The sequence below is a fragment of the Geofilum rubicundum JCM 15548 genome, from assembly GCF_000974365.1.
Classification (GTDB): domain Bacteria; phylum Bacteroidota; class Bacteroidia; order Bacteroidales; family Marinilabiliaceae; genus Geofilum; species Geofilum rubicundum.
Map to the genome: position 1 here is coordinate 115,343 of NZ_BAZW01000005.1, position 57,671 is coordinate 173,013.

At 42.2% G+C, this 57,671-nt stretch carries 44 protein-coding genes and 1 tRNA gene (2 of these 45 running past the window's edge); 16 read left to right on the forward strand and 29 right to left on the reverse strand.

The window, feature by feature from the left end; genetic code table 11:
* Positions 1 to 2,084, reverse strand: partial view of a two-component regulator propeller domain-containing protein gene (locus JCM15548_RS04330; RefSeq protein ID WP_062122624.1) — the 5' portion only. It extends 1,975 nt beyond the left edge of the window; only the first 2,084 of its 4,059 coding nucleotides appear in the window; it begins with the start codon at positions 2,082 to 2,084; its stop codon lies beyond the left edge, outside the window.
* Between the two features lie 169 nt (positions 2,085 to 2,253).
* Between JCM15548_RS04330 and JCM15548_RS04335 the strand changes: the two genes are divergently transcribed.
* From JCM15548_RS04335 to JCM15548_RS04345, 3 genes are read left to right on the forward strand one after another with little or no spacing between them, the layout of a single operon-like run.
* Positions 2,254 to 2,565 (forward strand): LytTR family DNA-binding domain-containing protein, encoded by a 312-nt coding sequence (locus JCM15548_RS04335; protein WP_157482405.1) that lies wholly within the window; start codon positions 2,254 to 2,256, stop codon positions 2,563 to 2,565.
* Positions 2,566 to 2,584: 19 nt separating this feature from the next.
* Positions 2,585 to 3,994, forward strand: coding sequence for a hypothetical protein (locus JCM15548_RS04340; RefSeq protein ID WP_157482407.1), 1,410 nt, complete (start codon positions 2,585 to 2,587; stop codon positions 3,992 to 3,994).
* A complete protein-coding gene (locus JCM15548_RS04345; protein WP_062122631.1) occupies positions 3,976 to 6,141 on the forward strand; it encodes an MBG domain-containing protein in 2,166 nt (721 codons plus the stop codon). Before JCM15548_RS04340 ends, JCM15548_RS04345 begins: the two co-directional genes overlap by 19 nt.
* A 228-nt stretch (positions 6,142 to 6,369) precedes the next feature.
* Here the strand turns inward: JCM15548_RS04345 and JCM15548_RS04350 are convergent, their stop codons facing one another.
* Positions 6,370 to 7,350, reverse strand: a complete 981-nt coding sequence (locus JCM15548_RS04350; RefSeq protein WP_227625462.1) for a substrate-binding domain-containing protein — start codon at positions 7,348 to 7,350, stop codon at positions 6,370 to 6,372.
* Positions 7,351 to 7,634: 284 nt separating this feature from the next.
* Here JCM15548_RS04350 and JCM15548_RS04355 point away from each other — a divergent pair, with 284 nt between their 5' ends.
* From JCM15548_RS04355 to JCM15548_RS04390, 8 genes are all read left to right on the forward strand, one after another.
* Positions 7,635 to 9,416 carry a methyl-accepting chemotaxis protein gene (locus tag JCM15548_RS04355; protein ID WP_062122635.1) on the forward strand — a complete coding sequence of 594 codons (1,782 nt, stop codon included), beginning with the start codon at positions 7,635 to 7,637 and terminating at the stop codon, positions 9,414 to 9,416.
* Positions 9,417 to 9,536: 120 nt separating this feature from the next.
* Positions 9,537 to 10,319, forward strand: coding sequence for a DeoR/GlpR family DNA-binding transcription regulator (locus tag JCM15548_RS04360; RefSeq protein WP_062122637.1), 783 nt, complete (start codon positions 9,537 to 9,539; stop codon positions 10,317 to 10,319).
* A gap of 20 nt (positions 10,320 to 10,339) precedes the next feature.
* Positions 10,340 to 11,059: a class I SAM-dependent methyltransferase gene (locus tag JCM15548_RS04365; RefSeq protein WP_062122639.1), complete on the forward strand. Its 720-nt coding sequence runs from the start codon at positions 10,340 to 10,342 to the stop codon at positions 11,057 to 11,059.
* A 360-nt stretch (positions 11,060 to 11,419) separates the two neighbouring features.
* Positions 11,420 to 11,935, forward strand: coding sequence for a hypothetical protein (locus JCM15548_RS04370; RefSeq protein ID WP_157482409.1), 516 nt, complete (start codon positions 11,420 to 11,422; stop codon positions 11,933 to 11,935).
* Positions 11,936 to 11,952: 17 nt separating this feature from the next.
* Complete coding sequence (locus JCM15548_RS04375; protein ID WP_062122643.1) at positions 11,953 to 14,490, forward strand: Ig-like domain-containing domain; 2,538 nt, start codon at positions 11,953 to 11,955, stop codon at positions 14,488 to 14,490.
* Positions 14,491 to 14,528: 38 nt separating this feature from the next.
* Entirely contained in the window at positions 14,529 to 14,717 is a 189-nt protein-coding gene (locus JCM15548_RS04380) for a hypothetical protein (RefSeq protein ID WP_062122645.1), read from the forward strand.
* Between the two features lie 519 nt (positions 14,718 to 15,236).
* The gene (locus tag JCM15548_RS04385) at positions 15,237 to 17,066 is read left to right on the forward strand and encodes a hypothetical protein (RefSeq protein WP_062122647.1); all 1,830 of its coding nucleotides are present in this window, start codon (positions 15,237 to 15,239) and stop codon (positions 17,064 to 17,066) included.
* Positions 17,063 to 18,211, forward strand: coding sequence for a T9SS type A sorting domain-containing protein (locus tag JCM15548_RS04390; RefSeq protein WP_062122649.1), 1,149 nt, complete (start codon positions 17,063 to 17,065; stop codon positions 18,209 to 18,211). Before JCM15548_RS04385 ends, JCM15548_RS04390 begins: the two co-directional genes overlap by 4 nt.
* A 182-nt stretch (positions 18,212 to 18,393) precedes the next feature.
* On the opposite strand, the gene lepB (JCM15548_RS04395) is transcribed toward JCM15548_RS04390, so the two are convergent.
* From lepB (JCM15548_RS04395) to thrS, 8 genes are all read right to left on the reverse strand, one after another.
* Entirely contained in the window at positions 18,394 to 19,398 is a 1,005-nt protein-coding gene (gene lepB / locus JCM15548_RS04395) for a signal peptidase I (protein ID WP_062122651.1), read from the reverse strand.
* Between the two features lie 69 nt (positions 19,399 to 19,467).
* Positions 19,468 to 19,953 (reverse strand): signal peptidase I, encoded by a 486-nt coding sequence (gene lepB, locus JCM15548_RS23015; protein ID WP_227625463.1) that lies wholly within the window; start codon positions 19,951 to 19,953, stop codon positions 19,468 to 19,470.
* A gap of 5 nt (positions 19,954 to 19,958) precedes the next feature.
* Positions 19,959 to 20,906, reverse strand: a complete 948-nt coding sequence (locus JCM15548_RS04400) for a S26 family signal peptidase (protein WP_227625464.1) — start codon at positions 20,904 to 20,906, stop codon at positions 19,959 to 19,961.
* An 11-nt stretch (positions 20,907 to 20,917) separates the two neighbouring features.
* Positions 20,918 to 21,631 (reverse strand): 4-hydroxy-tetrahydrodipicolinate reductase, encoded by a 714-nt coding sequence (gene dapB, locus JCM15548_RS04405; protein ID WP_062122653.1) that lies wholly within the window; start codon positions 21,629 to 21,631, stop codon positions 20,918 to 20,920.
* Between the two features lie 194 nt (positions 21,632 to 21,825).
* A complete protein-coding gene (gene rplT / locus JCM15548_RS04410) occupies positions 21,826 to 22,176 on the reverse strand; it encodes a 50S ribosomal protein L20 (RefSeq protein ID WP_062122655.1) in 351 nt (116 codons plus the stop codon).
* Between the two features lie 102 nt (positions 22,177 to 22,278).
* Complete coding sequence (gene rpmI / locus JCM15548_RS04415) at positions 22,279 to 22,476, reverse strand: 50S ribosomal protein L35 (RefSeq protein ID WP_062122657.1); 198 nt, start codon at positions 22,474 to 22,476, stop codon at positions 22,279 to 22,281.
* Between the two features lie 31 nt (positions 22,477 to 22,507).
* Entirely contained in the window at positions 22,508 to 23,062 is a 555-nt protein-coding gene (gene infC, locus JCM15548_RS04420; protein WP_262486886.1) for a translation initiation factor IF-3, read from the reverse strand.
* A gap of 160 nt (positions 23,063 to 23,222) precedes the next feature.
* Positions 23,223 to 25,166, reverse strand: coding sequence for a threonine--tRNA ligase (gene thrS, locus JCM15548_RS04425; RefSeq protein ID WP_062122661.1), 1,944 nt, complete (start codon positions 25,164 to 25,166; stop codon positions 23,223 to 23,225).
* A 351-nt stretch (positions 25,167 to 25,517) separates the two neighbouring features.
* On the opposite strand from thrS, the gene JCM15548_RS04430 reads away from it, so the two are divergent.
* Positions 25,518 to 27,707 carry a S9 family peptidase gene (locus JCM15548_RS04430; protein ID WP_062122663.1) on the forward strand — a complete coding sequence of 730 codons (2,190 nt, stop codon included), beginning with the start codon at positions 25,518 to 25,520 and terminating at the stop codon, positions 27,705 to 27,707.
* A 117-nt stretch (positions 27,708 to 27,824) separates the two neighbouring features.
* Positions 27,825 to 27,911 (forward strand) — tRNA-Leu (locus JCM15548_RS04435).
* Positions 27,912 to 28,340: 429 nt separating this feature from the next.
* On the opposite strand, the gene brxL is transcribed toward JCM15548_RS04435, so the two are convergent.
* The 10 genes from brxL to JCM15548_RS04485 form a co-directional block, all read right to left on the reverse strand.
* Positions 28,341 to 30,380, reverse strand: coding sequence for a BREX system Lon protease-like protein BrxL (gene brxL / locus JCM15548_RS04440; RefSeq protein ID WP_062122665.1), 2,040 nt, complete (start codon positions 30,378 to 30,380; stop codon positions 28,341 to 28,343).
* Positions 30,381 to 30,382: 2 nt separating this feature from the next.
* Entirely contained in the window at positions 30,383 to 32,941 is a 2,559-nt protein-coding gene (gene pglZ, locus JCM15548_RS04445; RefSeq protein ID WP_062122667.1) for a BREX-1 system phosphatase PglZ type A, read from the reverse strand.
* 134 nt (positions 32,942 to 33,075) lie between these two features.
* On the reverse strand, positions 33,076 to 34,527 hold the full coding sequence (locus JCM15548_RS04450) for an ATP-binding protein (RefSeq protein ID WP_062122669.1): 1,452 nt from the start codon (positions 34,525 to 34,527) through the stop codon (positions 33,076 to 33,078).
* A 64-nt stretch (positions 34,528 to 34,591) separates the two neighbouring features.
* The gene (gene pglX / locus JCM15548_RS04455; protein ID WP_062122671.1) at positions 34,592 to 38,377 is read right to left on the reverse strand and encodes a BREX-1 system adenine-specific DNA-methyltransferase PglX; all 3,786 of its coding nucleotides are present in this window, start codon (positions 38,375 to 38,377) and stop codon (positions 34,592 to 34,594) included.
* 1 nt (position 38,378) lies between these two features.
* Positions 38,379 to 39,962 carry a hypothetical protein gene (locus tag JCM15548_RS04460; protein WP_162198171.1) on the reverse strand — a complete coding sequence of 528 codons (1,584 nt, stop codon included), beginning with the start codon at positions 39,960 to 39,962 and terminating at the stop codon, positions 38,379 to 38,381.
* A 113-nt stretch (positions 39,963 to 40,075) separates the two neighbouring features.
* Complete coding sequence (locus JCM15548_RS04465) at positions 40,076 to 40,903, reverse strand: hypothetical protein (RefSeq protein WP_062122675.1); 828 nt, start codon at positions 40,901 to 40,903, stop codon at positions 40,076 to 40,078.
* Entirely contained in the window at positions 40,900 to 41,889 is a 990-nt protein-coding gene (locus JCM15548_RS04470; protein ID WP_062122677.1) for a P-loop NTPase fold protein, read from the reverse strand. Before JCM15548_RS04470 ends, JCM15548_RS04465 begins: the two co-directional genes overlap by 4 nt.
* Positions 41,890 to 41,910: 21 nt before the next feature.
* Positions 41,911 to 42,492, reverse strand: coding sequence for a BREX protein BrxB domain-containing protein (locus JCM15548_RS04475; protein WP_162198172.1), 582 nt, complete (start codon positions 42,490 to 42,492; stop codon positions 41,911 to 41,913).
* A 26-nt stretch (positions 42,493 to 42,518) separates the two neighbouring features.
* Positions 42,519 to 43,142 carry a BrxA family protein gene (locus tag JCM15548_RS04480; RefSeq protein ID WP_062122681.1) on the reverse strand — a complete coding sequence of 208 codons (624 nt, stop codon included), beginning with the start codon at positions 43,140 to 43,142 and terminating at the stop codon, positions 42,519 to 42,521.
* An 87-nt stretch (positions 43,143 to 43,229) separates the two neighbouring features.
* Positions 43,230 to 43,436, reverse strand: a complete 207-nt coding sequence (locus JCM15548_RS04485) for a helix-turn-helix domain-containing protein (protein WP_062122683.1) — start codon at positions 43,434 to 43,436, stop codon at positions 43,230 to 43,232.
* Between the two features lie 726 nt (positions 43,437 to 44,162).
* Between JCM15548_RS04485 and JCM15548_RS04495 the strand changes: the two genes are divergently transcribed.
* Positions 44,163 to 45,500: a DUF481 domain-containing protein gene (locus JCM15548_RS04495; RefSeq protein ID WP_157482411.1), complete on the forward strand. Its 1,338-nt coding sequence runs from the start codon at positions 44,163 to 44,165 to the stop codon at positions 45,498 to 45,500.
* Positions 45,501 to 45,507: 7 nt separating this feature from the next.
* Here the strand turns inward: JCM15548_RS04495 and JCM15548_RS04500 are convergent, their stop codons facing one another.
* The 5 genes from JCM15548_RS04500 to JCM15548_RS04520 all read right to left on the reverse strand — a co-directional run bounded on the left by JCM15548_RS04500 (position 45,508) and on the right by JCM15548_RS04520 (position 50,359).
* Entirely contained in the window at positions 45,508 to 47,874 is a 2,367-nt protein-coding gene (locus JCM15548_RS04500) for a TonB-dependent receptor (protein WP_162198173.1), read from the reverse strand.
* Between the two features lie 121 nt (positions 47,875 to 47,995).
* Complete coding sequence (locus tag JCM15548_RS04505; RefSeq protein ID WP_062122692.1) at positions 47,996 to 48,550, reverse strand: FecR family protein; 555 nt, start codon at positions 48,548 to 48,550, stop codon at positions 47,996 to 47,998.
* The gene (locus JCM15548_RS04510) at positions 48,507 to 48,827 is read right to left on the reverse strand and encodes a FecR family protein (protein ID WP_157482416.1); all 321 of its coding nucleotides are present in this window, start codon (positions 48,825 to 48,827) and stop codon (positions 48,507 to 48,509) included. The genes JCM15548_RS04505 and JCM15548_RS04510 overlap by 44 nt, the downstream gene beginning before the upstream one ends.
* Positions 48,828 to 48,908: 81 nt before the next feature.
* The gene (locus JCM15548_RS04515) at positions 48,909 to 49,397 is read right to left on the reverse strand and encodes a sigma-70 family RNA polymerase sigma factor (protein ID WP_062122696.1); all 489 of its coding nucleotides are present in this window, start codon (positions 49,395 to 49,397) and stop codon (positions 48,909 to 48,911) included.
* Between the two features lie 41 nt (positions 49,398 to 49,438).
* Positions 49,439 to 50,359, reverse strand: a complete 921-nt coding sequence (locus JCM15548_RS04520; RefSeq protein WP_062122698.1) for a hypothetical protein — start codon at positions 50,357 to 50,359, stop codon at positions 49,439 to 49,441.
* Positions 50,360 to 50,636: 277 nt separating this feature from the next.
* Here JCM15548_RS04520 and JCM15548_RS04525 point away from each other — a divergent pair, with 277 nt between their 5' ends.
* Positions 50,637 to 53,207: a TlpA family protein disulfide reductase gene (locus tag JCM15548_RS04525; protein ID WP_062122700.1), complete on the forward strand. Its 2,571-nt coding sequence runs from the start codon at positions 50,637 to 50,639 to the stop codon at positions 53,205 to 53,207.
* A gap of 243 nt (positions 53,208 to 53,450) precedes the next feature.
* On the forward strand, positions 53,451 to 54,416 hold the full coding sequence (locus JCM15548_RS04530) for a LamG-like jellyroll fold domain-containing protein (RefSeq protein ID WP_083984968.1): 966 nt from the start codon (positions 53,451 to 53,453) through the stop codon (positions 54,414 to 54,416).
* Positions 54,417 to 54,517: 101 nt separating this feature from the next.
* Here the strand turns inward: JCM15548_RS04530 and JCM15548_RS04535 are convergent, their stop codons facing one another.
* The 4 genes from JCM15548_RS04535 to JCM15548_RS04550 all read right to left on the reverse strand — a co-directional run.
* A complete protein-coding gene (locus JCM15548_RS04535; RefSeq protein WP_062122704.1) occupies positions 54,518 to 55,759 on the reverse strand; it encodes a BACON domain-containing protein in 1,242 nt (413 codons plus the stop codon).
* Positions 55,759 to 57,039 carry a glycosyl hydrolase 115 family protein gene (locus JCM15548_RS04540; protein ID WP_062122706.1) on the reverse strand — a complete coding sequence of 427 codons (1,281 nt, stop codon included), beginning with the start codon at positions 57,037 to 57,039 and terminating at the stop codon, positions 55,759 to 55,761. The genes JCM15548_RS04535 and JCM15548_RS04540 overlap by 1 nt, the downstream gene beginning before the upstream one ends.
* Before the next feature lie 2 nt (positions 57,040 to 57,041).
* Positions 57,042 to 57,431, reverse strand: a complete 390-nt coding sequence (locus JCM15548_RS04545; protein WP_062122708.1) for a hypothetical protein — start codon at positions 57,429 to 57,431, stop codon at positions 57,042 to 57,044.
* A gap of 174 nt (positions 57,432 to 57,605) precedes the next feature.
* A protein-coding gene (locus tag JCM15548_RS04550; protein WP_062122709.1) for a FeoB-associated Cys-rich membrane protein crosses the window boundary here: on the reverse strand, positions 57,606 to 57,671 show its 3' portion. It continues 132 nt past the right edge of the window; 66 of the gene's 198 nt are visible here — the last part of the coding sequence; its start codon lies off the right edge, out of view — the gene reads right to left on this strand; it ends in the stop codon at positions 57,606 to 57,608.

The window sequence follows — 57,671 nt, forward strand, 5'->3', positions numbered from 1 at the left end:
CCGGGAAGCCTAAAGTACCGGGGGGCAGACTCAAATTCATGCTTGATCAGGTTGTAATAGAAGATGGCTTTGTTGGTTAGAATCTGAAGGGTGTTGTCCGATAAGGCCAGATCCTTGATGGATTGATTGAAAAGTGGTGTGGCCGGGTTGTTTGCCGAAAGGAAGGGCAGAATGCGCTGATTTTTCAGGTCCACCTGGAAAATTTGGTCAGCGTTGACCGCATAAAACAGATCATCGTTCTCTCCGGCAATGATTTTCGCCTGCTTTTCCAAGGTCGCATCAGGGCTCCAGGGAAGCTGTTTGAGGGCTTGGTTGTGGTCTTTTTGGGTCGTGTACAGCACACCCTGATCGGTCAGAAAGGCCACGCGTTCCGGGTTCGAAACAGCCACATCAAAGATGCTGTTTATTAAAGGATAAGTTCCTTCATAAGTGTTTTCACCTTTTGGGTAGGGGTTGACCAGGTAATAGTGAAGACCGGGAATGTAATGCGCATAGGTTTCCGTTTGGGTATTGAAACGATAGATCTGATTTCGGTTGGTTGCCAACCATAAAAAGTCCTCCTGAAAAACCATGTGTTCTATGGTTTGATTATAGGGGGCACTATTAGGCGTCAGATTGGGCGGTAAAATTTTTTTTGTATCGGGCGCATAACGCACCAGACCTGTATAGCCCCATACGCCCAGCCAAAAACGGCCCCTGCTGTCATGTAGAAAATCATTGTACCAATCGCTGTGCGTATTGTAGGGATTGATGCGGTGCTTTTCTATTTGATGGGTTGACGGATCAATACGGTTGAATCCGTTGCCCTGCCAATGACCAATCCACAATTGACCATCTCTGTCGTGGTAGAGGCATTTGACGCGGTCAGAAAGGAGCTTACGGCCCTCCGGGCCTTCGGTATTATAGACTTCCATGACTTTCCTCCAGGGGTACCAGCGGTTTAGACCGCCTCCAAAAGTACCCATCCATATGGAACTGTCCTTTTCTTCGGCCAGACTAGTGACATGGCTGTGAGAAAGACTGTTGGCGATTCCCGGAAGGTGTCGCAAATGATAGGGCGTGTTGTTTTCGGGACTGAGGATGGAAAGGCCATGGTCTGTGGCTATCCATAAATTGCCGTCTTTGTCCTCCATTATCTGGTTAACCTGGTCATCAGCCAGGGAAAACGGGTCGGAGACATGGTTGCGAAACAAGGTGAACTCATTCTTTTCTGGGGAAAATCGCACCAGACCATAGCCGGTTCCCAGCCATATCCTTCCCTGTTTATCCTCTAACAGACTAAAAGTAGAAGTGGCATATTTTTTAGTGAGGATGTTCGTTCTTTGGTCCAGTTGGTAAAAGCCGTTGATCGAACCCAGCCAGCTGCGGCCCTTTGAATCGGTCAGAAAGGAAGAGACATCCGGTTGACGGATCGACCGATCATGGGTGGTCATGACGACCTCCTCAAGCTGCCTGGCTCCCTGCTTTAACCGGAATAAACCGGTTATTCTACCGCCCACCCAAACATCGCCCTTCGGATCGGTATACAGACAATGGTAGCTGTAATAAGGCTGTTCCGGTGGTTTATGGTAATAATTATCGGTTTTGCCTGATGGCAGGTGATGTACATTCAGCATGCCGTTGACGGTTTCAGCATACAAGGTATCGGTCCCCTTTATAGCTATTTTCCGAATAACCGGCTGACTGATGGGGGTGGCACCTGATACTCCTACAGGAATGAAGGTTTCATTGGCTTTGTTGAGTTTTACGATGCCATTATGGGTGGCGATGTAAAGTTGATTGTTGGCATCGATGGCCAGAGAGGTGACATAGTTATGGGGCAACGACAGTGGGTGATCGGGTTGGTGGCGGTAGGTGAGGGTGGTGATGCCGTCATAGCGGCAGAGGCCGTTCTCTGTGGCAATCCACACAAATCCCAGTGTGTCCTGTACCATATCCAGAATGCGGTTAGACGGCAAGCCTTCCTCCATGCCCATGTTTCGGAAACGGGTAAAATGCTCCTGGTTTCTGGTTTGGGCGCTAGCCTCCCAAACAGATGCCAAAAGTACTATTAGCAATAGGTAATGATAGATAATGAGCCGCATGTAGATCTTTTACGCTGTAAAAATAATATTGTTTCCGGCAAATACTCACGAATTTCTGACGAATAATAAATGGCCCCCGGCAGATATTCATTCCTTCTTTTTTTTTCAAAAACAATGGGCTCCTTTGCTTAGAGGTATTCAATTCCGTGTTTATACAAATGCTTTAGTTATGCCTGAAACAAATAAGATAAAAACAGACATCGTTCGTGTTGAAATGGTCTCAGACACGACACTGGTGTACATGAGCGATGGTGGCGTTATGCCTGCCGTTAATACCATTGATGATTTGGAAGAAGAATTTGGGAAGGAGTTATTTATCCGCATCCACCCCTGTCACCTCATTAACCGCAAATATCTGAAGTCGATCGACCCAACAAAAAACCTGCAGGCTACCCTCACCTCCGGAGAAACGCTGCCGGCCGATCAGCGATTGGTGGAAAAGCCACGTTGGTGGACAAAATGGAAACGCATCATTCAATAAACCTAAATACTTAATGATTATGAAACGAATTTTACTTGCTTTTGTGTGGATCTTGATCAGCTTGCCCATGTTGGCCCAGCTGAAATCAGTGCCTTTGGTACCGGAAAGTTTTGCGCGTGTGTACAGCGGCCCGGTTGTAACCAATGCAAACGGCTTGCGGATGAATACCGTAGGGCGTAGGAATGGAAACACCTTGCTGCTGAAAGATGGCTTTAATGTGGTTGGTCAAGATGTTTACATAAAATGGTTTCTTAAAAGCAACAGTTACATCCGTGGCTCTTTTAGTTTATTGCCGATAACTGCTCAGCCTTCAACCTTTAATTCCGGTCAGTTGGATGCTTATCCCAAAAATGAATGGCTGTATACCCGGATTGTGGTGAATGCTGATTATTCTTTTGCTTTTGTGACTGCCCGTAACAATTACGACAATCAGGGCGGCTCACCTGTCGATGGTACGACCGTGTCGGGAACGGTACCCGAGGAGAGCCGACACGCGCTGACCAACAGCAGTCTCAAAATCGACATTGCCGATACCTATGATACCGGTGCTTACATGGATATTGCTGAGCTGCTCATTCCGGAGGATACTGAGTGGCAATACCGGGAGGCAGATATTTGGGATTTTGAAGTAGGTATTCCTGCACCTATTTCCTTCACAGGTACGGGTACTTGTCAGATAACTTCCACAGATGTGTTTGGCGGATCCGGGGCCCTTGAAGTAGTGGCCAATGATGGCGATGTTATGCAATTTGACATTCCGGCAGAGGTGGATTTCATGACTTTCAGGGTTAAAATTAGCCATGGTACAACCAAAATGGCGCAGCTGAAGCTGGATGGCATTTTTCAGAACTATTTGAGCATATATACTAATGGGTCAACGTCCTACGCTGAGGAGTGGTGTGAAGTGGCCCTGCCCATTTCCGGAGATGGCACTCCCACGCAATTTTCGTTGGAATTTGCGCTTGGGCATACAAGCCAGCTGGTGTTGATGGACGATGTTCGGTTTTACAGTAAGGATATTCCAAAATCTCAATTGAACCTGGATAATGGCGATATTCAGGAGAAGAGCCCTGTCGGCACCCATGTGGGTGATTTTTTCGGTACGGAATCAGAAGGACGGGACCTGAGTATTTTGACACATGGATTAGAGTCCCCAGACAAAGACTTTTTCACCATGGATGGGTCCGCCTTGAAAACCGCCGAGGTTCTTAACTCAGATGAGCACAACAATTTTAGTCTGGATGTGGTTGCAGAAGTGTCCGGCGTACTTCCTTTGTTGTATCATTCATTCGATATTAATGTTTTACCTGAGTTTGCAGGAGGGGATGGTTCATCCCTTTCTCCCTATCAAATTGCGAATCCACGTCACCTTAATAATGTGCGCAATTATCTGGCGCTGCCAATAAAGGCGTGCATTTTGAATTGGTGAATGACATTGATCTCACGGAGGTCTTGTCGCCAACAGGGCCCTATTACAATGATGGTGCCCTATGGGAGCCTATCGGGGTGGGTGCTGAGCGCTTTGAATCACAACTTGAAGGTAACGGTTTTGCCATTAGGGGACTGGCCATTAACCGGCCGACTGAAAATTCGCTGGGCTTATTTTTTGCAATTGGAAATGATGGAGCTATTCAAAATCTAAAAATTTTCACCGATGATGTTGTTGGCATTGTTGGGCAGGATTATATGGGCGTTTTGTCTGGTTGGGTAGACATGTCCTATATGGATATCTATATTAAAAATGTGGAAGTCAGTGGAAAAGTGACAGGACGGAACTATGTGGGTGGCGTTTTTGGACTTATTAATATGGGACGAAACATTGAACACTTATCCGCCCATGTGAATGTAACCGGTGTGGATTTTGTTGGTGGCTTAATCGGATACAGCGGTATTCCTTTGTCCCGTTGCTTTACGACCGGAAGTGTTCAAGGTGAAAATTATGTTGGTGGATTGGTTGGCAGGAACCGTCTTGATGAGGAGTTTTGGATGGAAGATGGTCGCATCATTGATTCGTATTCAACATGCAGCGTCTCCGGGAATTTGGGGGTCGGGGGACTGGTTGGACTCAATGAAGGCGCTGTGGTCAGGAGTTATGCCAGCGGAGCCGTTTCAGGCATGACAGAGGTCGGTGGACTTTTCGGATCTGGAATGGATACGCATGTCTCTGATAGCTTTTGGAATACCGAGACTACAGGCGTTTCTGTTTCCCTTGGTGGTATTGGGATCAGTAGCGGGCAAATGCGGGATCAGGCTACCTTTACAGGCTGGGATTTTGAAAATGTGTGGACTTCCTTGTCGGGTGAAAACCGTTCTTTCCCCTATTTCAAAATGGTTACCACGGACCCCATTCCCGGAAAAATCGGGGTCCCTTCCATAACGACGTTACCGAATGCTTCCCTTGTTTATGGCCAAGCCATTGGCAGTAGTGTCATGACGGGCGCTTTGGTTGAACATGAAGGCCTTGAAGTAGAAGGTTCCTTTGTCTTGTCACCGACTGAGTTAAAACCATTGGCGGGGACTGAGACGGTGGATTTTGTTTTTGAGCCGCTCTTGCCGGAACTGTATCTGCCGATTTCCGGACAAATGGATGTTGCGGTGAGCCAGGCCCCACTGACCGCCACAGCCGATAACCAGTCGCGCACCTACGGTGCTGCCAACCCCGCACTAAGCATCAGCTACAGCGGCTTTGTCAACGGAGAAGACGCTACGGCCATTACCGCGCCTGAGGCAGCTACATTGGCTGAGGCGACCAGCCCCGTGGGTGACTATGCCATTACCCTGAGCGGTGGTGCAGCTGATAACTACGACCTGACACTGGAGAATGGCACCTTGTCGGTAAGCCAGGCCCCACTAACCGCCACAGCCGATAACCAGTCGCGCACCTACGGTGCTGCCAACCCCGCACTAAGCATCAGCTACAGCGGCTTTGTCAACGGAGAAGACGCTACGGCCATTACCGCGCCCGAGGCAGCCACTCTAGCTGAGGCGACCAGCCCCGTGGGTGACTATGCCATTAGCCTGAGCGGTGGTGCAGCTGATAACTACGACCTGACACTGGAGAATGGCACCTTGTCGGTAAGCCAGGCCCCACTAACCGTTACTGCTCTGGATCAGACGAGAACCGTAGGAGATGAAAATCCGGTATTTGAGCTGGACTACAGCGGTTTTGTCAACGGCGACGATCCCCGCGCTCTGACTCAATTGCCCATGGCATCAACTGTCGCTGATATCAACAGTATTCCTGGTGAGTATAGCATCGAAGTCGGTGGCGGAGATGACACCAACTACTACTTTATTTATCAGTCGGGTACCTTGTATGTGACCATTTCAGTCGGAAGTCCAGAAGCCCTGGAAGAGCGCACTGTTAGCGCCTATCCCAATCCCTTTATATCAGAAATAGCCTTCTCTGGATTTGGGCATTCGGAACCGAAGCAAGCTGCGCTTTATGATTTATCGGGAAGAAAACTGCGTGCCTTTATGGTTTCAGATGGCACTTCTGTTGATTTATCAGATTTGTCAGCCGGCGTTTACTTGATTAAGGTAGATAACCAACTGTTTAAAATGGTGAAGGAATAGCCTTCCGGATCTGCTCTAAAACAAAAATCCCAATAAAAGACTCTCTGGTCTTTTATTGGGATTTTCTTATATTTGTGCATCCGAAATCAATAACTACCTTCAAAGATGAAACAAAATTGGCGCATCTATCAGAAGCTTCACCGCTGGACTGGTGACTATTTTCCTTTAAATGAATTTAAATGTTCTCACAATGAGAGGGTATTGAATGTAACACGGTTGCCCTTAGTATTAGTAAACCTCGTCGCGCGTATAAACCCCGCCTTCAATCAGAACTTCATCCAGATTGTCGCGGGTAACCAGTATCGAGTTGATTTGTACGGTTGGGACCTGCTTAAAACCATTGTCGGTGTATACCACATTAAAGTCGTCCAGCTTGTCTCCCTTTATGAGGGCCACCGCCACATCTGCTGCGGTGTAAGCGATCTCTTTGAAGGGATGGTACATGGTCATTTGCTGTTTGCCGGCGGCAATGTCCTGCACCGATTCAATCTGGGCATCCTGGCCGGTGATGATTACTTCGCCGTCCAGATCCCACTCTGAAAGGACATCCAGCATCTCATGGGACATGCCATCGAAGCAGGAAATGATGACATCCGGATGGGTTTCCGAATTATTCAGAAATTGCTTCAGTTCAAAAGCCGCATTTTTAGGGTCCCAGTTTTCGGTGAAAGTTTTATACAGAATATTGATCTGGCCATTATCAATCGAAGGCGCCAACACAGAATCAATAGATGCCTGTAATTCAACCGCATTCCGGTCAAACTTGTCGCCTCCAAACAACATATAATTGCCTCTGGGCACCTGACTAAGCGCATACCCTGCCATGCCTTCGCCCAGACTTTGGTTGTTGCCGGCAATGTACATATCTAAATCACTGTTGACCAACAGACGGTTGTAGGCCATTACCGGAATGTCCACTTCATTAAAATCGCGAACTATGGCATTGGCTGTAATTTCGTTGATGTAGATGAGCACCAGCATGTCAACACCCTGTTCCTTCATTTCCATGGCCTTCTGGTATTGCAAAGCCGCATTATTGTCCGCCTGGTCAATAATCACCTCTGCTCCCAACTCTCTGGCCCTTTCGGCAAAATAGTTGCTTTCTACCACAAACCGATAGGTAATGTCAGAGGAAAACAGGAATCCAATTTTGATGTCTTCCTTTGAGGAACAGGCAGAAAAGAGTCCCGATAACACAAAAGTTACCATTAATATCAGGATGAATGAATCTTTTCTTGGCTTTAAAGAGTAAAACGGTAATAAATCTTTGGTTTTCATAAAATATCTGTAGAAATAAATTGTTTTTTATCCATGGTTAATTCCGATAGCCTTTCAAAAACCCGATACGGTAATTGTGGGCAAATGGTTATCAGTAAATAACAGTTAATTTTATTTAATGGATAAAACTACTACTTTTATGCGCAAAATTATATAGGTTTAAACGTAATTTTACACAGTTGGTCAAAAATAAAAATCTAAAATATAGATAGACAATGAAGTGGAGAGATCTTAATATCAATACGAAGATAAGAAGCACCATGGGGGTCGTATTGTTGTTGACTTTTATGATGGGAGGATACACGCTGATTAATTTGGTTCGTGTGAACAATGGCATTGGGACCCTATCCAATCAATACATCCCCTATGTCAATGAAGCCATTCAGGTTTCCCAGGCCTGGTGGCGGATGTCAGAATTTGCCCGTTCCTATGATTTCACAGCGGATGATTATTACGCCTTTCGCGCGGATGGTGAGTTCAATAAATTTAACGAAGCACTGGAAAGCCTGATTGAAATGGATGGGGGACTGGGAGAGGGTTCTAATTCGGAAGTATTATTGCCCCTCAAGGACCTTATTGGTGAATATCGTTCCCAAATGGACAGTTATTTACCCCTGCAGGAAGCCATGCACATGCATCAAAATGCCATGGCTGAGCGTGCTTCTGAATTATTTGAAGCCGTGAAGAACCATCGCTCCAATGCCGCTACCCAGTCGGCCGGAAGCTTGGCCTTTGGCATATGGGGAGAAATTCAGGCGGATGCTGCTGCTCGTTCTTCTGAAGACATGCAAGAAGTTGAGGACGATTTGGTCGAACTCAATGCACTGATAGCCCGGAATTACTACCCCGGAAATGTCCAGCCTTTGTTGACCGCCTTTGTCGACGAAGCAGAGGCCTTTGTGACGACATACCGTCAGGCCCGTCAGGCCGAAATCAAAAATTTTGAACTGGCCAAGGCCATCATGTGGGAAATCCGTACGGTTTCGGACATGGGACAAGACCAGATGAAAGTCATGGGCGACGATGCCATTCGTATTGTGGGTATGGTTCGATCTCTGGTCATCATGGCCGTTTTGATTTTGATTGTTGTCGGATTTCTGATTTTCTGGTACTTGCCACCCTCCATTACCAAGCCGATATTGGAAGGCGTGGGCAATGCGGAGAAAATCGCCAACGGCGATTTGACGGTGACCTTCGATACCACCCGTAAGGATGAGGTCGGGCGCTTATCGCTCGCCCTCAATAACATGGTATCTAATTTGAAAGAGATTCTGAACGACATTGCCTCCAGTGCCCGTGAAATTGGCGAATCCGGTGAGAAATTGGTGACAGAATCCGAAGAAATGGCAGATGGTGCCAACCAGCAGGCTTCTGCTGCTGAAGAAGTTTCTTCCTCCATGGAAGAGATGTATGCCAACATTCAACAGAATACCGATAATGCCAAGATGACCGAAGGCATCGCGCTGAAGGCGACCGTTAATATGAATGCCAGCAATGAAACCTCGAAGGTTGCAGCCGATAACATGCAGGAAATCACTCAGAAAGTCTCCATTATTGGAGACATAGCCTTCCAGACCAACATCCTGGCCCTTAATGCTGCCGTAGAAGCAGCGAGAGCCGGAGTGGAGGGACGTGGTTTCGCCGTGGTGGCAGCTGAGGTCCGCAAACTGGCAGAGCGCAGTCAACAAGCCGCAGCAGAAATTAACCGGGTGTCGCGCACCACTTTCGAATCTTCTCAGGAAGCCCGGGAGCAACTCGAATCTTTAGCGCCTGAAATTGAAAAGACAGCCTCGCTGGTGCAGGAAATTGCCATGGCCTCCATGGAGCAGGTAGCAGGGGTAGAGCAGATCAATAACGCGCTACAGCAATTGAATTCCGTTACCCAGCGCAATGCCGCCAATTCCGAGCAAATCAACAATGCGGCTCACCGACTGGAGTCTCTGGCGGAGCGGCTCAACAGAACACTGGTGAAATTTAAACTGGAAAAGGGAAATTGAAATCGGCGCGAAAAGTAAGGCGCATCCGATTTTCTTGAGAAACAGAATTAACAGACTCATTTCAGGGTAAAAGTATTGATCTAAAATCAATACCTTTACCCTGAAATTTTTCATATAGTTATGAGTAATTATAATCCAGATACAACGGCCGGTCGACGGGGACTCATCATCAAGATGCTGGACGATCTGGGACAGGTAAATGTCAAGGAATTAAGCCTTCATTTCCAGGTCAGTGAGGTCACCATTCGCAACGATCTGGCCCACCTCGAACAGAAAAACCTGCTGATACGTGCCCGGGGCGGTGCCATTAAAACCGACAAGGCCTCGCTGGATCTTCGCTTTCTCGAAAAGAAAAGCAAGAACGTTCGCGAAAAAGAAGCCATTGGTCGCAAAGCCGCCCGCTTCATCAGTGATGGGGACACCATTGTGGTGGACAGTGGCACCACCACCCGCGAGATTGTGAACCACCTCTCACGCTTCAGTCGCCTCACCGTCATCACCAACGCCTTAAACATTGCCAGTACCCTGGCCGATATGGACAATATCACAGCCATCATGCCCGGAGGCATCATGCGCCATAACATCCTGTCGCTGGTGGGCGCCATTGCCATCGATAATTTCAAAAAATTCTTTGGCGACAAGCTTTTTTTGGCCGCTGATGGCATCGATGTGAATCTGGGCCTGTCGTCCCCCGACCTCGAAGAGGCCGCCCTCAAGCGCACCATGATCAAAATGGCCCGCAAGGTGATTGTGGTGGCCGACTCCTCCAAATTTGGCCGCCGTAACCTGGCCGTCATTTGCAGTATTAGTCAGATAGACGTTCTCATAACCGACAAAGGCATTTCCGCTGCCGACCATGAAGCCCTGGTAACCATGGGGGTGGAAGTGGTCATCGTCGATTAAACAATAATTTTCAAGCAACCATGATACAAGCACAAAACGACCCGATCGGCCAGGCCGGTCTGGACTATTTTCTTAACGGACAACGCAGCACCGACATCAAAGTCTGGAGCGACATCGCCGAGAGCGACACCCTGCCGGTTCATTACCTGTTCCGAACCTACCACGAAATGCCCTCACTGGAGCAAAAAGCACTGGCCCTCTGCAAAGGCAAGGTCCTCGATGTCGGAGCCGGCATGGGCAGCCATGCCCTGTACCTACAGGATCAAGGTCATGCCGTCACCGCCCTCGAAATATCCCCCCTGGCCTGTGAAGTCATGTCCCGCAGAGGCGTATCTCAAGTCGTCAATGCCGACTTCTTCAAGCACGCCAGTGATCAAAAATACGACACCATCCTGCTGCTCATGAATGGCATCGGACTGGTCGGCACCGTCAACGGATTCCCCACTTTCTTCAAAAAAATCAAGGAGCTTTTGAATCCCGGTGGACAAATACTCCTCGACAGTTCCGATTTGCGCTATCTCTATATCGACGAAGACGGCAGCATGCTCATCAACCTCAACGGACGTTACTACGGCGAAGTAGAATACCGCATGAGCTACGGCGATTACAAAGGCAAGCGCTTCAAATGGCTCTTCATCGACGACCAGCTCATGGCCCACCACGCCGAAAAACACGGCTTCAAATTCGAAAAAATCGCCGACGGCACCCATTACGATTATCTGGCACGAATCAATTTTTAATGCCAATACCCATTGATAAAACAGATGTTGTGCCTAAAAGCTGTTGGCCTAAAAAGTTGACATAATGAAAGTTGTGTCCCCTTCCGTTTTTGGCCTTCCTTTTGGGAAGCAAAACCGGCCTTAAAACAATTTCTAATTTACCTGCGATTCGTCAACAAGAACCTACTTTTTATCAACAATAGTCAATTAACTGGCAACAAATCAGCACCAAATTCCGTATAAATTGTTAATATTACGTTAATTTTGTAGGAATTTTTATCTGAGATAAATAACCCCCCTCAGATAGCGCCAGGAGAGGACATCCCAGCAAGGGATGATTTGTGTGAGACAGATGGATATTACAATATTAATTTTATTACTATGAAGAAACATATACTAAAAGTGTGGATGATTTTAGCCATCAGTTTTTTGGCTATGGATGTGGTTGGGCAGGAATCTTATACGGCTGGTTATCCTAATGTGGATGGAGTTGGACAAGAGACTGCTACTTTGAATGTGAGTGCGACGGTGGGAGGCACAGAAACCACTATGGTAACAATCCCCGGAGGTCCTACATTTCCTTATACCTATGCTACTCATCAAGCTAAATATGTAACTCTTCTTCATACAGATCCCCAACCTAGTAAAGAAAATGTTATTAATTGGAGTTCTGATGGAAATAGTGGTTCTATTTCTGAGGGTTTATATGGAAGTATTAATTTGTGGAGTGCGAATTCTGAATTCAGTTCTTCGATTTTGAATCTGCAACCCAGTACAAATTACGTTATTTATATAGTGACGGTTGATGTATCTGGGAATAATGTCATTCAGACGGAAATGGACAGTAATTCACCTACATTGGTTTCTTTTACTACCTCTGCTCCACCCCTCCTTTAACTGCTACCTTAAATCCTTTGGATAACGCAATTGATATTCCAATTGGTACATCTTCTTTTGAGCTGACTTTTAGTGAGAATATCGCTTTGGCAAATGGGAATTTTTATGTTGAGTTGCTTGAAGAAGGTGTTTCAAAGGAAATCCAGTCAGTTGGAGATAGTCATATTTCGAACAATGTACTTTCTTTATCTTTTAATTATTCACTCGGATACGCCAAAGAATATAATATTTTATTGCCGGCCAATGCTATTAAAGCTGCCACTTCGACTGCTTTGTATTCCGGATTAGCTGCTGGTGAATGGTCATTCACAACTGAAAGTTCACCTCCGTTGTGGGCTAATGGATTTCCCTCAGTTTCTGGCCAAAACTCTGCTAAATTTGATCTGAATGCACTGGCAGATGTAACAGGAATTGTTTATGGGGTGGTTACCGGGGCCGCCGCGCAGCCTTCTGTGGCACAAATCGTTGCAGGGCAAAATAGTTCTTCAGGGCCTGCAAAAATCGCCAGAAATGCAAGCGTAACATCTATTGTAACGCCTACACCTGTTGAATTCTTATTTAATGATGATACCCCCACAGGAGTGAATTATTATTTGCATACGGTGTTTGAAAAGGATGGAAAGTACTCAACTGTTGAAACAATAACCATTGATAGAATTATACCGGAAATTAATCAGCTGACATCACTTCCTCTTAACGGTGATTTTACGGTTGCTGTTGATGAAAGTGTTACTATTGTATTTAAGGAGCCTGTATTTGGATTCGATGGATCTGGAACTTTACCTTTGGATAATACTTATTTCTCCTTCCAATATGACGATAGTGGAACGCCAATCGATGTAGCTTTCACTTTTTCGCAAACTACTACCAGCGAACAAACAACTGTGGTTTTGCAACCGGATGTACTTCTCTTGCAAGATGAAGAATATACGGTTACGATTGCCCCAGTTTCTGATGCGAGTGGTAATTTAACGAATCAAATTGTAAGGACCTTTGAAACGGATAAGGAGAATGTGTGGATCGGTGGAGGTGTAGTAACTACTTGGAATGATCCTCTTAACTGGAGTTCCGGAACCTATGCACCGGGTAAGACTGTCACTATTCCTATCGGTTCCACTGCATTTCCAGAGATTACATCTGGCACTATTGATGTGCATAACTTGACCATTGAGCCTGGTGCTTCACTAACGCATACAGGTGGTACCTTAAATGTTACCGGTCTTTTTACCTTGCAGTCTTCTGTAGCTGTTAATGCTTCTTATATTAATAATGGAGCCGTTGGTACAGTATTGAATGTAGTTGGTTCAAATGTGAATGTGGAGCAGGTTATAGATAATATCAATATGACTTATTTAATATCTTCTCCAACAGACGGTAGTACTGCACTGAGTTTTGGTAACTATTATCCTTTGTACACCTACAATAATACCACAGATGCCTGGGATGCAATTAGTTCTGGCGCAACAATGGCACCTGGGGTTGGATACCGAATGTGGACCGATGATAGTATGGTGGGTTTTTCCGGTGAAATAAATACGGGAGCTTTCTTGGTTAATTTAACAAGAACTAATGGAGCAGGTTACGGATGGAATTTGGTCGGTAATCCTTATCCCGCATCTATTGATTGGACACTGCTTGGTATAAATGAAAGCTCCACCATTGAAAATAATTTCTGGATTTGGATGCCTACGCAAAGAGCATACGGGGCTTATAGCGCATCTACGGATATACCTATCAACATTACGTCTTCCAAAATTCCTTCCAATCACGCTTTTCTGGTTAAAGTAAAAATTGGTGAGCCTACTGGAAGTATTGAGTTTGTTCCTGATGCTCAAGTGGCCAATGATGCCAATTATTTAAAGTCTGGCACCACTAAGCCTGTTGTTGATTATATCAAGTTGGCAGGAGTCACGTCTAATAATGTTAAAGATGAGATGGCCGTTGCGTTCATAGATGAGGCGTCTACCGCTTTTGATAGATTCGATCTGGAAAAGAGATTTGCCAATCGTGATCATTTGTTTGAGTTGTTTTCTTTGGCCGAATCTATGAAGACTTCCATTAATGCCATCCCTCTAAATGGTACTTATGAAGTTCCTTTAGGCTTTAATGCGCTTAAGACTGGAGACTTTTCTATAGAAATGGTTATGAACAAGGCTGAAAATGTTGAAACTATTTTAGTGGATAAGTTAGAGGCAACTGAAATTGCTTTATTGCCGGGTGATCGTTATGACTTTTCTGTGGCGTCAAAAGGTTTGAATACCTCTAGATTTAGTCTAAAGTTTTTTAAAGTTTCAACGGATCTGCCGATTGAATCAATAAGTTTCAATCGGTCTAATGTTTTTGTGCAAGGTCGGGAAGTATTTATTAGTGTACCATCTGAAATAGCAGGTTCGGAATATCGTGTCAATGATTTTTCAGGCAGGTTGATTCAGACTGGTACCTTACGTAATGATGGAGTTAATTCCTTAGGCCAATTTGTTGAAGGTTCCTATATCATTAATATCATAGGAACATCGAATGCGGCTCTTGAAAATCATAAGGTTGTAGTTTATTAATAAAATGCTTAATTTTGTGTTGATTTGATTAGACCTTTATGACCAGAAAGAAAACATATTTTAGCCCTAGAATTGAGATTGTCTTATTGGATGCTGATATTTCCATTTGCATGGCTACAGAATTTACTGAGCCTGATCCTGGAGATAAACCTAATGGCGGAGCTACTGTCAATACCTTCGACACCAAAGAAGACAACTCAGGCTTCAACGAAGACCCTTTCAGGTAAGTTAACACAACTCATAATAAATCAAAACGCCCCCTTTGCGAAAAGCAGAGGGGGCGTTTTATTTATGCACCCTGCATGAAAAATCATTAGATCGTTCAAATCCACATTCTGGTGTGCACAATCCCCGCTATAACCAATCATAAATTTTCGTTACGCGAAGTTAAAATCTCCAAAGAGGAGTGAAATTGGGTATGAAAAGAACCTTAAAAGTTCACCAAAACTCTAACAGGTGTTACTTCATTAATAAAGGAGCTAAAGGGCAAGCTTTTTACGAGGTTAGTAGTTAATGGAATATCTATCAAACAGTTATTAATCTTGCTTAATTGCTTACGCATTCAATTATGATACATTTTCGACCGAAAATGATGCATAAATAATTTGTAAAAGCGAATTATTTATAAGTATTGTCAAATGTGTTTTAGACATGTTGTGAATAAAGCCATAAAATTGTTAACGTTTATTCATGGGCTGATTATTTCAGTCTAAAATTCATTTTTTGAAAAACTTAAATTTAATCTTATGAAAAGAAAAATTTACCAAATTTTTAGAATGTCGATTCTTACGGTATTTCTAGGTGCATTTACTTTAAATGCGCAAAATGGATATATCTATTTTCCGGATAGTGAAGTGGCTGCGGATGTAACGACTGTGGCGACTGAAGTGACGGATCCGGCAACAGCTGAGGTTGACTTGATGGGTGATTTTACAGTTCAGGTGGCTGGTACGGCTGGTGCTGAAATTGTATTATCCAACGGCATTATTTTTTATGCCTACACCCCTGTGGCAACAGGAGATGTTCGGATTGTAAAAAAAGGCTCTGCCGTTTATGTTTTTGAAGGTGCTGAGTTTAAGGAGACAATTAGCAGCCAGGAGCATGATATTTACCCCGCCATTACTGATGTTGATGCACATGATAATGCGGCTCAACTTCTTACAAATGCGAGTTTTGAAACAACTGGCGGCCTGGTGGATGGTTCAACATCCAATTACAAATTTGGAGAACCATGGGTGACCAATGTTGAAATACCTACAAGTTATGGTATAAGGATTGCAGAAAATACAGAATTAGCTGTGAACGGCAGCTATCTTCTTCTTTGGCGCGGAAGTGGTAATGGTAATTATTTCGCTCAGCCAGTCAGTGGTCTGAAACCCAATACCATTTATCAGGTCATTGTTCGACAGGTAATAGGCGATAATGCCAATGCTGACTTTATGGTAGGACTGGGTTCCTCTGTAGATGGTTTGGAACATGGTAGTTCACTTGTTCGTTTGGGTAGTGGTTATGACGGTGCGCAAACTGCATCTGTTATGACGCCATCTGACCTCACTGGTGATGTGTTTTTTACTTTAAAAAACACACCTACGAATACGGCAAGTTCGGGAACTGATCCGTTTACGCAGATTGATTATGTGGCGTTAGTAGAAGGTACCATAGGTCAATCTGGTATTACTGGAGCATCCGGTAGTGTATATTATACTGCGGATGTGTATGCGCCAGACCAAGGGTTAAATTTTGCGGCGGGTGACTATTATGATATGACTTCTTATATCGTAAACCCAAGTTTTGAAGTGGGTGGTTTCAATGGCTGGACAAACAGTGGCATGCAAACACAAACAAATGATCCAAGCAGTCAGGGCTGGACAAAAGATGGCAATGTATATGTGGAACGATGGACAGGTGCTCCGAATACACTTCCTGCATCCAGTGTATCTCAGACTGTTAGCGGTTTGCCCAATGGGGTTTATAAATTGTTGGCCGCAGGTCATGCCGTTATGCAAGGAAGTGCTGATCCTACTGAAGGCGCATTTCTTTTTGCTGGTACAGACCAAACGCCACTTAATGTTGGTGGTGAATATGAGGTGGCCGATGTGCTTGTTGTAGATGGGTCCCTGAGTGTTGGTTTTAAACTGGAAGGTACTATTACGGCCAATTGGGCAGGAGTGGACAACTTCCGTTTGCAATATTTTGGTGTAGATTTAACTGCGCTGAACGATTTGCTGACTGAAAAAGTAACTGAAGCTCAGGCCATTTTGGATGCTACCGGTAATCCTGCCGGGTATAACAAGGTGGAGCTGGAAACTGCTATTGCCAATGCGGCGGTTGTAGAACAAAATGAAGCTGCTCTGGAAGCTGCCATCAATGCATTGGAAACAGCTATTGCCAGTTTCCATGAAGTAGTTGCTGCTTATGGAGAATTGAAAGCGGCTTTGGATTATGCAGCTACTTTAGAGGCAACTACCTTCCCGGGCAAAACGGAGTTTGATGCTGCTGTAGCTACTGCACAAGGCGTTTATGACAGCACCGATGATAAAACGGCTCAGGAATTCATAGATGCTTCCGTAGCTTGAAGGCTGCAGCGCAGACTTACGTATTGTCGCAAGCGGTTCCTGCCAATATCACCGGATTACTGGTTAATCCAGGTTTTGATGTGGAGCCCATTACATTTACCGAAAGTAATGGAACGGCCAATGGAACCGCTTTGGTAGCCACAAGAATATACGATGTACCAGGTTGGAACGAGGAACTTGTATCTGCATGGGGTCGAATTGCCACTGCCAACTATGGAATTACATTTGATGCGATTCCTGATGTTTTAAACGGAACAACGCCTCCTGCTACTGATATGGCTGGAAGCACAGAAGGTGCTGCACTCAAATTATCAGGTTCATGGGGTTCTCCTGCGGTTGTAACTCAGGATGTAACCTTACCGGCTGGTAATTATGAGTTAAGCTTTGAAGTGATCAATATGAGTGCAGGCTTAAGTATCGGTATCAACCAGTTTGGCTTTGTGCCCAATGAAGGGGATGCTGTTTACGGAACCACAACCTTGTTTGAAGATGTATGGACCACCGAAACGGTTGCTTTCAGTTTAGATGCTGAAACAGCCGGAAAATTGAGTATTGGTTTTGAAGGTGTGGGCGCTGGTACAGGTTCTAATGGAAAACTGTACATTGATAATGTGAATTTGGTTTATTTCGGGGTTCCTTCTGATGTGGCTGAATTAAGTAATCTGACTGTAAATGATGTAGATGTTGACGGGTTTGCTGCCGGTACTTATGTATATGATGTTGTTTTACCAGTAGGAACTGTTGATATTCCAACTGTAACTGCAACGCCTGCAGATGGAAATGCAACGGTAGTGATTGCTGATGCTGAAGCACTGCCAGGAGCAACAACCGTAACGGTTACTGCTGAAGATGGAACAACAGAATTGACTTATACGCTCAACTTTACTGTTGAGGTTGGAACAAGTCTTAACGCCATCGGAATGGATGATGTTCAGGTTTATCCTACTGTTTCCAATGGTCGTTTCACCGTTGATACGAATGGACAGGAAAGCAAGTTGACTGTATTGGATATGACCGGTCGGGTTATTTCAGTTCATGAGACCATTGTTGATGAGGCTGTGAGCATTGCCAAGCCAGGCATTTACCTCTTGAAGGTGGAAAGAAATGGTGTCAGCAAGGTTTTCAAAGTAGTTAAGAAGAACTAGTAAAAAATAGATTTAATAATTGATTTAAGGGGAGGTGCTGAGGCACCTCCCTTTTTTTGCTTGTGGTGTAATGTCAACTTCAGATGACCAAAATAAGTGTCCAATATGGAAGTTTCTTTTCCGCCATCGAAAAATCACGTTAATAAAAACAAGTTGGTCGCCGTTTAAAAATCTGCACAAAATCATTTCCGGTATTTCACTACCCCCACAATGTGGTTCTCCGGGACGGGGCCCCAGTAGCGGCTGTCGAAGGAACGGGGGCGGTTGTCGCCATGCACCCAGTAGTAGCTGAGTTTGAAGGTGTATTTACTGATGGGGATTTGGTTGGCAAAGATGTAGTTGCCTTTGACCTCTAAGGGGGTTTGCTCAAAGACTTCAATCATGCGGCGGTAAATGGGCAGATTTTGGGGAGTCAGTTCGATGGTTTCGCCTTGTCTGGGCAGGTAGATGGGGCCGAGGTTGTCGGCGTTCCATAGCCAGCTTCGCATGAAGGGGAAGATGTAGGCATCGGGGATGCCGGGTGACAGAATTTCTCTTTTTAAGTGGGTGGATAAATCGCCAAGTCTTTCGAGGTCCTGATTGTTTAGTCGTAAATAGGTTTTATTGCCTTCTATGAGGGGTTCTACTTCGTTGTTTAAGCGTGCCAGGGCTCTGGGCAGGTCCTGGTCCTGACCAGTCCATAAGTAGGTTAAACAGGCATGTTCTTCAGATTTGCCTTGGCCGTTAATCATGAGGGTGCCGCGTTCTATTTGAACGGTGTCTCCGGGCAAGGCGGTGATTCGCTTGACCATCCTGGGGCGTTGTGTTACTTCGGTGGACTGCAAATCGCCCCAGCCTTCTGTGATGAGGAGGCTGTCGAGATTCGGGTGTTGTCGGCGCAACAGGTAGTAGCTTTCTCCGGGTTTGTTGGCGATGATGGTGTCGGCATCCGGAAAGTTGAAAACGATGATGTCGCCATATTTCAGGTCTTTGTACCGGTAGGGACGGTTGTATTTGTCCGGGTCGTTGGCATAGAAGCGGGGACCGGGAATGAGCTTGTTGACCAGCACGTACTGTCCGGGCTCTATGGTGTTTTCCATGGAGGAGGTGGGGACTTTCAAGAGCTCAAAGCCGTACCTGTAAACCAAGTCGGAGATGAGGACGCCTAAAAGGAGCCAAAGTGCCAGTTTTATAAGGTTACGTTTCATTCAGGATGCAAAAATAGCAGAGTGAGGCAGTTGATGGGCCCTACTCTGCTATTTATTATTGTTTGGTGATTAATTGTTTCTTACAAACTTGAAAAACCGGTCCCATCGGATATTGCCCGGAAATCCTTTGTCTTTGTTCAGGGAAAGCCAGACCAGGACGGGGCGACCGACGATGTGGTCTTCGGGGACAAAGCCCCAGTAGCGGGAGTCGGCCGACTTGTGGCGGTTGTCGCCCAGCATAAAGTAGTAGTCCATATTAAAGGTGTAACTACTTGTGGCTTCTCCGTTGATATAAATGGTGTTGTCTTTTACTTCGAGGGTATTGCCTTCGTAAGCCGTAATGATGCGCTCATACAGCAGCAGGTTGTCCATGGTCAGTTCTACGGTAGCGCCTTTCTCTGGCATGAGAAGGGGTCCGTAATTGTCGCGGCTCCAGTTGAAGTGCTGACTGTAAGGAAATACTTGCATGCCGGAGCCGTTGGAACGGGACTGGTCCTTCTCCAGTGTTTTGACAAATTCATAGCCTCTAACCCTCTCTGCCATTTCTTCGGTCATGGGTATCAGGTAATGGGGCCCATGCCGGCTTCACGTCGGTCATCCTCTGAAATGCCCAAACGTTCAAAAAATCGCTGTTTCAACAAAGTGCCATCGGTGATCAGATGGTAATTGTGCTGCAGATTTTCGGGATTTTCAACCGCTTCTCCGTCGATGTATATTTGATTGTTACGCATTTCAAACAATTGACCCGGCAGGGCTACGCAGCGTTTCACATAGTTGTCGCGGCGGTCTACCGGCCGATAAAGCACATCGCCAAAGTCCTGCGCATTATTGTACACAACGTTTCGGCCCAGCTCATTCACGAACATGCGCATTTTGAATTCCGAGTTGAAATCCTGGCCTTGTAACAAAGAGGGGTTTTGCGCCAGCTGACTGGTTCCTATTTCGCGTATGGTGACGTAGTAGTCGGGATTGGTCCGGTAAAAGGCAACCGTATCACCGGTGGGAAAGTTGAACACCACTATGTCGTCACGCTCTACTTTACCAAAACCTTTTAATCTTTTGTATTCCCATTTGGGCCAATCGGTGTATGATTTTGAATTGGTAATGGGGAAGGTGTTTTGCACCAAAGGGAAAGCAATGGGGGTCATTGGCATGCGTGGACCGTAGGCCACTTTACTGACAAACAGGTGATCACCTACCAACATGGTTTTTTCCAACGAGGAGGTAGGTATTTTGTAGTTTTGGAACAGAAACAGGTTGATGATGTAAACGGCCACCAGAGCGAAAACCAGGGCATCTACCCATTCCACCCAGGCCGATGGCTTTTTGCCATCTTTGCCTTCTTTCCAAAATCCCCAGGGAACTATTTTGCTGATGTAGATATCAAACAGGATGGGTAAACCCAAGAGCAACCAAAAATTGCCAATCCAGATAACGGTTAGAATGTAGGCCAGGGCAGCGATGCCAAATCTTATTTTCTTAGCCAGGGGTACGTTTTGTAGGTTCATTGGTCTATTTATTAAAACTTAAGCATCTCCTTCATGGTCAGGAATCCCTTATTTTTTGCTGTGAATTCTGCTGCAATTACGGCTCCAAGTGCAAAACCTTCACGTGATTTAGCGCTGTGGTGAATGGTGATTTCATCGACTTCAGACTCGTATTTGATGGTGTGGATACCGGGTACGTCTCCTTCGCGGATGGCCTTGATTTCAATGGCCTTGTCGGACGATTGCTTGTCCAGTTCCCATTTGTCTTTGCGGTCGATGTTCTCAATGAGGTCCTCGGCCAATGAAATGGCTGTACCGCTGGGCGCATCGAGCTTTTGTGTGTGATGCACTTCGGTCATGCCCACTTTGTAATCCGCCTGGGTATTCATCAACCGGGCCAACTGACGGTTTAACTCGAAGAAAATATTAACACCTACACTAAAGTTGGAGGCATAAAAGAAGGTTTGTCCCTTTTCACAATGCGCTTTGATATCCGGCAGCTTGTCGAGCCACCCGGTGGTACCTGAAACAACGGGCAGATTGTGTTTGAAACATGCCATATAGTTGTCGTAGGCAGCTTCTGGCCTGGTAAATTCAATAACCACATCTGCTTTGGGAAATCCGGAGGCAGAAAAATCCTCACCATTAAAGGGGTCTATACGGGCGACTATTTCATGTCCGCGTGATTCAGCTATTCTTTCAATGGTTTTACCCATTTTACCATATCCAATCAGTGCAATTTTCATACGTAAATAATTTGTTTTCTTTTGCAATTTCTTTGATGCTTACAATATGGATGCCATTTTTGATCCACATCTCACAAAGATATAAATTTGAGGACAGATATCAGACCTTTGGGATTAGAAAATGGTAGTAGACGAAAAAAGCGCCTTCCTAAGGAAGACGCTTTTTATATCTGGTATTAAACCCAAGGGTTTAATTATGCTTTCGTTGCTTTGCTAACAACCGCTTTGAATGCTTCCGGATGGTTCATCGCCAAATCGGCCAAAACTTTACGGTTGATGCGGATATCTTCTTTCGCTAAAAGGCCCATTAACTTACTGTAAGATAAGCCTTCCATGCGGGCAGCAGCATTGATACGCTGAATCCATAACGCTCTGAACTGACCTTTTTTACGTTTGCGGTCACGGTAAGCGTATTGTTGACCTTTTTCCCAGGTGTTCTTGGCAACGGTCCATACATTTTTCCTTCTACCAAAGTACCCTTTGGTGAGTTTTAAAATCTTTTTTCTACGTGCTCTTGAAGCAACAGCATTTACTGATCTTGGCATTTTTTACTGTTTTTCGAATGGTTAGCGTTCCTTTTTTGGAATCTTTTTCAGCTAAGTCACTCAGATTAATAATTGATGATCAAAGAAAGTCTGAAATCGGGACTATTTCATGGCCAATAAAAGCTTGACATTGCTGATGTCTGCTTTGTGTACCAGTGTTGAATAAGTCAGATTTCTCTTTCTTTTCGTGGCTTTTTTGGTCAAAATGTGACTCTTAAAAGCGTGCTTGCGCTTAATCTTTCCGCTTCCGGTGATGGTGAACCGTTTCTTAGCACCGGAATTCGTTTTCATCTTTGGCATTGTAATATATATTTAGTTGATTAATGAGCAACTATTTTTTATTGGGCTTGGGCGAAATGAACATGGTCATGCGCTTTCCCTCCAATCGGGGTAACTGTTCAACTTTTCCAAGTTCTTCCAAATCCTGCGCAAACTTAAGCAAAAGAATCTCTCCTTTTTCCTTAAACAAAATGCTTCGTCCCTTAAAAAACACAAATGCTTTTACTTTTGACCCGCCTTTTAGAAAGCCTTCTGCATGTTTCAGCTTAAAATTGTAGTCATGATCATCTGTATTCGGTCCAAAACGAATTTCTTTAACCGTTACTTGTACGGCTTTTTGTTTCAGCTCCTTTTGTTTCTTCCTTTGTTGGTAAAGAAACTTTTGATAATCAGTGATTCTACAAACTGGGGGGTCGGCTTTGGGTGAAATTTCCACCAAATCCAATTCAAGGGCATCAGCCAGTTTTAATGCTTCGCTTGTTGAGATGACCCCGGGATTTTCAATATTGTCACCCACCAGGCGTACCTGCGGTATGCGAATCATATTGTTGATCCGATAATTGAATTCATCTCTTTGGGGTTGTCCCGGATTTCTTCTTGGTCTTATAGTCCAGTCCTCCTATTTTTAGTGAATACTACGGTTAATTGTATGCTTTATGCTATTGTTTTCAGCCTGCAAAGATATATAATCATAGTCAGACGAGTAAATATCTGTCGATTTTTTTTACCGATCGTCAAAAAATGCCTGAAATGATCACTTTTTCTGCTTAAGCATCAATTTCCTTCAGCATATTCTCTACTTCTTTGTTGATGAAATGGGCAAATTCATCAATTTTCATGGTGCCCTGATCGCCTTCGCCCTGACGACGCACCGAAATGGTACCGTCTTCGGCCTCTTTTTCGCCCACAATCAACAGGTAAGGAATACGCTTTAACTCATTGTCCCGTATTTTCTTACCAATCTTTTCGTTGCGGTCGTCCAGAATGCAGCGAATATCGGAATTGTTCAGCAATTTTGAAACGTTTTGGGCGTATTCGTTGTATTTTTCGCTGATGGGCAATATCACAGCCTGTTCGGGCGTCAGCCACAAGGGGAATTTGCCGGCAGTGTGCTCTATCAGTACGGCCACAAAACGCTCCATACTGCCAAAGGGGGCACGGTGAATCATGATGGGACGATGCGCGGCATTGTCCTGACCAATGTATTCCAGTTCAAAGCGCTCGGGCAGGTTGTAATCTACCTGAATGGTTCCCAACTGCCATTTGCGACCGATGGCGTCACGCACCATAAAGTCGAGCTTAGGTCCGTAGAAAGCGGCTTCGCCGGTTTCTACCACGGTGTTGAGTCCCTTTTCGCTACAGGCTTCTATAATGGCCGATTCCGCCTTCTCCCAATTCTCGTCTGAACCAATATATTTCTCGGTGTTGTTGGGATCGCGCAATGATATTTGTGCAATGTAATCTTTGAAATCCAGTGCATTAAAAATGTAAAAGATAATGTCAATCACCTTTTTGAACTCATTTTTAAGCTGGTCGGGTCGACAAAATATGTGGGCATCATCCTGCGTAAAACCACGCACCCTGGTCAGTCCGTGCAACTCACCACTCTGCTCATAGCGGTAAACGGTACCAAACTCCGCGTAGCGGATGGGCAGATCACGGTAGGAGTGGGGACGGGCCTTGTATATTTCGCAGTGGTGCGGACAGTTCATGGGTTTCAACAGAAACTCTTCGCCTTCGGCAGGTGTGTGAATGGGCTGAAAGGAGTCTGCGCCGTATTTGGCATAGTGACCGGAAGTCACGTACAGCTCTTTCTGACCGATATGTGGGGTGATCACCGGCTCGTAACCGTATTTTACCTGAACTTTTTTCAGGAAGGACTCCAAACGCTCGCGCAGTTTGGCGCCTTTGGGCATCCATAAGGGGAGTCCCTGACCCACTTTGGCACTAAAGGTAAAGAGGTCGAGTTCCTTACCAATTTTACGGTGGTCGCGCTTCAGCGCTTCTTCTAATTGCACCAGGTACTCTTCCAGCATTTTTTGCTTGGGAAAGGTAATGCCATAGATGCGGGTGAGCTGCTTGCGCTTTTCGTCGCCGCGCCAGTAGGCGCCGGCCAGACTCAGTACTTTAACGGCTTTGATGGGCTCTGTGCTGGGTAAGTGGGGACCGCGACACAAGTCGGTGAATTGTCCCTGCTCATAAACACTGATGGTGCCATCTTCCAAATCGCTTATCAATTCTACTTTGTAGGGGTCGTGACTGAAGAATTTCAAGGCGTCCTCCTTGGCGATGTCACGTCGCTTGTATTCATTTTTCTGACGCGCCAGTTCCTGCATTTTCTTTTCAATCTTTGGCAGGTCTCCCTCTGTGATGGAGACGCCATCTCCCGGATCTACATCATAATAGAAGCCGTTTTCAATGGCGGGACCAATCCCGAATTTGATGCCGGGATACAGTTCCTGCAAGGCCTCGGCCAATAAGTGGGCCGAAGAGTGCCAAAAGGCATGCTTACCTTCTTCATCTTCCCATTTGTGCAATTTGATGCTGGCATCTGTTTCAATGGTCCGCGTAAGATCCCACAGTTGGTCATTAACCGTTATGCTCAATACTTCTTTAGCCAGACGGGGGCTAATGCTTTGGGCGATGTCGTAACCGCTGACGCCTGCTTCGTATTCACGGACCGACTGGTCGGGAAGTGTAATCTTTATCATGATTGGATTTTATTGTCAGTTTGAAAAACACGCAAAGATACATATTTTGCACGGCTTGTAAAAACCACCCAGCGATATTTTCAAGGGCCATCCGGCTATATTTTACCTGTCCACCCGATGATCTATGGTAAATGTTGCAATTGATTGTGTCCATTGATGCAATTAAGTGCATCGAATGATGCAATGGCCTGCGTCCTTTGGTGCAATTGGCTTCGTCCATTGGTGCAATGGATTGTTTTTGTTTCGCAGACAGGATATTTCTAGATATTATCAGTGCTTGGGATTGGTGGTTTGGACTGGTATTTGATATCTTTGTGAATGATTTTTAAGAAAAACATAATTAATTAAGAAATGATGAGAATTTGGTTGTTATTCCTGTTGGTTGCGTTGGCATTGAGCGCAACTGCTCAAAATAAAAAGGCTGAACTGGCCGATTTTGTCACCAAAGGGACCTTCACTGCCAAGGGCATTGAAAAAATGAAACCCATGAAAGACGGGGCCCATTATACGGTTTTGGAGGCGGGTGGACAAAAAGTGGTGAAGTATGCCTATGATTCCAAAAAGCCGGTGGCCGTGCTGGTGGATATACCGCAGTTGAAGCAATCGACCATTGAGTCGATTAAGGATTATGAGTTCAGCGGGGACGAAACCAAGCTGCTGGTCTATACCAACCGCAAAAACATCTACCGCAGGTCTTTTACGGCCGATTACTATGTGGTGGATATCACCCGTAAAGAGATCGAGCCGCTTTCGGATAAGTCTCCCCAGCAAGCCGCTGCCTTTGCGCCCGATGGTTACAGTGTGGCTTTTGTGCGGAACAACAATTTGTTTATAAAGAATTTGCGTTTCAAAACAGAAGCCGCTATTACTTCTGATGGTGCCAGGGATACCATTATTAATGGCGTGCCCGACTGGGTATACGAAGAGGAATTTGCCTTTAACCGTGCTTTTGAATGGTCGCCCAATAGCGCTGAAATCGCCTATATCAAGTTTGATGAGCGTGAGGTCGATCAGTTTCAGTTTCCTTTGTACCAGGCATCTCATCCTGCTTTGGATCAACATGAACTCTATCCGGGTGCCTACCGCTACAAGTATCCCAAAGCCGGGCAAAAGAACTCCCGCGTGAGTGTGCATGTTTTTAATATTCGTCACCGCACCACCAAAAAAATGGATGTGCCAGGTGAGGATATTTATATACCGCGCATCCAATGGACCACCAATCCCGAGCAACTTTCCATCGTTACCTTGAACCGCCGTCAGGATCAGTTGAATCTCTATTTGGCTAAATCGTCCTCAGGGGTGGCCCGCTCGGTGCTCACAGACAGAAACAGCCAATATATCAGTTCTGAGGTGCTCGATCACATCATCTTTTTGGAAGACGGTGCGCATTTCGCTTATGTGGCTGAGCTGGATGGTTACAACCACATTCACCTATACGGCATGGATGGGATCAAAAAGAATCAGGTCACCAAAGGCGAATGGGACGTGACGGAATACTACGGCTTTGATGCCCGCAACAAGTTGTTCTACTTTCAGGCAGCAGCGGTGTCGCCGCTGCAACGCGAAGTCTATTCCGTGCGTATGGATGGTTCACGCTTAACGCGATTAACGCCTCAGGATGGAACCAACAAAGCGTGGTTCAGCAAGGATTTCAGTTATTATATCATTGAATATAATAGTGTGGAAACCCCATCCGTGTATACGGTATATGATAGTAGGGGACGTCAGCAACAGGTGCTGGAAGACAATCAGGTATTGGTCGAAAGGGTCAATGCTCACGCATTGCCCAAGAAGGAATTTTTCTCCTTCGAAACCGAAACGGGCGTTAAGCTCAACGGATATATCATTAAGCCTTTGCAGATGGAAGCTTCTAAGTCGTACCCGCTTCTGATGACCCAATACAGTGGTCCCAATTCGCAGCAGGTGCTCGATAAATGGGGCAAGAGCTGGGAGCACTATCTGGCCTTGCAGGGCTATGTGGTGGCCTGCGTGGATGGCCGGGGGACCGGTGCCAGAGGCGAGGCCTTTCGCAAGCAGACCTACATGCAATTGGGTAAACTCGAAAGCGACGACCAGATCGATGCTGCCCGTTATTTGGGAGCGCTGGACTATGTGGATGCCGATCGCATAGGGATTTATGGTTGGAGTTATGGCGGATTTATGACCTCCCTCGTAATGAGTCGTTCCGATTTATTTAAGGCCGGCATCGCAGTAGCACCCGTCACCCATTGGAAATTCTACGACACCGCCTACACTGAGCGTTTTATGCGCATGCCGCGTGAAAATCCCAAAGGTTACGATCAGAATTCACCCATCAATCTGGCCGATGATTTGCATGGACGCTTGTTTCTCATTCATGGTACAGCCGATGACAATGTGCATGTGCAAAATGTAATGGAATATGCCGATCGTCTGGTACAGGCTGGCAAACAGTTCGATATGTTCATTTATCCCAACCGCGATCATGGTCTCAGAGGGGGTAACGGCAGAATGCATTTATATCAGATGAAGCTTGATTTTCTCGACCGTCACCTGAAATAGAAAATTTAAAGGTTTGCTGAACAAGGGATTGTTAGAAACAATGTTTTTTTTAATTCAAAAAGTCTTGTAAAAACATTATTCCTTTTTATATTTGCAGCGCTGAAAACATCAGTGCCCGCCCAGATGGCGAAATTGGTAGACGCGCTAGTTTCAGGGACTAGTGTCCGTAAGGATGTGCAGGTTCGAGTCCTGTTCTGGGCACCAAAACACCCCCTAAGTAGTTAACACTTAGGGGGTTTTGTTTTTTTTGGGGAACGTGTAGGGGAACGTTTTATTGAAAAAAGGTTCTTTTAACCTTTGGTCAAGCATAAACTTTTGAGTCACCCGACTAAAAATCTATACTTTTTGTGTATACTGTCTAACTGCGCAATGTATATACAATGTTTATACAGATAGTGAGTTGTTTCATAATGTGTTGGCTTTTATTTTAGCTAATTGTTAAAATTAAAAAGAGTACATAATTTGAAGAGAATACCATTGTCGCCTTAAAGCTGTCATATAATCCCTTGTTATTTGCATATTCCGTTAATACCGGACACCCGTACCGGATGTTTCCTTTATGGGCATCCGGATGCGTCCACTCCCTGCACCCATAGCACAAAGGACTTTTTTGCCCCTAATTGTATGCCTTATTCATTCCACATCTTTCAAATAGGTAACCTCAAAAGCCTTGCAAAATCTTTCCTCTTGTATATTATTGGCAAGATTGAACGGGTTTTTGAAGTCGTATGGTTGAAAAATATCTAAACCCCTATCCATACAAATTTTCCAACCAGTATTGGTCTCAATACTTCGTGCATGAAAACTTTGAGCCTGGTCAAATGCATATTCGAATAGTATTCCTGATCCATCAATGCTTTCCTTAAGCTGCTCCAGTCTTTCTTCTGTCTCAGTTTCCCTGAATTCATCATATTTGGTAATTAGTTTTAGTTCAATGTCCTCTCCTTCCTGTTTATTCTTTAATAGCATTTGAATAAATTCCATGAAGTTTTTTACTTGGTAGAACTGACGGATATAGGGGTCCAACACTGTTACTTGTGATGCACCCTTTATGTAAGGCACGAATAACTTCTCATAGCTAATTCCCTTTGCGTTTTCTTCAACAACCAAGTGCTTGCCAGACAATAGTTCTGAATTCTTTTTCTCATTGGGGATTGTTAAAGATTCAATGTATTTGACATCAACTTCAGCATCTCTTCCTTCTGTGACTTTACATAACGCCGGATATTGTTTTTCTTCTAAGGTTAAAATTGATATTGTTTTTTTATCATCCAAAGAAGTGTACGAGAAATCAACTTCTCCAAAGGTTTCGTCCATGATGACAAGCTGGTTTTTTACTCTACGTCTTCCTTCAAGGGCAAAGTCTAGGATTTGTTTTGCCTCTTCTTTCGAGCATTCACCATGAGGGAACATTATCTTGCAAAGGCCAGAGAACGTTTTCAATATTCCGGTGCGATCCCTTGTGGTAATGCTTTCTGATAACTCAAAATACTTACTGTAGATATGGGAGAAATCATCCTTTCGGAGCTCTTTTAATACCTCGGCTAAATAATCAACAATAAATCCGTAACCATCCGTAAATAATTCGTTACGTAACTTTTGTACTTCCCAACCAGGTAAGTAACAATGTATCCTGTCAAGAAATGCAGTGTCATAATATGCCTTGGGTAGAGCTTCAAATAAATCGGAGTGCTTCAACATGAAGGAAACAGAGTGTATCGTGTTGCCTACAAACGAGAATGAAGCAGTAGCTCCATAGGGTGTGCTTCCCCGCGAGAAGGTCTTGTTTGCCATGTAATTTTTCATGGTGTCAACCAGGTTCTTATCAACCTTTTTGGATATTCCGGCAAATTCATCAAAAGCAACATTATCCCAGTAACCCACCAACCCAATTTGGCCATTGCTATTATTTACAAACAATTTGGCCTGTGTAACTTCACCTCCGGAAATTAGCATGCCATGTGGCGACATCTCTGAAAAAATATGACTTTTCCCGGTTCCTTTCGGCCCCAATTCAATCAGGTTGTAATTGTTTTCACAAAAGGCAACCATTCTGCTTAATTGAATAAGTTTTCCTCGGAAATTAAATTGCTCAGGATTAAGACCAATGCTTTGCATAAGCAGGTCAATCCATTCATCCTTGGAGAAATGGGAACGTAAGGATTTGAATTCTTCCAAATCCACATGGGATATTTGTATCGGTTTTAACGTTTCAATAATCCATGGTGATCCGGTATTGTCATCACCGCCCACATATCCCATATTGATAATACACCATACGCCAGATGTAAGTAACTTTTTGTGTGTTTTAACAATCTCGTTGCCTATGGTAACTTTTTTCAAACCTAAGTTTGAGAATTCTGCCTCGTATGTACCCTTTTTATCATTTAATTTTGCGGATACCTTATCTATTATCCGATGGTTGCCGTTGGTCAGAATATCATGCTTTACACTTTCGGCTTCATCCCGATGGACGAAGTGTTTTTTGATAATGCCCTTTACCGTCTCAACACCTTGTTTTACAATCTCATCATCTGAAGATGCACAATGTTGACCCAATAGATATTCTAGTACATAGGTAGGTACCACCGCATTTCCTTTTACCAGTTTTGTAAGGTCTTTTCGTACCACCTTACCATCGAAATGCTGTAATATTTTTGCTTTTAGTTCCATAGCTAAAATTCATCTTTTTCCATGAGTGAACTAATCTTAATCAAGTCGTTAACAACTACCGGATTTAATCTGGATTTATCATTCTTATTAAATGCTTTTAAGTATCCAAAACTGGCTTTTGAACCTGCTGAATTCAGTGAGATAATTATCTCAAATAGTCTTTCTTTCGGATTGCCTGAAACTGAATTTAGATGCTGTTCTGCTTCATTAGAGAGCAATTCACCAGTATCGGAAAACAAGCCAAAGACAAGTTCTGCACTTTTGTATTCATTGGATACGGGTTGGTCTTGAATCACAATCACCTTCATGCTGCCAGTAGATATTTTGTCAGTATTGTCAATTCTTTTAAAGGATACAGTTTGCTGGGTTTTTTTGGCGTGTTTGTAGAATTTAATCACCGGCGTAATCAATTCTTGAAGGCTTGCACCACCATGAACAAACTGAATACCAACATTTCCTTGTTTCCGGTATCGGTTTATAGCTCTGGGAACAGCTACTTTTAAGTCTGTTTTAATATTCGTAGTTTCCTTAAGATTGAACTGGTAGCCATCAACTTGCCCTTCAAAATCATCTGCAACAACAAAACGGACATGGTCTCTGCCATATCCCTTTATCTTTGGTAAATTTTCTCTGCTTGTTTCGGGCAGTTCGTTGTAATTGAATAAAAATCCGTGATCAGAAGTAACCAATACATAAGATATACCTAATTCCCCAGTAATATTCCGAATTAACCATTTTAAGTCTTCAACAGCTTTCTCGGTAGCTTCGAAGGTTTGATGTTCTGTTCTTCTTTTGTCTCCAATGGCATCAATCCAATCGTGATAGATGTATGTGATTTTATTTTCTTTGAAGAAAGCTCTCTTTTTCAGTTTGGTCATTTTCCTCACCTCAGAATAATCAATTGTTGCGCTTTCCTTTTCTGTTGCTTGTAGTATGGCTTGTCGATTTGAGCTTACCGTTGATTTACCATTAATTTTAAAAATTAAATCGGTTTCGCCCTTTTCGATGCTCAAACCGGAACCAGGCAGCAAGTTAGCCATTCCAATATTGGTATAAGATGGAATAGAAGCCAGGCAAGGCTCTATGGTTAAGTTGTTTTTACTATCTGCCAACAAATCATCAAACAATTCATGACCCAACTCATATCTTAAAGCATCTGAGATGATTACGACCATTTTAAAATCAAAATCCTTCAAATTATTCTTGTAGAAGTCGTATTGTTTATTGACGTTTATGGAGCTATAATTGAAATTCTGTTTGTTTAAGGTCTGTTGCCATTCAACGTTCAACTCTATTAAGTAGCGGTCGTATTTTTGGTTGAGTAATTCAAATACTTCTAAAGCCACATCTTCAAACTCGTATAATCGGTCTTGTACTTTGTCATATGCAATTACCGCCTTCCGGTAGTTATAATCCACTCTATGTAGTTCGTTCGTGTATTTTTCTATAAAATCATTGGTCTGATTAAACTTGAATGAGCGATACTTATTGAGAATTGAATAAACTGCACCAGTATGATATATAAACCCTATTTGTTCTCTCAGCTCATCTGACAATGATTTAGAACGCAACCATCTTATGCATTCAGTCTTGATGTGTTCCGGATTGTTTACAACACCAAGGTATAGATCCTTTATTAGATTTGAAAGCATTTCACTGGAGTAATATCCAAACTCTTGGTCGCTTCCGTACCAGGCAATTAAGTTTTCAGTATTAATATCTGAGGCTACATTGGAAAATACAATATCAATTGTTTCTTTCAAAGTGGGGTGGTTTTCCCAATCCTGAAAGAAAGCCTGTAGTTTGTTAATTTCTGAGGCTCTGGTTAATTTAAGTTTTGCGTAAGTATCCTCTTTTGCCGGTTTATCTATAAAGGCAGTTAGTATATTGTATTTTAGTTTTCGGGTAAAACCAATTATTACATCTCTGGTCCATTCCTTGTCGCTGGTATTCAGCAATATATTAAACCAATTGAGTAAATCTTGTTCCAATTCAAGCTGCTTTAGCAACTTCTCAGTTTTGGCAAATTCCTTTTCATCGTTAGCTAATGATAAACATTTTGCCATGCAGCTATTTCTGTCAGCTACGGTATTAAAGTCAAGAGACAAGGAGATAAGGCCAAGTTTTAAACTTGATGGACTAAAATGGGCGGGGTCTAAAATTTTTGCTAGTTTCTTTTGGTTTGTTTTGGGTTTGAGTTGTTTGATATACCGCTTTATAAGTGGTAGGTGGTGATCAGGTAGTTTATTATCTGCAAGAAATTCCGAGGCATCGTCTAGCCTTAATTCTGAATTTGCTTTTAGCAAATCGAGCAAGGGATACTTTTTTATTTCTTTCTCATCGGGCTTGGGGAATGGATGATAGATAAATATTTCTTGGTTTGGCCACTCAAATTCAATTCTGTATTTTAACTCAAAATAATTTTGAGTTACTTCAACAACCTTTAATCCTGAGTTTGAAATCTCTTCTAACTCGCCCCTAAAAGAGCCATCTGTGTCAAAGTAAAAAACTAAAGGCTTTTTACTTTGATTTATAATATTTCGTATTTTATCGACTACCACTTTTTTAAGATTAATGTTTGATAGTAAAAGACAATTAAAATGTTCCTTAATTGTCTCGATTTGTTCCTTAATGTTTGTAAGGTGTTGAAAACATGTCTTATATCTGGACAATAGCACTGTTCCTTAAGTGCTCATCAAAGTTTCTTAAATACAAAACTTGCGTTTCTATCTCTCTGCTTTTTGCTTAACCTGTCTAATATTTCACTTTTTACAAATTGATTCAAATAAATTCTTATAGTTTTCTCGTTAATACCTGTGGAAACAACTAAATCGTCAATCGTTGCCTGGTTATTGTAAAATAAAAATTGGAGTATTTTTCTCTGGGTTTCATTAAAGCTTTTCCATTGGTTCTGAATAGATAAAAGGACTTCATCAGGAATGGTTTTAGTGTGCTGGCTAACCTTATTCCTTAAAATTAAATAGACATTTCCATTGACCTCTTTATACTCTGGTTTTGATAGCATAGATGCTTCCATTGATTTGTATATTCTGGAAACACCTTCATTTAATTGCCTAACAAACCCCATATCTTCTAACGCCCTAGCAATTCGTGGATTGCGAGCATAGCGTTCTGTTCTTATATTTTCAACGGTTACCTGAGCCGGTAAAGGACCACTATTAGATATTTCAATCCGATTGTCGAAATGCTTGACGTAAATAGCACTGCCATGTACATTATACGATCTGTGGCATAGGGCATTAACAAGGCCTTCAAGCCATGCATCTTCAGGATATTCCGGTACTTTGTTGAAACGACCCTGCTCTAAGTCAAGAAAGAAATAGTCTTTTAAGGATGCCTTCATAAAGTCTTTTACACTCCCGATTATTCGTGGAATATTATTCTCGAAGCGAACATCTTTCACCACGTTGTGTTCTGTACCTACCTGAGCATCATTGCCCTCGTATCTGATGTATCTTAAAGAGGCTGAGGTAATGTATTTTTCCGGGTCTTTTGCAAATAGAAGTATGCCGGCCTTTTTAATTTTATAAAAACCGTCTTTTTTTACTGCCAGGTGGCGCTTAGTCAGGAGTTCTAATATATCTCCTCGATAGTTAAGTTTCTCTTTATACCGTTCGAGAAGTTTTTTGTCTAAATCTTCAAAATCAAAGTCAGGTTCTATTTCATCTTCGTACTTCCTTATTAACTTATCGTATTCTAGTGCTTTTACATCGTTTCTATTTAATAACCTATTTTGGTCGTCAACCCTGAGGTAAATATTCTCATTGTCTTTCCTTTTGAATATTCGTTCAATATCCTGCTCTACATGGTATATAAAAATCAATTTTCCTTCAATGTCAACCTCTTCTATATGAATGTTGCAATAAGGGTCAATAAAATTTATGACCAAAGCTCTATAGTCGCTTAACTTATCTCCAAGTGTTTTTAAATCTTGGATTTGTCCGTCATCGGAAACCCCAAAAACCAACACCCCTCCATCGGCATTTAGCATACCAATTAGTTCTTCAGCTATTTTTGTAGGTTTGATATTTTTTTCGCCTATTCCTTTCCTTTCAAAGTACTGGTTCTCCACTTTTGTCTTGAGGTACTTCAAGGTTATTTGGGGATTAATATTTGAAACAACCATAGGTTAAAATCATTAATTGTTAATGCAAGATAATTACAATTGGTTTTTATAAAATTTCAACATATTAAATTTTTGCAACAGCCCCATTAAATTTAATATAGTTGGCTTCTACTCCATCATCTAAATCAAACTCAATTTGTAGATTGGCCAATTCTTTTAATACCTCGTTGTAATCGCGGCATTCTATTTCCCAATTTTGTAATAGTTCCAATCGTTTCTGCTCTGGTTTGGCCAGGTTTTCTTCATTTTCTTTAAGCCTGGCTATCTCTTGCTTAATGTATTCCTGGTGTGGGTGCAAATAATTTCTTTGTATTTTTTGTACGGTGTACTTATCCATACGATGCATGTAAACCAACACCTTAAATGCCGCATTCTGGGGTTTATTTACATTGCTGCTGAACAACCAATATATAGGTTTCTTTTTATACATACTGGTATGGTAGCCCCAGAATTTTTCTGTGAGCCATTTATGCAAATCCATACCCAAACAATCATGTAAAAAGTTGATGTTTTCGATTAGGGTTGCTTCTCCCCAAATAGCAAGTACAAAATCTTTTGTACGGACCAAAGCATCATCTGGGAAGGCGCAATCTTCACCCATTATCGGTAGAATGCCATCCTCGTCAATCTCAATTTTATGACCGTTGTATTTATACGAAGCCGCTTCTTCATCTGTAGGGTTAGGGTGGGAAATGTTTAAACCCGGTTTATCTAAGCGGTACCGACCTAAGAACACCCCAATGGCATAAGAAATACACTGGCTAATTATCTCATTTTTAAGGATAGGTAACTCAATGGCTTCTCTGCCTTTTTCTCTGAATGTGGGTTCTAATGCTTCTAAAGCATTTCTGTTTAATTCGTCTTGTAAAATGGTAATATCCTTTAGAGGAACCTCAGGTTTCAATTCATCTTGTAACCCGTAAACGTCAATAAAAATTTGATTTAATTCTTCTTCATTGGAATGAAGTTGAAAGAAAAAATCTGTGATTTGCTTGCTCCAATGATTATATGATTCAATTAGGGAGTTAGGATTATTTAGAAGAGGTGAGGTTTCAAAATCCCATGACGTTTCAAAGGAATCCCAATCTTTCTTTGAAATATTAGTGTTTTGAATTACAAGAGTTCTTACCTTATTACTATCGGAAATTTTAGTTGGGAATTTTCCAACCGCACCAGTGTCATACTTATAACCAGGGCATAGGGCGTCCAGGAAATATTGCCCTACTTTTGAGCATAAAAGGCCAAGAATATATTCTTTTTCTTTTAAATTATAAATTGTTGGGCCTACATCACACATCATTGAAGGGTAATGAGTTAGTCTTCCTGAAAAGCCTTTTGAACTAACGATATTATATGTAATACCATCTAAAAATGAGAATGATAAATTTTGAGGTCTTGATTTAAGCTTTCCAGTTTCATTTCTGAAGTTTCTTAATTGAATTCCGTCTTTTTCCCAGTTGATAATACTTTCGAAATTTCCACTCCATTTCCGAAAGCCTCCTCCTTTATTTATTGGCAACCACTTATAATAAAGTGAACATGTGTTTGGAATGCTAGCAAAATTTATTTCATTGAACTTTATTTCATGCCAATATCTTAAAAAGTATTTGTCATCTCCAGTTGCAATACCTTTTTTGAGGTCTCCAATTTGGGAAAGGGACTTTTCGGTATTGAATATTTCTAATCCTAGTTTTGATATCCAATAAGCAAAAATAGAATCCGGTATTAGATTAATATCTGAAACTATAAATTGGTAAGGACTATGTTTTTGTCGCAAGAATTTTTCTTCTTTTAGTTTACTTGTTCTTTCTTCAACTAGCCTATAGTACCATCCAGCTAAACTGTATTTTCTTTTGTTCTTCTCAACAACAAATGCTGTAGATTGAACTACTTCACCAGAAAGTTCTTCAAAAACTCTGGCACCTAAGTGAAGCATTGAGTGAATGAAGTAGTAGGCTCCAATTTTCTTTCTAAACTCTAAATAGCTAGACTTAAACATCCAGCTTGTTTGGTTAATCATTGAATAGAAACATTTTTGGCTTGTCAGGTCATATGCTACTTCCATGAATACTGTAAATAGATCACCTTTGGTTGATGGATAATGCTTTTCTGCATAAGCTTTTAGCTCGGGGTTCATGTTGCCAGATACCATGTAAGGCGGATTAGCAACAACCGATGTGTAGTGTTTTGTTAACAAAAGTAGAACTTCTAAATGTGGTTTTAAATTTTCCCAAAAGACTTTATCAAAAGCGTTAAGCTGAAGGTTTGATTCTCTTTCTAACCAAATTTTATACAGTTTCTTGACATGTTCTAATGACTCGTCACTAAGTTTGAGCTTTATAGCTGAACCCAGATTCTTTCCATGTTGTAAAAGTTCAATGGCGTAGAAGAACTCGCTGTATGCATATCCCATTTTATCAGCACCCCAAAAGTTTTCGAGGTCGGACGAGAAATCTACCAAAATGGCTTCCTCACAATGGGCTTGAAGGGCATCAATCGTTGCGTCGTTCAAAACCGATCCTTTGGGCACGGTCATTGATTTTTTAACTTCCTTTTTCTTTTTTGTTTTGGTATTTATTTCAATTTCAGTCCACTGCATTGAAACTGAATTTTTAAGCTTCATCCCCTCAAGTTCAAACCAGTTGGATTGTTCCTTACTGTAATATTCCTCTTTGAAGCTGTTGGCTAAGGTGTTTTCCGGAAAACTGTATATATTGGGTATGTTTCCCCGATTAAGTACATCGTCATCGAACTCGGCGGCTTTTAACAATACTGCAAAGCGGGCCAATTGCATGGCACGGTCGTCAATGTCTAAACCATAAATATTATTTTTCAGAATGCTATCAACCGCTTGCCTGGCTGTGTATCCCTCTTCGCGGTACATTTTGAATAGCAGTTCAAATCCTGTTACTAAAATATGTCCGCTTCCACATGCCGGGTCTATTAGAGTAAGTTCAGTAATGTCCGTTATAATTGGGGTGCTTTGCTTGTCGCTTTCGTTCTCAACAAGGTATTTTAATTCCGATTTGAGAGGAGATTCGGGCTCATAATCTAAGTAAATTTTGCCTACTGTATTTTCCACCATGTATTTTACAATCCATTTGGGTGTGAAAATCTGTGTGGCAGCCGGAATATCTTCAGCCCTGGCTTTTTGGTTCTTTTTAAACCCGGCAAATACTTCGTCTTTTTTATCTGAAATATAAAACTGGTATAGCCAACCAATTAACTCCACTTCTTTATAGTCTTCCTCAGCAATGGCGTTGCCGTTTATTAAGTCAAGCAAGCCATCGGCTTGCATGAAGTTTTGAGGAAGCAGCAATTCGGTATAATCGTCTATTTTGCCAAAAACGTTATGCATTAAATTGTGGTTGTTGCATAAGCGTGTAATCAATAATCCTAATGCTTGCTCTTCTTTATCATCAGCAATGTATTCATTCAATAGCTCGATGTAGGTCTGCTTTGTTAATGCATGAATGCCTCTTTTGGCTTGTTGTACAATGGTTGGGATTCTTATATCTGATTCAAACTTTAAGGTGGGTTTCAAATAACCGTTGGCTTCTAATATTTTAATGGCCATCAAGCGGTTAAACCAAGTATAAGCAGCTTCTTCAATAATATCTTTCACATCTTGCTCACTTTTGATGCGGTCTTTTAGCTTGTTCCATTTCTTTGGAACAGTAGTGTCTGTAAATATCTTTCCTCGAAAAGCATAACCTCCTTGCGTAGTTTGTAAGTTTTCATTATTCGAACCATCCAGGTTAAACCCCCAGTATTTAAGCCGTTGTAAAACGCCATCTAATAAAAGCAAACGAGCCTCTTTCGCAAATGATTTAATCTTATTTGTTTCCATATTAGCTTAACCAGAGTTTTTGATTTTTTGAGAGTTTCACCATGAGTTTAGCTTTCAGTTTTTTGAGGTATTCGTCTAGTTGTACTTCATTTTCAATAGTAGTAGGTGGCATTTCAGTAGCAATGGACACATCAACGCTACTCACATATGCTTCACCGGATTTTCTGGCTTCTTCTTGTGCCTTAAAATCTTCTAACTTCTTGAAGTTTTCGGCTCGAAATTCATTCGCTTTTAACTCATAGATTTCTAATTGAGTTATCTGAGTCTCCTTGTTTATTTTTTGAAGATAGAACTCTGCGTTGGTGGTGAGATTTGAAGCTTCTATACCTAATTCTTTTTGTCTGGCGGTAATCTCTACAAAAATGGTTTCATAAATTGTAATTACTGCATCTTTCAAGGCATTGAGACGATTCTTTATCGCATCATTTAATTCCTTATATATTTTTTTCATTTGCGGAAACTTATCCCAAGGTTCATGATCCCGTTTTAAGTATTCCATTAAATCATCAGCTCTTACAACAAGTGTTTCATCTAAAGATGAAAAATTGTTTCTATTGGCTTCTGCGAAGGTAGAAATCTGCTCATAAGATTTGAAGTTATGTTGAATAAACTCTTCTACATACATGGAAGTGTCGCGAGCCTTTTTTAAATGGTCCTTTTGGGCAATGGTCTGCTCTGCAATCTGCTCAGGATTACGTGCATTATAAATCTCACTTAAAGAGCTATAGAAGGCTTTAATGTGCGAAGCAAAAGGATAGGCTTCATATTCATCTTTTAAATGATTTAGAGAAATGATTTTGGGCTGTAATTTCTTTCTGAAGACTTCAATGGCCTCTTTAAAATCAGAGGTGTTAGATGGAATTAAAGTTTCAGCAAAAATTTCATTGTTGACTACATGAATGAAATTGTTGACTTCATCCTGTGAGTGGATTTTCTCTTTATGAATGGTAATGGCATCACGCTCACGTGAATTAAGTGCCTTATCAGCAAAGGCCACAAAGTCAATTTCTTCGTTTCTCCACTCAAAACGGCTGTATCCTTTTTTTGCAGCTCTTAGCAGAATATCAAGGGTGCTAATATCCTTCCAGCCATAGGGGGCCTTCTCAAAAATCTTCACGAGATCTCCCACCACTGGCGCTTCACCCATTAAGGTTATTTTGGTATATAGTTCTTCTTCGGCAGGGGCCAATTCAATATAAGCTTGTTTTTGAGTAGATTTGGCATTGGCTATTAAGTCGGCGTTTGCTTTAGCATAACCGTTACTTAAATTATGCTTACGGTACACACTTTCCATGTGACGATTTACCATTTCTTCGAAGCGAGTTGCCGGATTATTACCATTTAATTCTTCTGGTCCAATAACCTGATTGTTTGAAACAATCGGTGTTTTTAAGAACGCTTTCTCAAATCGCATCAATATCTCTTTAAGCAAAAGTTTATTGGTTTCCCTGAAATTATTCAATGTTTCAGTTCTGGAACCGGTGGCAGAGGATGAGTTTAAGCGGATATATTTTTGAGTTCTTACATAATCTAGAATTTGACCTTTTAATTCATTATCATGCTTTAACCATTCACTGATACCCACGAGCAAATTATTTGATGGGGTAGCATGGGCCAAGTTTTCGATTGCAGTGGTATCATAAATAGAAAATTTCACATTAAACTCTCCGGATCTGATTTCTTCCTTGTCATCTATATTTAACGAGAACTTGAAGTCTTATTCCCGAACGAAGTTATTGAAGGATTAGGCTTAATTGTTTTGCTAATTAAATCTGTATATATATAGTCTAATCTATCATGGTTGGTAACGGGTGTCGTTTTAATCAGATGAGCCACTTCGATCTCATCCTCCTTTAGAAATCTATATTTCCCTTCAGAAACCTGGATGATGTTTTTTGTCACTAATACATCCAATACTTTCTGAACTTTATTTTGCATCTCCAACTTTGCTGCATCTACCGAATCCATTAGTAGGAGTGCAAGGTTTTCAATATTCGCCGGAAAATTAACGCTTTGAGATTCTCCCAGATTTGAAACCATGAACAGCGCATTAACCACCCTGCGGGAGAATTCATCTGTTTTGACTTGCTCGATATGATAAGCCCTATCTAGAATACCTCTTGCATGATGCGTTAGATTCTTTTCTAGTTGTTCATTGAAAAATAAATCAAATGGCACAAAATACCCCACACTTTTATCCTTACACAGATTAGCAGTATAGTGAGTAATTCCAAGGATAGCCCTTTCAGTGTTCTTGACTCCTTCTCCAACGTATCCTACATAGCTGAAAGATTCAAACACATCGGATATTAACCTGAATTGATAAGGTATAAACGGATAAGTCAACGTAAAATCGGCACGGTCACCGTAGTTTTCATATAAGTCATGGTCAAAAACAAATTGGTTTTCAATAGCCCCTTTGTTTTCTTTGTAATAATCATTTAAAGAACCAATTCCATCTGAGTTTTTATCTAAAACCCTTTTCTTGGTTATAAAGGCGGCATCTTGACTTTCAAGCGAAATCATGGTCTCGAAACGGCTAGAATCTTTCCAAAGTCTTCCGTTTTGCTGTCGGTACTATCGATCAAATTTGAAAGGTCTTGTTGTGCAGTACAAACTATCCAAACTTGAGTGCCAATTTGGGAACCCACTTCTTCTATAATGGTTTGAAGGTTCAGCAACAAGGATGTGTTAGAGCCAATATATTGTGAAACCTCATCTATTAAAAATAATAGCTTATAGCTTTCATCCTTGGTGGATATAAAGTCTTTTAATTCCTCAATTAAAAATTTGATTGTAAAATCCTTGTTCTGATTTAGAATGCCACTCTTTAAAGAGTCTTTATCTAGTAAGGGGTCGAATTTTTTAGCTGTATCAATTACTTCATTGAGATACATTTCAATGAAATCAATTTGGTTGCCATCCCAATCTTCGTTCAATACGTTCTTTATTTCTTTTTTAAACTCATCGAATTTCCCCTTTTTATCAAGGGGTTTCTCCAGGTAAAGAGCCAAGGCAATGTTGGTGTCGTTATAGCCCCTGAAAGCATTTAATTGATTCAGTAAAACCCGAGTGATACGGTCTTTTGCCCCATCGTTATCTGAAACAGCATCGATGTTAAAAATGATTTCAGCGATATCTATTTTGTCCAACTTGTTTTGCAGATTGTTGACAAGGCCAATGTTTGGCTCGTCCAATGGGTCAATGTTTTTGACCGAATCTTTAAAGTTGCGGAAGGCTTTTTCTCTATGCTTTTTATTAAGACAGTAAAACAAATACTTAATGAAGTGGGATTTTCCACTGCCATAATACCCACTAATCCATACCCCGGTTTTACCTTCTTTCTTTGATGCAACAGCATTTAAAAACTTATAGACGTTTTTGGTTATTCCTTGGGTAAATACATATTCTTCAATTTCTTGCTTGATAAAGTATTCTTCCATTTCACTGACAACAACGGCCGGATTTATTCTCCTGGCAATATCTCTGTCATATAACTCTTGAATCTTCATTTATAGTAGTGTTTACTGTTTTTACTTGGCTAATTCACCCAATTGTCTATTTAAGTTGTTTGCTCTATACATATTATCGTCATCTAAAATTCCAAACAAACTATATTTAGCATCACTGTAACTTCCCGGATAAAAGACGATTACCTTAAAATCTTTAATGAGTTGCTCTGTTTTTTTTAATAACTCAGAAGCCCTTAAGTAGGGGAAAGAACTCCCAAAGCCATAAAGTATCAGATAAACCTTTTTTTCGGTCTCACCCTGAAAATGTTTTTTAACTTTTTGGGTGAAATACTTAATGAACTTTTCGGATTGGAGTTTATTACGCACCCATAAGAAGGCCCTTTCCGGGTCTTCTTTTTCTTTCTCAAGAACGGAATCGAAAATTGATTTACCAGCGAATGATTCTGACTTTAAAAAATCAATTAACTCATGATAAATATTTAGTACCAGACAATCCAAATAGTGATTAGGCCTTTTTAGTTTCCCACTTAGTAATCCTATTTGTTCACGAATTTCATATTCCTGATCTGGTGGATAGGTGAATATATAGGCCGGGAAAAAGAGATTTCCAGTCCTTGGCTCTTGGAAACCACGGTCGGCCATAAGGTCATATATTTTATCAATATTAGTCATTGTCCAATAATTGCTTGTCGTTCACTTTCATTTAAGAGCAATACTTCCAGAAACCAACTATCACCATTAGATACAATTTCATTAAGTATTTGGTGGTTGTAGTCCTCCTTCACAAGGGTATTTTTCTTTAAAATACCCACTTCTCTCAAAATCTTTATTGTAGCAGCTGATATGTTGTTCAAATTTTTATCAGAAAAATTCCCGAACTCAGGATGATTTTCTGAAATTCTATATATAAAGGCCTTAAAGTCATAAGAGCTTAATTCGTAATCCATATTGTACCACTTTGGTAATACTGTATCAATAACGAAATCTGGTATTAATTGGTAAGCTTTACATGTAGCATAAAAAAGAATTAATGTCTTATCCCTTGAGCTACCGTCTCTATACAATTTCCAAAAAACTGGATTGGCAAGACTTCGAACTCTTTTATTTACTTCTGTTAATACGATATTTTTGGATCTCTCAGAATTGACTGGAATAACATTAATATCAACTTTTTCGTTGCCATTGAAGAATTCTTCAAGGTCATTAACTGAATTTAATATGGCATCAAATTCCTTTATCATTAGAGATCTCGTACTGTATCCTGTTTGATACTTCTTTTTCACGATTTTCATCTGTGAATATTTTATTATTTGGCCAGATGGAATTTGCATGAGAAGATTCCCATCTGCTTATGTGTGGATTTTGCGCTCATGCAACTTTCATTGCTTTTCAATCTCATTGTTATTAACCAAAAGATCTTTTGCTTCAACTTGTAATAGTTCCGCAATTTTAAAAAGAACTTCGAGGGTGGGCTGCCTTCGGTTTTGTGCATAGGAATTTACCATGTTGAAACTTTTGCCGAGTTTTTCGGCTAACCAAGTTTGTTTAATCCCTTTATCTTCAAGAACCTCCTTGATTCTGTTCATGTTGTATTTATTAACTAATCAAAACTGATTCACAAATATATCACAATCTATGAGATGTAAATGCAAAGTGACAAGTTTTTGAGCTAAATGGAATGCTCATCATTATTGCTCAGGTTGAGCGTATCCACAGCACAAATATCTTCAGAAGGGTTAGGAGAACAAGATTAAAGCCAGACTGATAAACTCCTTAATGAACAAGGCGCAGCTGAGTTTCTTGATCTGTCAGTACGAATTATTTACAGCAAGGAAATTAAGGGCGAATTGCCTTACTATGAATCATGACAAAAATCTCGATTTTTCCAGTAGTGAACTGTTGGAATTCGTCAAGGCAGGAACGAAAAAAAACAAACGTTTAAATTGAGAAAGAAGCTGCAGCGTATTTGTCTAAAATGAAAAACTCTGAGTTCTGAAAAATATAATTTCAGCGATGATACAGGTAGAGAATTTTATCGCAGATAAAAAAATCAGGCAAAGGATTACGTTCCGGTTCCTTTCGGATATATTTCCAAAAGGCTTTTCGCTATTCCAACCGCCAAGCATCATTATGTCGCTGGCCTCCATACCGGCCATTCGCATATTGGTGGCGGCACATCTCAGCTGTTTTTATTTACATAGCTACCGCTCATTGGCTCAAAGAACTATAAAGAATATCGTGCCAATAAGTACGGATTTGGTTAGATTGTACTATTTTTGTGTGGTATTCTACCAAATTTAAATCCAATTGATATGCCAGAAGTTTCATCCCTCAAAAAGTGGATGTTTTTAAAACCTTTATCGATTGCTCTTTCCCCGTTCTTTTTTCTGTTTTTAATTCAGCCTTTGGCTGGCTTTAGCGGTGCTTTTGCCCAAGAGGTGAAAATGGATACCATTACCGAGACTGTTTCAACGGAGTTGAATCGCGCGCCCTTTGTTTATATTGATTGCCGGGATTGTGATTATAATTTTATTCGGACGGAATTGACTTTTGTGAATTATGTACGTGATCCTGAGATGGCGGATATTCATGTCTTTGTCACCGAAGAGGAAACCGGCGGAGGTGGCCGGGAGTACCAGTTTTCTTTTATCGGGCGCCGTTCTTTTGCCGGAACGGAATATACCTTAAAGCACCATATTGGTCGCAATGCCACCAGGGAGGAAATCCGAAACGCTTTTAACGGGTTCTTGAAAATGGGCTATGCATCTTTTATGTTGCAAACGCCACTCGGTGTGCAATTTACTGTTGAATATGTGGATAATGGGAGTAGCAGCGCCCTTCCGGCCGTAAATGATCCATGGGATTATTGGGTTTTTCAGGCCTATTTGGGAAGAGTGGAGCTTGAAATGGAATCCAACCAGACGGAGTTTGATTCGCGCTGGGGGTTTTATGCTGACCGGGTAACGGAAGACTGGAAATTTAGAGTCAGGCCTTATTTTAATTATGGACGCGTCAAAATTCAGGCTGCCGAGCGGGATGATCCTGTAGTGAGTACTCAAAGAAGGCATGGATTGGATTCTTATGCCATCAAAAGTTTGGGAGATCATTGGTCTGCCGGCGTTTTCGGAACTTACTTAACTGAAAATGGCCGCAATATCCGGCACCAGGCCATTCTTAGTCCCGGAATCGAATTCAGTATTTTCCCTTATGAACAGTCTACCCGCAAGGCCATAACTTTTACCTATCAATTGGGTTACGGATACCACGATTATTACGAGGAAACGATTTATGGTAAATGGAAAGAAAATCTGTTTAATCATCAATTCAGAGGTATGGTTAATATTTTGCAGCCATGGGGAAGCATAGAAACCGGATTTGTGGGATCCCAATATTTACACGATTTGTCGCGTCGGCGTATGGATCTTTACGGGCAGACTTCTGTGCGCTTGTTTGAAGGTTTTTCCTTGAGTTTTCAAATCGAGTACGATGTGGTTCGCGATCAACTGGCCCTGCCAAAAGGGGAAGCCTCTCTGGAAGATGTTTTGTTGCGACAGCGGGAACTGGCCACCGATTATTCCTTCGAGACTTCCATTGCCATTACTTACACTTTTGGCTCGAAGTTCGCCAATATTGTAAATACCCGCTTCTAATTAAGGGTTAAAACCCCAGTTTGAGAAATAAATAAACGGTAAACGGGACGGATTCAGCATCTATATAAGCTGTGTTTTGTTGAGCTAAGGGAATGCGTTCAAAGCTTGAATATTTTATGTTTTCTGAGTTGAACAGATTCACAACCGATATACCTGTTTCGGAGTTAAACATACCCAACTGTTTCTTATATACCAGAGATACATCTATTCTGTTATAATCTTTCTCTATGTAATTGTCTCTCAGATAACTTTGATAGAGTGGAAACCCCGAACCATGAACAATAGAGTAGGAAAAGTTAAAGGGATCAAAATCGAACATACCGGTTGATTTAATTTCGTGTCGCTGGTCGTGGGGCGAACGACGGTATGTTTGTTCGGGAAAATAGGGAAATAATTCTTCGGTAAGAGACAAGGAATAGGAGGCCCAAACAGAATGACGGGAAAAGTTTTTTTTGGCAAAAAAATTAACACCATAACTCCTGCTCTGACCGACAAATATTTTTTCCTGATTCAAACGATAAACGATAAAACGGGTTAAACCTGCTGTGGATTTATAATAGCCTTCAATACTTGCAGAAAAAGCATTATTGTCCAGTATTAAACCTGTGGTCAAGTGTTCTGATTTTAAGGCAGGAATGTACTTCGAGTCAGAGATAGTCCACCAGTAACGATAATTGCCATTTTCATCCATGACAGAACTTTTTACAAGAAACTGGCGATAGAGCCCCCCTGCTAAATTAAATTTCAGCAAATGACTTACATCAATTCCGAGGGATAACCTTGGCGAATAATAAAAGGCTTTGTTTGGCATATGCCGGTTGATTCGTATTCCCGGTTTCATTGTAAATTTCTGTCCGATGGAAATCTCATCCTGAATGAAGCCTGTAACAATAAAATGTTGTAAGTTCTGTCTCGAAAGTACCACATCAAAACTGTCCCGATACAGAAAAACTTCATTGCGCATGGCTTCAACCCCGAACTCAAGGCGGTGATTGGGATGAAACGAAACCCTGTTAGAGAGTTCAAAGGACAACTCATTCACATGGTTAATATACTGGTCATCAACACGGCTGAATAATCTGTTAAATCGGTTGTTCTGCAAGCTGCGTTTTTCTTTAAAATCGCTTTTTAGCATGGAATAAGATAGCTTAAAATCAGTCCGTTGTCCATCCTTCCATAATTTCCCGTAATGGGCAGTTCCACCCCCTTGTCGGTTCTTTTCAACCACATTCTGATGAATGGTATTGTATGGACGCTCCTGTTTAGCATTGTACGAAAACTGGTCACCACCAGCCAGTAAGCTGATAAAAAAGAGATCGCCGTTGTTACCTGTTAAGGTATATTTTGCGTTAAAATCCCGAAAATCATATTTGGGCTCTACATGAATCTTGTATTCATACGAATCGGCTGAACGTCGTAATAAATCATCCGGCTCAAACAGCTCGTAAAAGGTTTGACGATAAGCCAGAATAAAGGTCGATTTATGGCTTAAAGGGATCTGAAACATGCTATTTATGGTATGGTTGTTTAAAAATAAATCGGCACCAACTTTTGAGTTATTTCCTGTTTTGGCGGTAATGTCAACAATGCCGCCCGTTACGTCGGTGTTGCTTGCGTCGTATCCACCTTTCAAAACTTCGATGTTCTTGGTTATAAAAGGATTAATGACACTGATGTTGTCGTTGAAATTTCTTAAGCCCCAAATGGTGAATCCATCTAATTTTACCCGGGAAGTGCCCTCGTTACTGCCCCATATTATTAAGTCGTTGGGTTGCTCACCCGCTGCTAATATACCTGGTTGTAATCGCAATAGGTTAAATATCGAATTGTCGCCATTTCCTGGCATGTATTTGGCTATATGGGAGTTAAGTAGTATCGTGCCAGGTTCCGATCCCATTTGTATCGTATTATGAATTCTGTTGTTGCTTACAATGAGTTCAGGAAGCGCTAAGGATTTAGGTCTTAGGTGTATAATATGGTCCTTTGATGGTGCCAGAAGGGTATCTAAAATAAAACAACCTAAATGAGATGCTTTTAGATGAACAAAGGCGTCGGAGTTGGTTTTGTATACAAAATGTCCGTTGATATCTGTGGTTGTGTTGTGCCCGTTGACCGACAAGTGTGTATAAGGTAGTGCTTCGTTAGATCCCAGTTCCATTATGCGACCCGAGATGATACTATTGGTCGATTTGGTTTCTTTGTGGAAGGGAAACAGCACAATCACATCACCCATTCGCTCCCATGCCAGAGGGAAATCTTTTACCAATGCATCCGCTAAAGCTTCTTCCGTTGAAAAAGAGGATTGAAGGGTCAACAAATGATTGGCTACCCCCGCATCGTCAAATGAAAACTGTAATTGATAGCGGTTACGCAATTCAACCAATACTTTGTTTAATGGTTGCTTATGACAATCGACTTGATATTTTTGGGCTGTTATACCTGAACAAATACCTATTATAAGCACCAATAGAAACAAAACAGGCTTTAGAAATGATCTATTTTTTTTGGATAACATAAACCCCATTAACATAACTGTATTCAAGTGCGAATGAACGACTGACCATCTGTAATACCTCTTCAACGGTTAAATCTCGTGAAAAGTTTCCGGAATATAACAGTCCCTCCATATCATCCACAACCTTGATCGAAACATCAAACTGACGTTCTATTTCGTCAAAAACCATTTGAATCGGGGTGCCGGTAAATATAAACATATGGCTCATCCAGGGGGCTTCATCCATTCCATTCTCAATAGAGGTCAATTTCATCGTGCCATCTCTGTTGATGGAGGCTTGTTGTTGGGATTCTATATCCAGCGATTGATTGGTAGCAGGTGATAAAACACGCACTTTTCCCGTATAGCAAGTGACCAGATATTGTTTATTTCGCGCATAAATGTTAAAGGAAGTTCCCAGCACTGCTGTCGTTCCGGATGAAGAAACGACCGTAAATGTGTCCCCCTTTTTCACCTTGAAAAAAGCCTCTCCCTGAAAAACAACTTCCCTGTTAAAGCGCCACCAGAAGCTTATAGCTGATTTCCGAATCGGCATTCATTTTTACCATTGACCCGTCTGGCAGAAAGGCGGTCAGGTGTTCTCCTGTGGGTGAAAAAACGGATTTGGTATAAAGACGAAAAAAGAGACCTGTTCCCAATGCTACTATCAGCAAGGCAGCAATGGACATGCCTGCCCATGAATGCATCGTCTTCTTTGAGCGATTGGTTCCCTGCTTTTCAATAGAGGATGCAGCCATGTTGGTCTCCAGGCAATTCCATATATCTTCCTTTGATTTTTCAAAATAAAGATCCAACTCTGGAGGTGAATCCATCCATTTTTCAACCAAATCTTGAGAATGATATGTCTTTTTTAATTTCATTCTAGTTAAAAATTGTGTCGGTTTTTGGTGTTTTTATTGTTCAATGAGGGCTTTTCGCAAATGGGCCAATGCCTGGGTCATACGCTTTTCAATGGCTTTGATGCCGACATTAAGTCGTTCAGCTATTTCCCGGTTTTTGAGTTGTTCATTTCTGCTCATTAAAAAAACAACTCGAAGGTTTTCAGGCATGACATTCAGCGCCTTCTGGTAGCTTTTATTCAATTCCTGATAAATTATTTCGTCTTCAGGTGTATGTGGGAAATTAGTGTTTTGAGTTTTTAATGCAAATGTCGTTTCTATTTTTTGGTGCCTGTATCTGCTGATAAACATATCGCCGGCCATCTTGTAGAGTAAACTCTTTAGCTGTTGGACACCTTCCTTTGGTTGCTTCTCCCACAATCGAAGGAAGGCGTCCTGCGCTATATCTGTCGCCAAATCTTTGTCACCTGCACGGTAATAAATATAGTTACGCAGTGCGGTAAAATGATTTTCGAATAGTTGTTTAAAAGTTTCCCGAGTCACGTTTGTTGTACAATGTCTATAATAGATTCAATAGCATCAACTTATTTATTCTTCCATGCAAGGCGCCTTCCGATAATAAATTCAAAAGTCCCATTAGCTGTTGTTATGGTTGCCTGATTATCGCATTCACCATTTCCATAATCTATGGTGGCGAACAATTGACCGTTTTTATAATACTCAACGGCTCCGCTAACAATGAATCTGCAATTGCCTTTAAGTACCAATCTTTTTACAATCTTTCTTTCATATTCATTCTCATCTGAATCCCTGTTGGTTGAAAAGCCGGTTACTTCGATGACATCATCAAAATGATTGAATGGGGTGTCTAATCCTGCTGTCCATATACGTGTTTTGTCAGAGCTGTGTTCAATGAATGATGCATCTGGAAAAGTAAAAATTAAATTACGTACAATATTTACTTCACGCTCATTGGCATTTTTAAGGGTCGTAAAAACTTTTGTTCCTTCAACGCCAATGGTATCTATACTAAAACCTTCAAAAGTCACCTCACGTTTTGAACCAATATTTCGAAGCGGTTCCGATAAGACAATTTTGATTACGCCTCTAAGTACGCGACCATTTGCCAATTCTGTTTGTTCCCCATAGTTCAAAGATATCGTTTTTGGAAAACCTCCTTCGGCTGATTCAATCGTGATTAATGGGCACTGACCAGCCGCATATCGTGATTTCCAACCTGTATTTCCGCTTTTCAATGTGGCACTGGAAGCTGTCTCCTCTGTAAAGTCGCTATTAATGGCCTCCGTACTACCTGAGAAGAGGTCAATCTCATATCCGGTGGCCTCTACAACATCTTCCAATGCAGCATCCATGCTAACAACGGATTCTACTGACGTTGAAAACTCAGGCCTTGTATAATCATTGCTCAAATCTACTTCGTCTTTTTCACAAGAAGTGAAAGCAAGGGCCAAACCGATAATCAAACTTACATAATTAGTTTTCATAATTTGTGATTTTAAAGTTATTAAAAAATGAGATAATTCTATTTTGTGTGAATTTGTATGTATACCGTTTAAAAGCCTGAATACCCTACCCGTTTTTTTGAAAAAAAAGCAAAAAGATAAAAAGGTAATTGTAATTAATTAATTATGAGTTTTTTGATGTTGTGATCCCCATCTTAATGATTCTCTGTTTCCTGATTTTTTTGAGCAGACCGTTTGGAACGTATGATGAAATGTTCTACCTTGTTTACTCATGTTTAACTTCTAACCAATCCAAAAAATGAAAAAGGCTATCTTAACTCTGACGCTTATTTTTGCCCTCTGCTTGACATCAACCCAAGCTCAAAAAGTCATTGAAAACCCCAAGCATGGAATGACTTTGTCATCTTACCTGGAACTTACGAAAATTGAGTTGAGCGATTCGGCTACCGTGCTGAGTTTTCTGGTGAATTTCAGACCTCATAACTGGATTTCGATACCCAAAGAGACTTACATCCAAAACCCGGTGGATGAAGAGAAGCTATTTGTTGTGGGAACTGAGGGAATTCCCTTCAATGAAAAATATTGGATGCCCGACTCCGGACAAGTGGCTTACAAGTTGATTTTTCCTCCGGTGGATAAGGACTGGGAGAGGCTGGATTACGGGGAAGATATTTCTGAGGGAAGTAGTTGGGCCATCTTTGATGTTCAGCTAAAGCCTAATGAAGTGTCGTCTTTGGTGCCGACTGAATTTAAAGGGAATTGGTTTAATGTCAGCAATGCCTATTGGGAATTGGGCCTGCTGGATACGCTGGCCATCTACAAAAATCAGATATGGAAATACAAGGCTGGTGATTTTTCCAATAATAAAGGGCAGCTTACTTTAACCGGAAGGGAAGGGGAAGTTCGTCTTTACCTGAGAAACGAAGAGAATGGACAAATGCTGGCCGGTGAAGATCCTGAAAATTTAAGGACCTATGTCACCAATGATGTTTTGTCTTCTATGACCATACCGATGGATTCTTCGGTTTATACGCCTCCAGTCTTTCATAGTGATTCGGTCACTTTTAGCGGATTCATTGCAGGTTATTCTCCACGGGTCGGCTTTAAGACTTTCACTCTTTATGTGAACGACATATTGACCGGCGAGCAATCCTCTAAAACCATTCGAATCTCTGAAAGTGGTGAATTCTCTATTACCTTTCCTTACTATTATCCCCATTCCGCCTTTTTAAGAAGTCCCTTTGCAGGAGGTTCCTTATTCCTGGAGCCGGGAAAGGATCTGTTTGTGATGTATGACGGACAGGATATTTTTTATATGGGAGAATTGGGCAAACTGAACAAGGATTTGCAAGATCTCCGGGAAATAGTGTTGTTCAATTACAGACACATGCAGGCCGTGATTCTAAATATGACGCCTTTGGATTACAAAGCTTTCATCAATGAGCAATATGAGGAAAGCCTGCTGAAGCTGAATGAATTTGAAAAAACGCATGGTTTGCAACCAAAAGTCCGCCAGATTAAGGAGTTGGATCTGAGGTACCGTCGTGCGGAGAACCTGCTTTCCTACCAGATGAATTTCGATCAGGCTTACCGGCAAAAGCATGAGGTGCCCCGTTCGCAACGCGAGCTTCCCATTGAAATTGAAAGTCCGGACCATGAATATTACGATTTTTTAACCACCGATTTTGCCAATAATCCACTGGCAGTGGTTGCTGATAGCTACAACAGCTTTGTAAACAGATTAATGTACAGCGATTTATTAAGGGATAATCAGTCTTTGTCGTTATCAACGATGGACATTGTCGAGCGACTTTTGGAGAGTGGTCAAAAACTGGCCCCTGAAGAAGTTCAGATGATGGAAAGATTGAAAGCTTATGAAACATCGGAGGGGAAAATGGCGATCGATGCCTTTAATAAAAAGCACATGGATCTAATCAATGGCTTTGTTTCAAAGTATTCGGAGGATTTGAAGGATCTTTTTGAAAATAATAGGCGATTGAATGTGACCATAACCATGATGGCGGATCATCTGAAAATAAAGGATGTTGAAATAACAGATGAGGAACAAGAGCTGGTAGATGCTGTTACTGCTTTTAATCAAAGTCCACCGGTTATTGAAGCTCAAGTTTTCCAAAAGGAAAATGGGGAAGCGACCTCTCAGTTTCATAAAAATCATCGCGACTTTGTCAATAAGATTTTCGCTGAGGCGCGTAAAGATAGCCGGAACCGGCTTTTAAAAGATTCAGTGGGAATTGAATCGGGGCTGATGGTGGATGTCATGAACGCTCAGGATTTTCTCCGTCCTGTTGCCTCTCAAATGGTACCTGCCGCAGAGGAGGAACTTGAGGTCTTCCAAAAGGAAACCTCAACACCGTTTATTGCTGCCTATGCGGAAGTGGTTAATGACCGGAGTCTGGCAAAAATTGAAGCCAATAAAACAAAGTCGGGCTATACCAAAAACGAGGTTCCTAAATCGGAAGCGGATCAAATTTTTGAAGCCATGATGGCCAAATTCAAAGGTAAAGTAGCCTATGTCGACTTTTGGGCTTCATGGTGCGGACCTTGCCGTTCTGGCATTGAAAGGGTGAAGTCTTTGAAGGAAGAGTTGAAAGATGAGGAGGTGGTTTTTGTGTATATCACCAATCAATCAACCCCGGAAAAGACCTGGGAGAATATGATTCCTGACATCAAGGGTGAACACTTCAGGGTTTCCACCGATGAATGGAATTTTTTGAGTGAAAAATTCAATATTTCAGGTATTCCTCATTATGTACTGGTAGATAAAACCGGACATGTGGTAGAGCCTAAAATGGGATATCATGCCAATGAAGCCTTAAAAAACAAATTACTGGAGCACATCAATAAATAGGAGCAGACTTTAATCTTACCAGATTCAAGGATGGAGGTTGTCTTAAATGAAAATTTAGGGCAACCTCTTTTTTTTCCCAATTTGTCTACTTTGATTCTTCATTCGTCCACCAGGCGTGAAGGCAAGAGCCGTATATTTGCTTTGTTATTAAAAGTTAAAGGATGCCAAATTGTTTCGCATGTTCTGGCTTTTAAAACGATTACCTGATACAAATAATTTTAATTGTTAAACCTAAAACAAAAAATGATGAAAAAACTTTACGCACTTTCAGTACTATTATTGGGTGCATTGTCTATCAATGCACAGACTGTTTTATACAGTAACGACTTTGAAGATGGTGTAGGTGATGCCACCATTGTTGGTAATGGCGAAATCGTTGCCGCCGAAAACACAGCTTTTGGCAATGTTTTTCACAATGCTAAAGGGGGACAAGCCGTTAGAGCCAATTACCTGCTTTTGCCGGAGACTGTTTTTGCTGACCTTCAGGCAGAAGACCTGGCATCTGCAACAATCACGGAATTAACGATTTCTTTCTGGGTCAATAAAGGAACGGATACCGCCAATGAGTTCACCCCCATTTTTTCTGCCTACGCTGCAGCGCCTATTGATGGTGCCAATACCTGGCCCATGATGGTTTTGCAATCACGTTTATTGGCCCAGATAAATAATGCCGGCTGGACGGATTTTACAAATGAGGAGAATGTGGATGGTACCAATACAGTATCAGTGGAATGGTTGGCTGATAATAACTGGCATTTTTATGCAGCCACATTTAGTCCGACTCAAGTAAGTGTTTATGTGGATGGTGTGGCTCAAAACACCTGGAATGTTTCCGAAGCTGATGGTAATACCGTGAACGGACTTTTTACCAATGGTGCCGACTTAAAATACGTTAGTCTGGGTGGAAATCAGGCCTGGAATTGGGGTGATGTGGATCCTGCTTTCATGTTTGATGATTTGGCCATCTATTCCGAGGTGCTGACAGTTGCTGAAATGGAGGCTATTATGACAGCCAAAACGGCGTCTACCTCCATCACCACTCCTGAGGTGGAAGCCAACGGACAAGTAGTGAGTGAAGCTTATTACAGCATTACCGGTGCTAAGGTGGGTGGTGATTTTGAGGCATTGACACCTGGTATCTATATCAAACGTGCGGTTTACAGCAACGGTGCTGTTAAGAGCTCTAAGATTGTTAAAGCCAACAGATAATTTTTTAAGTGACTACCTGCTCGTGTTTTTATAGCAGGTCATAAATTACAAAGGGGAGCCGTGCGGCTCCCCTTTGTTGCTTTTAATGGCTGATGATTTTATTATGGTTGAACGATGGTTTCTTTTTGTGCGGAGTAGGATTTTATGGCCCCGCCTTTATCGATGACAATGCGGTCGATGATAATGCCCGGATCGAGGGCATATATTTTGAGGGTATGCCGACCGCCTTCGGGTAGGTGATGTTTGGTTTTCAATACAGTGCTGTTACTTAAAACGTTTTGCTTCCATTCTTCGCTTCGGCCAAAGGTTTTGTGATCTACTATTTGTGGCGCCTCTTCGTTAACACCAATGCCGATACGGTTGCTGTAATCCTGGTTAAGCGGATGCACGGGCAGGGCATAAACGGTGACGGTTATTTCTCCACCTCTGTCGGTTTGGAAATCATATTCCAGTGTAGAGGGATTCTTTAGTTCGGGGTCAAATTGCTGCTCTTTAATTTTGAGGGGGTTGACCCAGACGGAGTGACCCGTGTAACCCAATCCTTCCAGCACATCCCAACCGTAGCTGCTGGTGTTGTTTTGTCGACTGAAGTTTTCGGCGTTGATGGCGATGTAACCCCGATCTTCGACAAACAGGGCTTCCTGACTGGTATGTGAAATGTCCTGGCGATTGGCATAGACCTGAAGACTGTAGTTTTTGTCCCCGTCACTAAAGCGGACAGATCCTCTTAGTCGGCCCGACTGTGGCGCCTTGTCCCAGTCAATGGAGACAAAGAGTCTTTGTTGCTGACTGCCGGGTTCAGCGGTCAGGGTGCCTGAGGTCTGGTCAATTTTAATCCAGTCTTCTGATGCACTGGCGGTCCAGTCGAGTGGCGCCTCTTTCTTTAAAAAGATATCTACAAAATACGTCTGCCGCGTGCTGCTGTTGAAGGAGGGTAAATAGGTGGGACCTTTGATGGCTTTGACCCGTCGAATGTCCTCGTCGCCTTCTACGGCCAGTCCCCAATGGGTATCCACATTGAAATCCCATTGTGGAATGGCTGGCAGGTCAAAGACGGGGAGACTCCGGGGCTGCATGTACATCATGTTTTCCCACTTGCCGTCGGCCACTTGGTGGTTGTAATATTCGGTGAGCTGTTGAATGGAATCGTAGGCGGCTTTTGATTTTTGGGCCAAATCGTTGGCGATTATTCGGTTTTGAGAGGCGTAGTAATAGGCTTTTTCAAGATACAGGAACTTTTGGTTGATAAGACCGGCGCCTTTTACCGGATACTCTACCAGCTGGTAGTAGGCGTCTGACAGTCGGCCCGGTATCTGGTGTTTGAGCTGATCGGTGCTTTGCATCAGGCTTCAAAACGGTTGAGCCGTTTTTGTGCCTCGTCACCGGCTTCAAAGTGGTTGTATGCTGTGAAATGGGTCTTTCGGGTGGGTTCGGTCTGACTCCAGCCCATGAATTCGGGTCTTCTTTCAAAGTTTAGCTGGTGGTATTCCCATTTCAGGTCGGCGATGCTTTGGCCCGCTGCAGGGCCAAAGATTTGACTGTACCATTGTTGCATATGGGCACGAACCTGAGGGCTGCTGGCAAAGTTGTCCATGTTCCAGGCCATATCCATAAACAGGGAAAGGTTGTATTCCAGGGGTTTGATGTCCCCGACATTCACAACCCAAATCTCGCGGGAGTTGAAATAGTAGGCCTTGGCCATTTCTTCCCACACTAAAACGGGATGGGTAGAGCTTAACCATAAGTAATCGTGGGGTCTTCCCCAATAGGAGAGGTGGTAATAGATGCCACTGCCGCCTGCTCGTTTTTCTTCTTTGGGACCGGAAAACCGGTGGATGTATCCGTAGTTATCGTCGGGCCAGACCAAGGTAATGTCATCGTCTAAATCCATTCCTGCATCATAAACATCCAAAACTTCCTTATAGGTGGTGAAGGCCTGCGGTACTTTTGAAGGATAGGGGTTGACGTGGCGACTCAATAGCAGGCGTTGTTGTTCTATGATGTCTTGTAAGGCATCCACCTGCTCTTCCATGCTGCCGGCGCCTACCATGCCGGAGTCGTGAATACCCCGCATGCCCAGAGTGTAAATGCTTTCGTTACCGGCACTCTCTTCCACACGTTTTTCCCAATAGTTGAGAATGGTTTCCCGGTTGGTAAAGAAGTTGAAGTCACCATGCTCATCACGGTGCCACTCATCCACATTGTTCCGTAGCATGGGCTCTGCGTGTGAACTGCCTACCACAATGCCGTAATCCTGTGCTGTTTTCGGGTTTTCAGGGTTGCTGTAAAAGGCATTGGTGCAGGGGTGCATGGCGGGCCATATGAAGTTGCCGCGCAGACGTAAAAGCAGTTCAAAGATGGCGGCGTAGGTGCGTGGACCAATGTTGCCTTCTTCGGGTTCGAAGGTTTTAGAGGCCCAGGGATTGAGTCCCCAGCATTCATCGTTGAGAAAGATGCCCCGGTACTTGACAGATGGGGGAGAGGAGGTGGTGTTGATGGACGGGATGCTCACTTCATCCAATGGTTTGGGGATGACATCTGCCCACCAGTTCCAGGGGGAAACGCCTAATAATTCGGAGAGATGAAAGATGCCATAGGCGGCTCCGCGCTTATCGGATCCCATTATTACAAGCGCTTTTTTAATGGGGCCGATGGGGTTCTTAACCGATTCAATGGAGAAAGTTTCCCATTGGCCCTCAATTTGGCTGAAGTTGATTGTTCCTGATCCGGACAGTTGCTGCAGGAGTTGGCTGCCTTGAAGGGAGCCGACGATGATGCATGACTGCCACTGTTCTCAAAATGGTGGGCCATGGCCGGTTTAACACCAGATAGTAATTCAATATCTCTGGCCAGTGCTTCTGCGGCCAGTTCAACGGTTTTTTCATCCTTAGAGTCAAAAACAATGGTGACCGGGCGTTCCTGGGAATGCTTGAGAAAAGCGTTTTTTTGGCCTGTTAACACAAGTGGAAACAGGAGCAGGAAGAGAAAGATGCTGAATGGAATGGTCTTGTACATGGTCGGTTATATTTGAACATTTTTAATGTAAGTGAACAAATATAAAAACTTTTTAGATGTAAACCATATAACAGAGACGGCCCTGTCCTTCCATTTACACTCGGGGAAATGGCTGATCTTTTGTCTATACAAGTTTGTGGGCTGGTTGGGCAGGTGTCAAAATTAGCTGACAGATTAGTGGGGTTTATAGTACAGCTCCTTTTTTTTCAGTTTCACAGCTTTCATAATGTAGGCTTTGTC

Bases quoted from the DNA above. Each gene is read 5' to 3' on its own strand.
- JCM15548_RS04370 (WP_157482409.1), top strand. From the start codon at position 11,420: ATGAAGAAACATATACTAAAAGTGTGGATGATTTTAGCCATCAGTTTT.
- thrS (WP_062122661.1), bottom strand. From the start codon at position 25,166: ATGATAAAGATTACACTTCCCGACCAGTCGGTCCGTGAATACGAAGCA.
- rpmI (WP_062122657.1), bottom strand. From the start codon at position 22,476: ATGCCAAAGATGAAAACGAATTCCGGTGCTAAGAAACGGTTCACCATC.
- JCM15548_RS04350 (WP_227625462.1), bottom strand. From the start codon at position 7,350: ATGGTAACTTTTGTGTTATCGGGACTCTTTTCTGCCTGTTCCTCAAAG.
- JCM15548_RS04510 (WP_157482416.1), bottom strand. From the start codon at position 48,827: ATGGATTCACCTCCAGAGTTGGATCTTTATTTTGAAAAATCAAAGGAA.
- dapB (WP_062122653.1), bottom strand. From the start codon at position 21,631: ATGAAAATTGCACTGATTGGATATGGTAAAATGGGTAAAACCATTGAA.
- JCM15548_RS04495 (WP_157482411.1), top strand. From the start codon at position 44,163: ATGCCAGAAGTTTCATCCCTCAAAAAGTGGATGTTTTTAAAACCTTTA.
- JCM15548_RS04540 (WP_062122706.1), bottom strand. From the start codon at position 57,039: ATGGGATCCGATAAGCGCGGAGCCGCCTATGGCATCTTTCATCTCTCC.
- JCM15548_RS04520 (WP_062122698.1), bottom strand. From the start codon at position 50,359: ATGAAAACTAATTATGTAAGTTTGATTATCGGTTTGGCCCTTGCTTTC.
- JCM15548_RS04400 (WP_227625464.1), bottom strand. From the start codon at position 20,906: ATGAACCTACAAAACGTACCCCTGGCTAAGAAAATAAGATTTGGCATC.
- JCM15548_RS04365 (WP_062122639.1), top strand. From the start codon at position 10,340: ATGATACAAGCACAAAACGACCCGATCGGCCAGGCCGGTCTGGACTAT.
- JCM15548_RS04465 (WP_062122675.1), bottom strand. From the start codon at position 40,903: ATGATTTCGCTTGAAAGTCAAGATGCCGCCTTTATAACCAAGAAAAGG.
- JCM15548_RS04525 (WP_062122700.1), top strand. From the start codon at position 50,637: ATGAAAAAGGCTATCTTAACTCTGACGCTTATTTTTGCCCTCTGCTTG.
- lepB (WP_062122651.1), bottom strand. From the start codon at position 19,398: ATGAAACGTAACCTTATAAAACTGGCACTTTGGCTCCTTTTAGGCGTC.
- JCM15548_RS04335 (WP_157482405.1), top strand. From the start codon at position 2,254: ATGCCTGAAACAAATAAGATAAAAACAGACATCGTTCGTGTTGAAATG.
- JCM15548_RS04360 (WP_062122637.1), top strand. From the start codon at position 9,537: ATGAGTAATTATAATCCAGATACAACGGCCGGTCGACGGGGACTCATC.
- lepB (WP_227625463.1), bottom strand. From the start codon at position 19,953: ATGACCGAAGAAATGGCAGAGAGGGTTAGAGGCTATGAATTTGTCAAA.
- JCM15548_RS04505 (WP_062122692.1), bottom strand. From the start codon at position 48,550: ATGCCGATTCGGAAATCAGCTATAAGCTTCTGGTGGCGCTTTAACAGG.
- JCM15548_RS04470 (WP_062122677.1), bottom strand. From the start codon at position 41,889: ATGAAGATTCAAGAGTTATATGACAGAGATATTGCCAGGAGAATAAAT.
- pglX (WP_062122671.1), bottom strand. From the start codon at position 38,377: ATGGAAACAAATAAGATTAAATCATTTGCGAAAGAGGCTCGTTTGCTT.
- JCM15548_RS04355 (WP_062122635.1), top strand. From the start codon at position 7,635: ATGAAGTGGAGAGATCTTAATATCAATACGAAGATAAGAAGCACCATG.
- JCM15548_RS04485 (WP_062122683.1), bottom strand. From the start codon at position 43,436: ATGAACAGAATCAAGGAGGTTCTTGAAGATAAAGGGATTAAACAAACT.
- brxL (WP_062122665.1), bottom strand. From the start codon at position 30,380: ATGGAACTAAAAGCAAAAATATTACAGCATTTCGATGGTAAGGTGGTA.
- JCM15548_RS04380 (WP_062122645.1), top strand. From the start codon at position 14,529: ATGACCAGAAAGAAAACATATTTTAGCCCTAGAATTGAGATTGTCTTA.
- JCM15548_RS04340 (WP_157482407.1), top strand. From the start codon at position 2,585: ATGAAACGAATTTTACTTGCTTTTGTGTGGATCTTGATCAGCTTGCCC.
- JCM15548_RS04475 (WP_162198172.1), bottom strand. From the start codon at position 42,492: ATGGCCGACCGTGGTTTCCAAGAGCCAAGGACTGGAAATCTCTTTTTC.
- JCM15548_RS04385 (WP_062122647.1), top strand. From the start codon at position 15,237: ATGAAAAGAAAAATTTACCAAATTTTTAGAATGTCGATTCTTACGGTA.
- JCM15548_RS04480 (WP_062122681.1), bottom strand. From the start codon at position 43,142: ATGAAAATCGTGAAAAAGAAGTATCAAACAGGATACAGTACGAGATCT.
- JCM15548_RS04535 (WP_062122704.1), bottom strand. From the start codon at position 55,759: ATGCAAAGCACCGATCAGCTCAAACACCAGATACCGGGCCGACTGTCA.
- JCM15548_RS04430 (WP_062122663.1), top strand. From the start codon at position 25,518: ATGATGAGAATTTGGTTGTTATTCCTGTTGGTTGCGTTGGCATTGAGC.
- JCM15548_RS04450 (WP_062122669.1), bottom strand. From the start codon at position 34,527: ATGGTTGTTTCAAATATTAATCCCCAAATAACCTTGAAGTACCTCAAG.
- JCM15548_RS04530 (WP_083984968.1), top strand. From the start codon at position 53,451: ATGATGAAAAAACTTTACGCACTTTCAGTACTATTATTGGGTGCATTG.
- JCM15548_RS04545 (WP_062122708.1), bottom strand. From the start codon at position 57,431: ATGTACAAGACCATTCCATTCAGCATCTTTCTCTTCCTGCTCCTGTTT.
- rplT (WP_062122655.1), bottom strand. From the start codon at position 22,176: ATGCCAAGATCAGTAAATGCTGTTGCTTCAAGAGCACGTAGAAAAAAG.